The sequence below is a fragment of the Rugosimonospora acidiphila genome (assembly GCF_039543385.1).
Taxonomy (GTDB): domain Bacteria; phylum Actinomycetota; class Actinomycetes; order Mycobacteriales; family Micromonosporaceae; genus Rugosimonospora; species Rugosimonospora acidiphila.
This window is the reverse complement of sequence record NZ_BAABJQ010000008.1, coordinates 288,358-335,248: the sequence shown is the minus strand read 5'-3', so window position 1 is coordinate 335,248 and position 46,891 is coordinate 288,358. Positions and strand designations below refer to the sequence as shown.

The window sequence follows — 46,891 nt, the reverse complement described above, 5'->3', positions numbered from 1 at the left end:
GATACGCCATCGGCGCCAACTGGCAGAAGGTGGCCGACGCCTTCAAGGGCCCCACCTACATCATCGCCGCGATCGTGGTACTGGCATGCGCCATCGCCGTCGCGGTGTTCATCCGTCGACGCCGCACGTCCAAAGTGGAGACACGATAGGTCCCCGACCTGTCGGGCGGCATGATGACTGAGTCAACGCCGCCGGCCCGGATCCACATCGCGAAGCGCCCGCCGGACGCGGCGAGCGTCCCGGTTGTAGTACCGCAGCGATCGGTTACCCCATCGGTCCGTCCACAGACGCACAGGAACACCGCGCTGCCGCAGGCTCGCCGCGATACGTGAGACAGCATCCGGACCTTCGCCGCCCCAGGAACGATCGGTCTCCAGCCGCCCCCACCGTCGACGGTCCACGAACACCACCACGACCAGGCCGAACAATCCACCCGCCAACGAACTGGCACCCACTGGCAGGTCGGCTGCGCGGCCGACGCCGTAGCCGACGCCGGTACCGACCACGCACACCAGCCCGACGGCGAGCCAACCGACCCCGTTCAACCGCACGCTTCGGAACAGCCGAATCCGACGACGGTAACCGCGCCACCGAGACGCGCGGTAAACCGCGTATCGACAATCCACCGCGACCCCCTCGATCACGAAATCCGCGGCAGCCGCGGCCCTGGGTCGGATCTTTCGGGCGCCCGGAATGCCCGTTCCCGTCGGGCAGGTCGGCCGCATCGGAGTCGCCCTACAGCGTGTAGTAGTGTGTCGCGGGGGGCTGACCCAGAAGGGCGGAGTTCGATGCGACCCAGCACCACCGTCACCGGTACCGTACGACCGTCGATGCGGGCGAAGGTACCGGAGATCACCGCCATGTTCTGGCTGATCAAGGTACTCACCACCGGCATGGGCGAGGCCGCCTCCGACTACCTCGGCACGCTCAGCGTGATCCTCGCCGGCGCGATCGGAATCATCGGCCTCGTGATCGCCCTGACCCTACAACTGCGCGCCCGCCGCTACATCGCCCCCGTCTACTGGTTCGCGGTCGCGATGGTAGCGGTGTTCGGCACCATGGCCGCCGACGCGCTACACGTCGCACTGGACATCCCCTACGCCGGATCCACCGCGTTCTACGCCGTGGCACTGGTCGTCGTGTTCACCCTCTGGCGCCGCGCCGAGGGCACCCTATCCATCCACAGCATCGTGACCCGACGCCGGGAAATCTACTACTGGATCACCGTCCTGGTCACCTTCGCCCTGGGCACCGCCGCCGGGGACCTCACCGCAGCCAGCATGCACCTGGGCTACCTCACCTCCGCCATCCTGTTCGCCGCCCTCATCGCGCTGCCCGCCATCGGCCGGCGGCTCGGCCTGGACAGCATCGCCGCGTTCTGGATCGCCTACGTACTGACCCGCCCACTGGGCGCCTCGATCGCCGACTGGCTCGGCAAACCACACCACCCCGACCACGGCCTGGGCTTCGGCGACGGCACCGTAGCTGCCCTCGCCACCCTCGCCATCATCGTGCTGGTCGGCTACGTGACCGTCGCCCGCGCCGGCATCCAACCCGACGTCGAACCCGCCACCGTCGAAGTCTGACCCAACGAACACCACCGACACCCTCACCACCCGGCCATGAACGCGTCAGGTCCGGCCTCCTGGCCCCCGCTGGCCGCCGTGCTCGCCACGCTGATCCTCACCACCGCACTGGTCGCCGGCCTGGGCCGCCTCGGCGTGGCCCGGCAAGCGGTCACCGCGTCACTACGCGCCGCGATACAGCTCGGGGTGGTCTCCGTCCTGATCGTCGCGGTCCTGCGCTCCGCCGGCCTGACCGCCGGCTTCATCACCCTCATGTTTCTCGTCGCGTCGGCCACCGCCGGGCGCCGGATGACCGCCCGGCACGGAGGCCGATTCGCGGCGGCGGCGATCGCGGTCGGGGTCGCGCCGGTCCTGGGCCTGCTGCTGGGTACCGGCCTGGTGACCACCACCCCGGTGGCGGTACTGCCGGTAGCCGGCATCCTCATCGGCGGCGCGATGACCGCCACGGGGCTCGCCGGGCGGCGGGCCCTGGACGAGTTGCACGCCCGACGGGGCGAATACGAGGCCCGGCTGGCACTCGGCTTCACCGCCCGTACCGCCCGACGCGACGTGGTGCGCCCGGCCGCGGTCCAGGCGCTACTGCCGGCGATCGACCAGACCCGCACCGTCGGGCTGGTGACCCTGCCCGGGGCGTTCGTCGGCGTACTGCTCGGCGGCGCCAGCCCGACCCAAGCCGGGATCGCTCAGGTACTCGTACTGGTCGGGCTGCTCACCGTCGAGACCACGGCGGTACTGGTGGTGGTCGAACTGGTGGCGGCCGGCCTGATCCAGCCTGCACCGGCCCGCCCCACGACTCCGGCCGGGCCGGCCGCGCGCAGGTGGCGGCCGACCCGGTTCCCGCTCAGGCGTCCCGGCGGCGCAACAGGTACGCGCCGCACAGGAGCAGCAGCACGGCCCAGCCGGCGAAGACGGCGAGCCCCTGCCAGGCGGTGAGCAACTGTTTCGAGTCAACGTGCTGCTGGAAAATGAGCGAGCCGGCGTTGGTCGGCATCCACGCGTTGACGTGACGGCCCCAACTGTCCGGCAGCAGCCCGGTCAGCTGGGAGATGACGAGCATCAGGCCGAGCACGGCGGTGATCGCGCCGGCGGTGTGCCGCACCATCAGGCCGAACGCGAAGGAGAACAACGCCAGCACGGTGATGTAGAGCCCGGCGCCGAACACCGCGCGCAGCACACCCGGATCGTCCAGGCTCACCGGGATGTGGGGCGAGATCACCAGCTTGCCGACGAAGAACGCGCCGAAGCTGACCGCCTCGCCGACGACGAACATCAGCCCGCCGAGGACCGCCAGCTTCGCGGTGAACATGGTCAGCCGCCGGGGCTGCGACTGCAGGGTCGAACGGATCATCCCGGTGGCGTACTCGGAGGAGATGGCCATGACCCCGATGACCGCGACAGCGAACTGTGCGATCGACATCGGGCCGCCCAGAATCTGGTCCAGCGGATGGTGAATGAGGTTCTGTTGCTCCGGCGACGGCATGGCCGCCCACCGGCGGTCGATGCTCAAATAGTTGATCAGCGCGTTGAGCCCGATCGCGATGGCGGCCATCGCGCCGATCGACCACATCGTGGAGCGCACCGAGCGGATCTTCGTCCACTCCGAACGCACCGCCCCGGGAAGTCCGGCGCGTCCGGTGGCGGGTGGCAGCGGCGCCCCCGAGGTCAGCGAGGTCATCGGGCGGACTCCTTCACGGCCACGGGGTGGGAGCCGGGAACGGCGGCGTGGTACTCGACGCTGTCCTTGGTCAGCTCCATGTACGCCTGCTCCAGGGATGCCTGCAGCGGCGCGAGCTCGTGCAGGCGGAGGTGGTTGTCGAAGGCGATATCGCCGACCCGATCCATGCCCAGGCCGGTCACCAGCAGCGTGCTGTCGCCGTCCGGTACGACGGCGGCACCCGCCGCGCGCAGCAGCGGGGCGAGCGCACCGCCCTCCGGCGAGCTGACCCGTACCGCCAACTCCGAATTCTGGTCGATGAACTCCTGCACCGTGCAATCGGCGATCATCCTGCCCCGGCCGATGACCAGCAGCCGGTCGGCGGTGTTCTCCATCTCCGACATGAGGTGGCTCGAGACGAACACGGTGCGGCCCTCGGCCGCGAGCGCCCTCATCAGGTTACGGATCCACCGGATGCCCTCCGGGTCCAATCCGTTGACCGGCTCGTCGAACATCAACACCTTCGGATCGCCCAACAGCGCCGAGGCGATGCCGAGGCGCTGCCCCATGCCCAGCGAGAAGCCCTTCGAGCGCTTGCGCGCCACCTCGGACAGGCCGACGAGTTCGAGCACCTCGGCCACCCGCCGCTTGGGCAGGTTGTTCGTCTGGGCCAGGCACCACAGGTGGTTGTAGGCGCTACGGCCACCATGGATCGCCTTCGCGTCCAGCAGCGCGCCAACCTCGCGCATCGGATTGTCCAGCGCGGCGAACGGCCTCCCGTTGATGGTGACCGCGCCGGACGTGGGCGTATCCAGGCCGAGGATCATCCGCATCGTCGTGGACTTGCCGGCACCGTTGGGACCGAGGAACCCGGTCACCTGCCCCGGACGTACGGCGAACGACAACTGGTCCACGGCCAGCCGGTCGCCGTACCGTTTGGTGAGGCCCACCGCCTCGATCATGATCAGGTCCCTTCTGGTCAGACACCGGGGATGGTGTGGTCACCGTAAGCGGCCAGCACCTCCAAAGGGATCCGTCGTCTTCCCTCAAATTCCGCCGCTGGACCCGTACGGGTCGATGCGACCCCCTCAGGGAAATCCCCCACCTTCGCGACGCGATGGGCCATCACCGGCGCCACTGCCGGTGTGCTCGGCCTGGCTGGTGCACTGCCCGGCACTGCCGTCGCGTTACTCGCCACCGTCGCGTCACGGGGCGCACGAGGACCTCGATCACCGTGGGATGAAAAGTAAGTCAGGCTGATAAGGTAGGTTTAGTACATGGGCAAGGATCTGGACCCCGCCGATGTCGCCGCATCCCTGCTGGCCAGCGTCAGCGTTCTGGTGCGTCGAGTGCGCCAGGTACCCACCGGCGGAGGGCTCACTATGCCCGAGAGGCAGGCCCTGTCGTGCCTGGACCGCTCGGGGCCCACCACCTCCGCGGCACTGGCCCGGGAGGTGCAGATCACGGCACAGGCGATGGGGGCGACGCTCGGCGCGCTACGGGACCGCGGCCTGATCGAACGCCACCCGGACCCGATCGACGGCAGGCGCGTGATGCTGAGGGTGACCGAGTCCGGCCTGCGGGCGCTGAAGAACAAGCGCAACGCGCGGACCGAACTCATCGCCCAGTCCTTGACCAGAAGCGCGTTCACGCCGACCGAACTGGAGCAGCTCACGGCGGCGGCCCCGCTGTTGGAGCGGCTCGCCCAGAACATCTAGGGCGCACCCGCGACAATGCCCGATCTACAGGAGAGATAACCATGGCGCTGACAATGGTGGACATCGACAAGGTCGGGGCCGAGCGATGACCCTGCTTGGCCGACTCCTGCGCAACCGCCGAGCGGGCGAGACCCACACGGCCTGGAACCTGCCCAACCTCGACGGCCCCGAGTCGCTGACTCTCACCAGCCGGGACTTCAGCGACGGGGGCTCCATACCGCTGGCGAACTGCGCGAAGAACATCGGCGGCGACGACCTGTCCCCTCACCTGGCCTGGACGCCGCTCCCACCCGGCACCGCACAGCTCCTCCTGGTCGTGGAGGACATCGACGTACCCATAGCCAAGCCGGCCGTGCACTGCGTCGCTCTCATCGACCCGGCAGCGAACGACCTCGAGCCCGGCGCCCTGGCCGCGCGGCAGCCGGGCCCCGGGGTGCGGGTGCTGCGGTCCACCATCGGACGCGGCTATCACGGTCCCGCACCCATCAAGGGCCACGGGCCGCACCGCTACATCTTCCAACTGTTCGCGCTCGAAAACCCCTTGGGCGGCAACCCCCACGCAACGCCTCCGGACCGGGCACGACCCCGCGGCGTCCTGTCCTCCGTCACCCCACCCGTCCTCGGCCGCGGCCGACTGACCGGCGTCTTCGAACGTTGACTTCAGCTCGAGTGTCGGGGACGTCGACCGCCTGCCGCCGATGCCGATCTTGATGGGCATCCGTCGGGCGACCGTGGCGGAACTCCCGCCACGGCTGGGCCCGGCGAAGCGGACGGACGACGGACGGCAACGAGATCCTCAGCTGTTACCGTCCGCCGGCCTTACAGGACGCTGCGACTGCGCGGAGGACTCGGCCAAGCCCGGAGGGCGGACGGCACCGCGGGTGGCCGAGCGGGTTGCCTCCGGGCCCGATTGAGCAGCACCGCCACGGCGATGAGCAAGTCAGAACCGACGTGCTGCTGGAGCAGCGCGGTCAGTAGATAATGTCCTACCAGGTCGCGTTCCTCTGGTTTGAGCGTGGCGAGGGGAAGGGCGGTGGCGAACGAATGAGCGGAGCGTGCGTTCAGCGCTGCGGCAAGGTCGCGGCAGTGTCTGGGCAGGCCGTTGTCTAAGAAATATGTGCGCAGAGCCGGATCAGCCAAGGCCAGTCGGTAGAAGTTCTCCACCGCCACGGTGATCGCCGTGGGCTGCCACGGCCCGACGTTGCGAGTCAGTGGTGATCTTGTTTTTGCCCTTCGCGGAAGAGGCGACACGGGCTGGATCATTTCGAGGGGCCCCTTGGTGGGTATCTCACAGGTCTACTGCTCACCGGGGTCCAGAGTGATTCGTCGATCATACGCGCTGATCGACTCCGGTCAAGCAAGGTGATGATTCATACCGGAGACGCGGTCGATATTCCCGCAACGGGCAGACCAGCCACGACAACGTCGGCTGCCAGCCGTATGCTTCGCTCACACCAGCCTCTGCCAGCCGTCTGGTGTTCGAGCGGTGGACCGGCGTCACGGCCCTGCCGCCAGTGAGTCTCTGGACGAGAGGTGCGGGCCGTGCCACGTCAGATCCGATGCGCGCCCGCCTACGGCGCTGTCGCGTCGGTCTGCGTGCGGGGCTCCCTTGAGCGCTGACGAGGCGCGCCTCGGTCGGGTGCTCGCGGATATCGCCCGCCAACCCGCAGCCCCTGGAGGTTCTGGCGATACTGCCGGCCTGCTGCGACGCGTGTGTGTCGCCGCGGCGGAGAGCATTGAGGCGTCGGGTGTCGGGCTCTGGGTCATGTCGAAGGATGGTGTGCCCGGGTTTTCGGTCGCCTCGGACCCGGGGTGCCAGCAGGTCGAGGAATTTCAATTCACGGTCGGCGAGGGAGCGTCGACGGATGCGTTTTCCTCGCGCCGCCCCATTCTGGTGCCGGACCTCGCTGATGGCCTGTCCTCGCGCTGGCCCGTCTACTCGGCCGCGATGCACGACCTCGGAGTAGGTGCGGTGTTCGCGTTCCCGATGCAGGTCGGTGCCAGCCGCCTGGGCGTGTTCACCATCTTCCGCTCCCGGGCTGCGGGGTTGACGGCCGAGGAACTCGCTCTGGCGCTCACCTTCGCGGACGTCGCGTTGATGACCCTGCTTGATGGGCATGAGGCATCGAGCGACGGGCTCGCCGGGGCGATGACACACCAGGCGGCGGTGTTCCAGGCACAAGGGATGATCATGGTTCAACTCGGCGTGAGCCTCGAAGAGGCACTGATAAGATTGCGGGCTCGCGCGTACGCGGACGGACGCGCGCTGACCGATGTGGCTCGAGACGTGCTGACCCGCAGGCTTCGGTTCCAACACGGGGACTCGTGAGCGGGGCCTTTTCAATGGTTGAGAGATGGAGCGTGTCGTGACCGCAGTTTCCACTGAACGCCTTGCCCGCGTTTTCGTCGAAGTCGCCGACACTTTGGTCGACGAATTTGAGATCATCGACTTCCTGCACCGCCTCACGATGCGTACCGCCGATCTGGTCGACGCCGCCGCGGTGGGTCTGCTGCTGGCCGACCAGCGCGGACGACTCCAGTTCATGGCCGCGTCGCAGGAGCAGGCCAGACTGCTGGAACTCTTCCAACTGCAGAACGACGAGGGTCCCTGCCTCGACGCGTTTCGCACCGCGGCTCCGGTGGTCAATGCGGACCTGTCGACATCGGGCGGCCGGTGGCCGCGCTTCGCTCCGCACGCGGTTGCGGCTGGCTTCCGCTCAGTGCACGCCTTCCCGCTGCGACTACGCAGTGAGGTGATCGGCGCGCTGAACGTATTCGGCACCGAAGCCGAGGCGCGCCTGGAGGAGCAGGATGTCCACGTGGTGCAGGCGATCGCCGACATCGCCACAATCGCCCTGCTGCAGGAGCGTGCGATCCGGCGTAGTGAGATCCTCACCGAACAGTTGCAGGCCGCGCTCAACAGCAGAATTATCATCGAGCAAGCCAAGGGCGTGATCGCACAGGCCCTCGACCTGAGCATCGACGAGGCATTCGATGCGATCCGCGCCTACGCCCGCCGCAGTAACCGGCAACTCGGCGAGCTTGCGCACGACATCGTCACCGACCTCACAAAAATCGAAGAAATCACGCCTCCCTGACTTGTGGTTTGCGCCGTTGGGCCGTCGGCGGTGGTGCGGCGTCCCGGTCTCGCGACCCCGCAGGTGCGCCCCGCGAGACGACGCCACCATCGGGTAGCTACGGGCGACGTACAGCGTGCCCAGGCGGCATAACCGAACTGGCCTGCATCGATGCGCCCCGCCGATGCCCGCTGGACGAGGCCTGTGACGCGCGTCCCGTTCAGGTAGACGGGTTAGACAACTTTCAGAAATCTGTCTATGTTGTCTAACATGAACGACCCAGTGGTGGAGTCCGCCGACCCCAAACGCGCCGCGGTCCTGGCCGCCGCGCTCACGGTGTTCGGGCGGCACGGGTTCCAGAAGACCTCGATGGAGGCGGTGGCCAAGGCGGCGGCCATTTCCCGCCCCGGCCTGTACCTGCTGTTTCCCAACAAGGAGCAGCTGTACCGGGCCACCATGCAAGGCGTCCTGGAACGGGCCCAGGGCGCCATGGAGGCGTGCTTCTCCGACGAGACACTGGGCTTTCAGGAGCGGATCGTCGCCGCGCTGGACGCGCTGATGGGCCAGTACGTCGAGACCCAGGTGGCCCGCGACCTCAACGAGCTGCTGGAGAACAGCGAGCCGCAGTTGGGCTCGATGTTCCACGACTATCAGGAGCGGGCGAGGGCGACGATCACCACCCGGATCGCCTTGCTCGCACCTCCCGGTGTGCTCACCCCGGAACTGGGCGCCGAGGACGTCATGGACATCCTCTTCGCCGCCGCGCTCACCTGGAAGCAGACCTCGGCCACCCGGGCAGAGTTCCGGGATCGGATCCGCCGCGCCGTAACCCTGATTTACCGCGCGGCGAACTGACACCGGCCCGACAACCGGCCATCCGCCGCTCTCGTATAGCGCTATAACCCTGGAGTACCGATATGTCACGTATTGTCACCCCCTTCAACGCCCGATCGACCGCGGCCGAGGTGATCGCCGGTGTCGACCTGAGCGGCAGGCGCGCCGTCGTCACCGGCGGTACGTCCGGGATCGGACTGGAAACCGCCCGCGCGCTGGCCGCCGCCGGCGCACAGGTGACCATCGCCGTTCGCGACGCCGATGCCGGCGAGCGCGCCGCCGCCGACATCCAGGCCACCACCGGGCGGGACATCCGGGTCGCCCACGTCGACCTGGCCGACCGCACCACCATCGACGCCTTCGCCGCCGGCTGGACCGGTCCGCTGCACATCCTGGTCAACAACGCCGGGATCATGGCCCTGCCCGAGCGGCTGACGACCGCGCAGGGCTGGGAGCTCCAGTTCGCCACCAACCACCTGGGCCACGCCGCCCTGGTCCTGGGCCTGCACGACGCGCTCGCCGCGGCGGCCGGCGCCCGGGTCGTCACCGTCAGCTCCTCGGCCCACCAAAGATCCCCGGTCGTCTTCGACGACATCAACTTCGACAACCGGCCCTACGAGGCCTGGTCCGCCTACGGCCAGTCGAAGACGGCGACCATCCTGTTCACCGTCGCCATGGCCAAGCAGTGGGCCGCCGATCACATCACCGCCAACGCGCTGCACCCCGGCGGCATCATGACCAACCTTCAGCGTCACCTCGACGAGACGCAACTGCGCTTCGTGGGCGCGCTGGACGAGCAGGGCCAGCGCCTGGACGTCCCGCCGGGCTGGAAGACCCCACAGCAGGGCGCGGCCACCAGCGTCCTGCTGGCCGCCTCCCCGTACGTCGAAGGGGTCGCCGGCCGCTACTTCGAGGACGGCAATGAAGCCGTCGTCCTCCGCGAGCCCGGCGACGGCTACAGCGGAGTGGCTCCGCACGCCCTCGACGCCAACGACGCCGCTCGTCTCTGGGACGAGACGCTCCGGCTCCTCCGGCGCTGACCCGCGGATCTCGTCGATCGCTGGCACGCCAGGTCTGATTGCGTTCGCGCCGATCGCAGGTCGAACACCGGCGGGTAGGCCGCGGGACCGAAATCCGCGCGGGTCCGGCCCCGACCCGGCTGGCCATGCCACCGTTGCGGAGCAGGCCGCCGAAGCCAGCCTCGATGGCCGGCTTGGAGTCGTTACCCCGGCACTCGGCTACTGCCGTTTCTCGGGCCTGTGTCACGGCTGGTAGATATCGATCCCCGCGGCAATCGCCGCCTCGCGGTACGCGACGGCCAGACTCGCCGTCGTGGCGTGCGCGTTCAGGCCGCTGGGATTGGGAACCACCCAGAGCTGCGCCCCGTTGAGACTCTGCGGCTGCCGGCCGACGGTCGCTTTGGGACTCTCAAAGGCGATGCGATAGGCCGTGATGCCGAGAATCGCCACGACCCTCGGGTTGAGGCTCGTGACCCGTCGGGACAACGAGCGAGCCCCGGCGATCAGCTCGGCATTGGTGAGGTCCTCCGCTCGAGCCGTCGCGCCGGCGACCAGGCTGGTGATACCGATCCCGCGCGCCAGAAGATGAGCGCGATCGTCGCGGACGAAACCCGACGAGGCATCGATGAGCCGGTTCACGATGCCGGCCTGGAAGAGTGCGGGATAGAAACGGTTGCCTCTCCGGCCGAAATGCGCCTGGACGGCGACGGTCCGCAGGCCCGGATTCACTCCGACGAAGAGCAGCCGCAGCTCGGGTCCGACAAGGTCAGGTAGCGTCGCGCCCCGGAAGGTCTCCAGCTCGGCCCGGGTGAATCTCACGGAATGATCCTACGGGGAAACCCCATCAAATCAGCAAGGTACACCGAGCAACGCCACCGGTCGGTACCACAAGTCCGGCAGCCCATTCCGACAGCCGGCGACCCCACCGGCCGATAAGATCAGCTACGTGAAGCCGGACGACACCGCCGCCCGGCTCGGGGTACCCGTCGAGGACGTCGACCGCGTGCACCGCCTCGCCGGCGACCGGTCGTCGACTCCGCTGCCCGCCAAGGCCGACGCACCCGCGATCCGCGACCGCCTCGCGGTGCGCCCGGACGACGCCGCCGAGATCATGGCGGGCTGGCCCGACCCCGGCTCTCCATTGTGGACTTCGGAGCTGCGCTGGCTGCTTGACCGCTCGACCGCCCTGGTCCGTGCCGATCTCGGGGCCACGGCTGGCATTAGGAATCCCGTCGCCAGCCGGGGCGGCGGGTCGTAGGGTGCGTCGCGGGGTGGGGGGACGACGACCACGGAGGACATCGCCATCGTCGCTGTCGCTCCGCCGTGGTCGGCCGCACGAAGCAGAGGGGACGAGGCGCGATGAAGGCATCAGACGTTCCGCGAGGGGTGGCCGCGGCCGGGTCCACGGCCACCGCGCTCGACCTGAGAGTCGATGACGCCGTTGTCCTGCACGACTCGAATCGGATCGCTGTGCGCCTGCAGCCCTGTGGCGTTCTTGCGCGGGTCGCGTATGTCGCGCACCAGGCACGTGCCGAGTTCGAAGTCGAGGTCGCTCGGCGGCTCGCCGAGACCGACAGCCCGGTGGCTGAGCTCGAGCCTCGCGTCGAGCCCCGCGTACACGTGCGCGACGGCTTCGCGGTCACCCTCTGGAGGTACTACGAACCTGTGCCACCACCCGACCTCGCGCCGGCCGAGTACGCGCGGTCGCTCGTGCGGCTGCACTCCGGCATGCGGCAGATCGACGTTTCCGCGCCGCATTTCACTGATCGAGTCGCGCAGGCGCAACGGCTGATCGGCGACCCGGCGCGCAGCCCGGAGCTTGGTGAGGGGCAGCGCGGACTGCTCAGCGACACACTGACCCGCCTGAGCCGCGCGATCGGCGACCGCGGCGCCGACGAGCAGTTCCTGCATGGTGAGCCGCACCCGGGCAACGTGCTCAGGACGAGGACCGGGCAGCTATTTATCGACCTGGAGACCTGCTGCCGCGGACCCGTTGAATTCGACATCGCCCATGCGCCGGATGAGGTCGGCGAACACTATCCAGCGGCTGATCCAGATCTGCTTCGCCAGTGCCGGATCCTCACGCTGGCGATAGCCACCGCCTGGCGTTGGGATCGGAACGACCAACTCCCGAACGGGCGCCAGCTGGGCATACAGTGGCTCAACCAGCTCCGCGCGGCACTCGGTCACGATCGACGGGACGCGTAAGCGGTTAATCGGTGGCGCCGCTCATCGACCATCGTTAACATGCGCTGGATGCGCGAGCAACCCCGGCAGCTGATCGTCAGGCAGTGCCGAGAACAAGACGTCGCCGTACTCGAGCATCACGTGCCTACCGGCCGCAACCGCTACCATGAAGCCCGCTTCCACCGCCAGGGCGAAGGCTTCAGCACCTTCCTGATCGCCTACCTGGACGACGCCCCCGTCGGCTCCGGCGAGGTGCTATGGCAGGGGGCCAAGGAGCCGGACGTCCGTGACAGGTTCCCCGACTGCCCGGAGATCAACGGCTTGGCCGTGGTTGCCGCGCGGCAGTCGCAGGGCATCGGCACGGCGATCATCGCCGCGGCTGAGCAACGCGCGCTACAGCGCGGCCAGCACCGGATCGGGCTGGGCGTCGACGAACACAACGAACGAGCCGCGGCGTTGTACCGTCGGCTCGGGTACCGGGATACCGGCTGCCACTACCTGGACCACTACCGATACGTGGACAACCACGGCGCGCCGCACGAGGTCGCGGACCCCTGCCGATTCCTCATCAAGGCGATTGCCGCTCATGCCAGCTTCACCGGCCTGACCTGACCGGTACCGGCGTCCGGCTCCGCACCGGACCGATACCGCCATCGCCCCTCGCCTTCTGCCAGGGCGTCTCGAGGGGCGATGGTGCGATAGTGACAGGTGCTGACCCCTGCCGGCTGCCGGCTGCCCGCGGCCTGAGCTTTTCAGCGCCCTCGTCGGCCACCACGTTGCCGACGGTCGAGCGCGAGCCCGATCAGAACACCTACGCCGGCCCCGAGGAGGAGACTTCCCGCGGCGACGCCGCGCGATTTCTGGATCGAAGCGCTCACCTGCCGCTCAGGTTCGGTGCTCGCTGCCTGGACAACGGTTGGCTGCGCGGCGGCGATCACTGGCGGGCCCGCCTCCTCCGCACGGCGGTACTCGTCATCGACGATGCCGACGAATCGGCGGCCTCGCCGGTTCGTCCCAGCAGAGGCGATCCAGGCCGTCCGAGCCATGAGCCAGTACCGCCTGGCGGACTCGCCCTGGAACATTCCACCCAGCATGTCCCGGAGCCAGGGTTCCGAGATTTCGCCGACGTTGTAGCCCATCGACCCGTAGGAGAATACGAGGTTGGTATATATGTGCCGCCGTTGAGACGTCGGGCTTGGCAGGTCGAGCGGACCCCAGCATGGGAGGTACGTCGGGAGGTCGTCCAACTGCATGCGGACGAGATCGAGATGGAATCCGCGTACCGCTTGAATCTGGTCAGCCTTCGCCTGCCTCGCTTGAATGGCAACGGAAACCGCCACTGCTCCCAGCGCCAGGGCGGAGAGGACCGCCGAGATGGCACCGTACGTCTGTCCGATCTCGCTGAGCCTCGCCCAGTCCGTGCCGTCGAAGACCTTGAGTACGCCGAGCAAGAACGGTGAGAGGATCACGACGGTCAAGGTGGCCAGGAGTCCGGCGGCGATGGACAGGGGCCGTGAAGCGCCGAGGGCGCTCCACGAGCTGCGCCGCCCCTCGCGCCGGGGGATTCGCGACACCGCTACCTCAGTCGGTGCCGAGCACGTCGGGATGGGCAGTCACCCGGGGAGGTGCGGACGACCCAGCGACGAGTTCGGGGGCGAGTGGCGCACAGGGCGAGCGGTGGGTGAGGGCCCCGGGTTCCTCAGCCGCCCGCGCCCGCAACCCGAGCGCTACCTCCTCGAACTCGGTCTGCCGCCGGTCCCGGACGTTCAAGGGTTCTCGGACGAAGTTGGTCATCCGACCATTCCAACATGGCCGTCAATGACGGGAAAATGTATCGCGGCTCGCGCGGGGCTCGGAGTGGGGCCAGGCCCACCCGACCGTACGGCCAGACAGATACCGCCCCGGTTCCACGCTCCGTAGCGTCATGGGCATGGAAATCACGACGTACACCGGAACCGGAACCGACACAGCCACCAAGACCGACGAGGCGCTGACGCACCAGGAACCCGGCGAGGGCCGGCGCACCTCGCACGGACCGGACAGCGGCACGCTCGACCTGATGCGCATCGACCGGCGCTTCGGCACCGTCGTGCGCGAAGGGCCGTGGATTGTTTCCCGCAGGATCGAGGTCCGTCTCACCGCGGGTAATGTGCGGCTGGACTTCACCGAGGCGGTCATCGACGTCGACACGGTGCACCTGGACGTCGATCTGGGCCTGGGCAGCGAGTTGACGTTGGTGGTCCAGCCGGGCATCAAGGTCGTCGCCGAGGACCTCGACGCGCGGTTGGGCGACTTCGACCTGCGGGCACAGTCCGACGGCGCCACGCCGACGTTCCTGCGGGTGGAGGTCTCCGGCCGGCTGCACGGTGGCGGGGACCTCGTGGTCCGGCGCCCGAGGCGGAACTTCGACCAGTGGATGCGCCCCAACCGCGCCTCCTGAGCCCGACCTTTCGCCGGTACAGCGATTAGGAAGAACCGGGAGTGTCGCGGCGGTTGGCGCGTCGCCGCGGCGGTGATGCCGAACAGCAGCACCTTCTGCGCCCGACTGTGCCGACCCACATCCACACGGGCGGTGCGCCCAAGCGTCCTCGCAACGAGTGCGCCAGGTGAGCGCGCAGTGTACGGGCCGGTGGGCGACCTGGCGGCAGGTTTTGGGTACGACCAGCCATTCGCCGCCAGCTGCCGTGGAATCAACGGACTGAGATCTGGCTCCTACCCAACCCCGGACACCGTCCGGGACGTCGGCTTCATGAGGGACGCGGCCACGATCACGCACACGGCCGACGGCAGCAGGAAGATCCCGATCGACAGCAGCCCGACCAGCATTGCGAGCGCAAGCACGACCGCGCTCGCGACCAACGCCAGCCGCGATAACCAGCCGGCAACTGTCACGATCAACGGCGCCACGCCGATCGCGAGCAGCCCGATGTACCACCAGGCCGGTGAGTTACCGCCGTGGCGCACCAGAACCAGGTAGGCCGCGACGTAGGCACCTGTCCAGATCGTTGCGGCCAACGCTAGCCATCGGGCCCACATGTCGCCAAGTATCGACCACCGCAGGCCGTCCTGAACATCTCGATCCGCGCACGACACGCGACGGCCATTCACACGATCGGAAAGGAGGGCCAGTTCCGTTGATTCCTTGATATGTCAAGGTTTGGGTAGCTGCCGGGTAGGAATGACCAACAAGGCGCACGCTGCGGAAACGGCCGGACTCGGTGACCACCGGCGCTCGGCCGGGTGCGCCACAAGCAGCACAACCAGGCCGAACGCGCCTTGGCCGACGTAGGCAGTGGCGTGGACCTGGGTGCCGGGTGGTGCGTACTTCATGATCGGCTAGTCACGCCCTACCCGCAGAACCGGAAGGAGCAGCTCACATGTCCCCGCTGACCGAGCGGATTCAAGAGGCGCACGGCTTGCCGCACTGGCGCCGGGCGACCACCGTCGAGGCCGACGTCACGTACGGTGGTCCGTTCTGGGCGCTCAAGGGCGTCGCCGACCTCGCCAGTACCGACCAGGTCGTGGCGGACGTCCATCGCCAGCACATCCGGCTGGCGCAGCCGTCGGGCCGCGTCATCGAGTGGGACAAAGAGTCCGACGTCGTGACGGTGACCGAGCCGGACGGCATCGTCGATCGGCTTGAGCACCCCCGGGCCAGCTTCGACGGCTTCACCGGTGAGAGCAAATGGAGCGTTCGGCAGGCCGCCTACTTCCGCGCCTACGCGACCTGGCTCTATCTCATCGAGGCCTACGTCTTCACCTACCCCGGGGTCGAGGTCGCGGAAACGGAGCCGTGGGCCGAGAATGGCGAGAGCTGGCATGTCCTCAGGGTCACCTTCCCGGAGACCATCGACGTGCACAGCACCACCCAGCTGTACTACTTCAACGCCGGCGGCAATCTCGTCCGGCTGGACTACGAACCCGAAGTCAATGGGGCATCGCCGACCGCGCACTACCAGCCCGAACACGCCACCGTCGACGGTGCGGTGATCACCACGAAGCACGAGGTCTTCGTACGTAACGAGGACGGCACGCCCAATCGCTCGCTGATGCCGATCAGCGTGGACGTCACCGGCATCACCCTGCGCTGAGCGCGGCACCGCTGCCGGACGGCAGTCAGTCTCGCATCCGCAGGTTGTGCACGCGCAGGGCGAGGGTGGCGGCGTCCAGGGCGGGGGTGCCGACGCCGGCAGCGCGGGCCCGCTCGGTCAGATCGCCGAGCACGGCGTCGACCTCGGTGCGCCGGCCGGCCAGTACATCGCGGGACAGTGACGACGTCATCGGCGAGCCCGCGGTGGTGGCCGTCCGTACCGTAAGTTCCAAGCGGTCGGCCGCAATGGGATGGCCCGCGGCGGCAGCCGTCGATGCGGCCTCGGCGACGACGGTACGTGCGAAGTGGTCTCCGCCCGGCGCGCCGACGACCGCGCCGATCGGTGCGCGCAGCATTCCCGTGATGGCGCCGATGCTGGCGATGTACACCCACTTGGCCCACATGTCGTCGATGATGGTGCGGCTGACCGTCACCGCTGCGCCGGCTGAACGCAACGCGGCCGCCAGCCGGTCCAGGCGGGTCCCGACAGTGCCGTCGAGTTCGCCGATCTCGGCCTCGAACAGCGAACTCAGCACGCGGATCGCGCCGTCGGCATCGAGGTCCGTCGCGATTCGTAGAACGCCGCCGACGACGGCCGAGCCGAATCTGTCCGTCAAGGTGTCGACGTGAGCCATGCCGTTGAGGAACGGCACGACGAGCGTATGCGGGCCGACAGCCGGGGCGATCTCGGTCAACAGAGCGTCCAGAGCGTCGGCCTTGACAGCGATGGTCACGGCGTCGAACGCGTCGGTGAGCTGGTCGGCGGTGGCGATCGCGGGACGAGCCACCGTCGTGGTCACACCGGTGAGACGCACCCCGTCGGCGCGCAGTCGCCGCGCGCGGGCGGGCCGCGCGAGCACCGTGACGTCGTGCCCGGCGGCGAGCGTGCGGGCGGCGAGGAAACCGCCGACCGCACCGGCTCCGGCGTAGAGCAATCTCATGATCGTCTCCGTTCTCGTGGGCGGCCAGGCGAGCCGCTGACTGGTCGCCAGCCGCCGACATCGCCCGTCCACATCGGGCGAACCTCGCAGATCGGGCGTACGGCACACAGCCGACCATCGCCGTGGTGGTCGGCGAAGTCGGCCGCGTTGTCCACCCGTGATCCTTCCGTCGCGAGCCTGGGTCCAGCTGAGGAACCTAGCGCACGCGAGCGACATGACCGTACAACTTTGGGCTAAGTCACATCGGGTACCGATGACGTAGGCGAAGGCACTACGGTTGCGTCACCGATCGAACCGGCGACGACCATGTCACCAACCCGACCGGCCGTTGCGACCAGCTCCGCTCATCAGAAAACGAAGGATCACCATGCCCAACACAGCCGCATTCGACTTCACCGGCCAGGTCGTCCTGATCACCGGTGGTGGCAGTGGCATCGGCCTGCAGATCGCCCGCGACTTCGCCGACGCCGGTGCGCACGTGGTCATCGCCGGGCGCTCCCAGGCGCGCCTCGACGCCGCCCGTGCGCTGCTCGGCGCGAACGCCTCGGCCGCCTCGACCGACGTTGGCGACGCCGCCCAGGTCGACGAGCTGATCGAGGCCATCATCCGCGACCACGGACACCTCGACGTGGTGGTCAGTAACGCCGCCAGCTTCATCCCCGGCGACGTCACCGCCGTGGACCCGGAGGACTGGGAACTGTCGCTGCGCACCAATCTGAGCGGCTTCTTCCACCTCGCCAAGGCGACCTTGCCGCACCTGGCGGCCACCGGGGGCAGCTTCATCGCCACCTCCAGCGTCTCCGGGCTGCGCGCCGACTGGGGCATGCCCGTCTACAACGCCGCCAAGGGGGCCGTCTCGCTGTTCATCCAGGCGCTCGCCCTCGACTGGGGCGCCAAGGGCGTCCGCGTCAACGCGATAGCCCCATCGCTCACCAACACCGAGCCGGTCGCCGCGTTCACCGGGGACCCGGGACTGCGGGCACAGTCCGAGGCGCGCGTCGCGCTCGGACGCATCGCCGAGACCGACGACATCTCCCCCGTGGTGCTCTTCCTCGCCTCCGACGCTGCCCGCTACGTCAACGGCGTGATCCTGCCCGTCGACGGCGGCACGTCGGCATCCAACGGACAGGCCCGCTGGGCGGCCAGCTGAGCGGGCGCCTGCGCCAACGCGCTGGCGGCGGCACTCCCGACGGACCCGGCGGGAGCCCTCGTACTGCGTGGAAACAGTGCCCGGCGACATAATCGTAAGCCATACGATTATGTCGCCGGGATGCGGGCCGAGTCGTTACACTGAGCTGATGAGCTCCAACGCCAGTGAGCGTCTCGGCGTCTCACCCGCGCCCGGCGGCCTCTTCGTGGTACAGGACTTCGTCAACACCGATGCCGCCGGCCGGCCCGACCTGCTCGCCGACATCCCCACCGCGCAGCAGTGGTTCAGCTCACACTTGGCCGGGCGGGAACCGATCACCGGGGGCGGTCAGCACCCGCCGATCGTGTTCACCGGTCGTGACCTGCAGAAACTGGCCGACCTTCGGTCGAGGCTCCGGCACGGCCTGCGCCACCGCGACGACGGCGACGCGCCCGGCTGGATCGTTGAGGCCGGCGTCTCCGTCCAGTTGCGGCAGACCGGCGACGGTACGGTCATCGCCAGCCCGCACGGCACGGGCTGGCGCCTCGTCGCGTCGCTGCTGCTGACCGAGTCGCTACTGGCCCAGCAGAACAACCAATGGCCGCGGCTGAAGGTCTGCCGCAGCCCCGAGTGCGGCACCGCCTTCTACGACCGGTCGCGCAACAACATCGGCGTCTGGCACAACGTCCTGGTCTGCGGCAACGCCATCAACCTGCGCACCTCGCGAGCCCGCCGCCGGCAGGGCGCAGCCGAGGCGGACCCGCACTGACCACGCCGGCCCGTGGGGCTTGAACCTGATTTGTCCTAGGCTGCCCGCGGCCGGGCCGCCGCGGTGTTCATCGCAGGCGGGGTCATCGCGGTTGAAGAACGCTGATCCGGCTGATCTGCGGCTCCACCGGGGCGTCGGTGACCGCGGCCGGGTAGCTGGTCACGGTCGTCAGCTGATCGGCCGGCAGATGTCCGCGGCCGGGGTCGCCGACGAGCACCTGGGCACCTCGCGCGGCGGCGCGTCGGAGGAACGGCCACATCCGGTGCGCGATCGCCTCGCTGTAGAAGGCGTCACCTGCCAGCACCACGTCGGCGTCGCCGCCGTCGCCGTCGAGCAGATCACCCGGGCACGCCGTAACCGCCACGCCGTTGGCCCGCGCGTTCAGTGTGATCGCGGCCAGGGCGTACTGGTCGACGTCGTTCGCCGTGACCGTCCCGGCGCCCGCCAGCCCCGCGGCGATGGCCACCAGGCCAGACCCCGACGCCACGTCCAGTACCCGCTTGCCGGCGACCGTCTGCGGATGATCCAGCAGGTAGCGGGCCAGCGCCTGCCCGCCCGGCCAGGCGGTAGCCCAGAACGGGGCCGTCAACACGGTGCCCAGCTCGGCCTCCATCCGGGCCCACCACACGACGGCATCCTCCGCCAGATGGAGGAGCACCTCAGGGACCAAGGGTGTCTGGACCAAACGGAGCCGATCCGGACCTGCGAAATCCGGTGCGATCAGTTCGTCCTCAAGATAGGCCATTGCGCCTGCCGGACTCGTCACGGGGTTAAGCATGACTGACCGGCGGCCCACCCGTGCGCTGAACCCCGACGTTTCGCGTACCGGTAACGCCACACCTGGCCGCCACAGGGTAGTGTCCTTGCGACGGCGCATCAGTGACCGTCCACCCGAACAGGAGTAGTCAAATGGCAACCGGCACCGTGAAGTGGTTCAACTCGGAAAAAGGTTTCGGCTTCATCGCGCAGGACGGCGGCGGCGCCGACGTTTTCGTCCACTACTCTGCCATCGCCAGTAGCGGCTACCGCGAGCTCGCCGAAGGCCAGAAGGTCGAATTCGACGTCACCCAGGGCCAGAAGGGCCCGCAGGCCGACAACGTCCGCCCCCTCTGAGTAATCAGCCCTAAGACCGCGTGGTTGGGGCTGCTCGTCCTGGACGGGCGCCCAAACACCGCCTGCGAGCGAGGCGCGGACCGCGCCCCGACCGCACAGCCCGGGTGATCATCGCCCGGCACGCTTTTCAAGAACCTCCGCCGTGGGCACTACGAACTGGATCTGGGCGTCCCGCCAACCTCGCGGGGCGCCGCAGCGTTCAGCGGACTCGCCCTGATGATTCGACCTCAGGGCCTCGCCACCGGCACAACATTCCCCCGATCCCCAGCGTCCCCCTGATCCCACAGCGTTCCGCCCGATCCCGCGGCGCGACAGCACCGCCGAACAGCGGCGCTGTCGCGCAGGGCTATAGATCTTGCTGGGTGGCAGGGTGGCCGCCTCCACCCACTGGCGCCCGGATCCGGCCAGCGGCCGCATCAGCGAGGCTCGCGGGCCCTCGCGCGGCGGATACCGGGCCGCCCAGGTGGTGAGCCAGCCGACGAGGACACCGTGGAGACGAGAGTCGGGGCGCTGGTCTGCGGTCGGGCCATCGCGCTCACCGGCGGCCGGTGGTGGTGAAGGCCCGCGGGCTCACCCGTAGTTGTTCCATAGCCAGCCCGTAGCTGGCCCGTGTTGAGTGGGCGCCGAGCATGTCGGCCCCGGCCCCGATGCTGTCGGAAGCGGTGGGGCGGGGCGGCAGTGACCGACTCGCACCTACGAGGAGAATCTCCCTTGGCATCCAACCTCCATGGCGGGCCCAGCCGTCCGTCTTCGCGCCGGTCCTTGCTGAAGATGGGCGCGACCGGACTGCTCGCGGGCGGCGCCGCGGTCGCGGTCACCGAGGCCACCGGCGCGACGCCGGCCGACGCCGCGACGACGACCACCCCGGACTGGGTCAACGTCACGGCCCACGGCGCCGACCCGACGGGGGCGAACGACTCCGCCGATGCCTTCAACGAGGCGGTCGCGGCGGTCACCCAGGCCGGCGGCGGCGTGGTCTACATCCCGGCCGGCAACTACAAGATCGAGAGCACGGTGACCTGTGCGCCGTCGGTGTCGGCGCCGGTCTACTTCGTGGGCGACGGCGCCTGGGCGACCATCATCTCGTTCTTCGGCACCGGCGACTGCTTCCGCGTCTACGACAGCTCGACCTACCTCGCCAGGACGAAGTTCGGGGGCGGCTTCGCCGGGCTCACGATCGACGGGGCCAACGCGGGAGCCGGCTCGACCGGCCTGCACCTGGGCGACGTGCTGCAGTACGAGGTCGACCTGACCGTGCAGAGCTTCAGGAAGGCCGGCAGCATCGGCGTCCACTTCGACAACAACTACTACTGGGCCGAGCAGCTCTTCGGCCGGATCTACGCACAGGACTGCGCCAGCCACGTGGTCTTCGACTGGACGAGCGGCACCTCCACCACGAGTAGCGGCAGCTTCGAGCGCTGCGACCTGGACATCTACATTGACCAGTGGGACGCGAGCTTCGACGGGGTGGTGTTCCGAAACGGGGCGTTCATCACCAACGGCTCGCTGAAGATCCGGGGCAACTTCGGTTCGAGCAAGACCGCGGTGAGTTCGGCGGCCCTGCGGCTGACCGGTTCCCAGAGCGTCAACGGCTACACCAGCTACTCCGGCATCGTGGACAGCCTGGTGGACATCGGCGTGGAGTGCGGCTCGGGGTCCTACACGCCGCAGACCATCGCGTTCGGCACGAGCAAGAACAACGCCATCAGCGGCTGCTACGGCGCCCTGCACTTCGGCGCGGCCGGCAACACCTTCAGCCCGTCGAACAACAACGGCAATATCTTCAACTTCACGGGGCAGACCGGCGGGGACACCACGCTGCCCGGCGGATGGTCGACGTACAGCAGTTTCCCGGCCGGCATCACCGGGCACGTGTCCTTCCGGTTCCTGCCAACCGGTAACGAGGTGATGGTGTCCTGGGCCATCGCCGTCGCGTCGGGCACGACGTTGAACTCCGGCGCCACCCTCGTCACGGCGGCCAGCAAGTTCGCCTATGGCGACAACAAGCTCATCCCGGGCAACAACACCGGCGGCGGCCTGCCCGCCGGCAACGTGTACGCCCCGGCCTACGTGGTGCCGGGCGGGATCTTCAAGTACGCGGGCCCGTCCTACAAGAGCTCGGGTAGCTCCTACTGGTACGGCCAGGGCATTTACACGCTGAGCGTCGGCTGAGCCGGCATCGGTGGGCGGGGTACCCCGGAGTGCCGGGGCACCCCGCCGCCGTGCCACGACTCTCGCCGGAAGGTCGTCACCCGCCCGGTCGGCCTGCGCCGCCGGGCCGCCGCCGCCCTGAGCAGGGCGGCCCTGACCGCGGTCGCCGCAGTCGGTGACCTCGCGGTACCCGTGCCGCACCTTCGGCTCGGCCTGACCAACGACGGTACCCAATCCGGCTCGACCACCGAGCGCAAGGCCAGCGACCTTTTGGCACGCGGCTTCGGGCCGGGTGCTCCTCGGGCTCTCGATGGACTACAAGGTGTTCCTCGTGGCCGGCATGCGTGAACGGTTCGCGCACGGCGAGCCTGCCCGGACCGCGGTCGCCAGCGGCTTCCGGCACGCGGCCAAGGCCGTCGTGGCCGCGGCTCTGATCATGGTCGGGGTATTCGGCAACGGCGAGATCGAGGGTGATGCGACGATCCGGCCGATCGCCTTCGCCCTCGCCATCGGCATTCTCGCCGACGCGTTCATCGTGCGCATGGCCCTCGTGCCAGCCGTGATGACGCTGTTCGGCAAGTCCGCCTGGTGGCTGCCGGCGTGGATCGCGCGACTCCTACCGCACATCGACATCGAGGGCACCACACTGAACCGTCGGTCGTCGGGTACGCCGCGCGGGTGACCTCGGCAAAATCGCATGCAACCATCCGCCGTCGCTGGTGCGTGAGAGGTTCGCGAACCCACCTACCCGGAGCAAGGAGAAGGAGTACGCGTGCAGTTCCGACGACCATCCATCGCGCTGACGGTGGTGACGGCGGTGGCGGCGACCGTCATCACCGCCGCCGCGCCGGCGGGTGCCACCCCGGCCACGCCGCGGCCCGGCGCCGGCACCGCCCCCGGCACCGGCGCGGCGCACACGGTGACCCTGGTTACGGGCGACCGGGTGACGATTGCCGGCGACGATGTCTCGGCCCAGGCCGCTCCCGGCCGGGCCGGTGTCACCTTCAGCGTCACGACCGCCGGCGGTGACGTGCACGTGGTGCCCAGCGACGCGGGGCCGTTGTTGGCCGCCGGGCGCCTGGATCCGCGGCTGTTCGACGTGACCGGCCTGGTGGCCGCGGGCTACGACAGCCAGGATCAGCTTCCCCTCATTCTGGCCGGCGGCGCGCCGACCGCCGCGGCGCGCAGCGCACCCGCCGCCGTGACCGGCACGACGGCGGCGGTGAGCCTGCCGGCGGTCAACGGCGCCGCGGTGCGCGAGCCGCACGCCACGGCGACGCAGGCGTGGCAGGCGTTGACCGGTGGCGAAGCGGCCCCGCGCACCCTGCGCTCGAACGTGAGCAAGGTGTGGCTGGACGCGATGCTGCGGCCGAGCCTGGACGTAAGCGTGCCGCAGATCGGCGCGCCGACGGCGTGGGCGGCCGGGTACACCGGCGCGGGTACCACCGTTGCCGTGCTGGACACCGGCATCGACGACACCCACCCCGACCTGGCCGGTCAGGTGATCGGGCGGCGGAACTTCACCGAGGGCACCGAGCCGGACGCCGACCTGTCCGGCCACGGTACGCACGTGGCGGCCACCATCGCCAGCACCGGCGCGGCGTCGGACGGCAAGTACAAGGGCGTGGCGCCAGGCGCGAAGCTGCTCGACGGCAAGGTCTGCGTCATCGGGGGCTGCGCCGAGTCCTGGGTGCTGGCCGGGATGACGTGGGCGGCGGCTGACCAGCACGCGAAGATCGTCAACCTCAGCCTGGACGGCGAGGACGATCCCACTGTGGTGGACCCGGTCGAGCAGGCGGTGCAGACGCTCAGCGACGAGTACGGCACCCTGTTCGTGGTCGCCGCGGGCAACGCCGACGGCGTGACCGAGGGTGCCATCGGGTCGCCCGGTACAGCCGCCGACGCGCTGACCGTCGGTGCCGTCGACGACCAGGACGCACTGGCCGACTTCTCCCGTCGCGGACCGACCGGCGACGGCAGGTTGAAGCCGGACCTCGCCGCGCCGGGCGTGAACATCACGGCGGCGCGGGGCAAGGACGCGACCCAGGTTCCCGGCAACCCCGGTGACCCGTACACGACCCTGTCGGGTACCTCGATGGCGGCTCCCCACGTCGCCGGCGCCGCGGCCATCCTGGCCCAACAGCATCCCGACTGGTCGGGGCAGAAGCTCAAAGCGGCGCTGATGGCTTCGGCCAAGCCGAACCCGGCGTACGGGTCGTACGCGCAGGGAGCCGGGCGGGTCGACGTGGCCCGCGCCATCACCCAGTCGCTGACCAGCACGCCGGCCAGCATCGGATTCGGCACGCAGGAGTGGCCGCACCAGGACGACGCCGCACGCGACTCCACCGTCAGCTACCACAACGACGGATCGACAGACGTCGCTCTGAACCTGGCGGTGGCGGCCATCAACCCGGACGGGACGCCGGCACCCGCCGGGCTGTTCACGGTCAGCCCCGCGTCGGTCGTGGTGCCGGCCGGCGGCGACGCGACGGCCACCGTCACCGTCGACACCCGCGTCGCGGGCCCGGACGGTTACATCAGCGGCTGGCTGACCGGCACCGCCGGGGACACGGTGGTGCGCACTCCGGTGGCGGTGACCAAGGAGGTCGAAAGCTACGACGTGACCATCACGAACCTGGACCGCGACGGCGCGGCACCGCAGGGCTACTCCACCATGCTCAGCAAGCGCGACAGCGCCACGGTGCAGTTCACCTGGTTGGACCAGGCCCCGAACAACAGCGTCACGTTCCGGGTGCCCACGGGCCATTACACCCTGTCCAGCACCATTTTCACCCCGGAGGACGCCACCGACGGCTCCGGCAAGCCAACCATGAGCGCGACCCTGCTGACACAGCCCGACCTCGACGTCGACCGGCCGCTGACGATCGTCGCCGACGCCCGGACCGCGCGCCCACTGTCGGTGACCGTGCCCCAACCCTCGGCGCAACAGGTGTACGCCGAGGTGGCCTCGTACACCGACCGTCCACAGGGGACGGCCGGGCAGATCGCGCTCGGCACGTCTTTCAACGACTTGTTCGCCGGCCGGATCGGCCCCGACACCACCGACGACGCGTTCTTCTCCATCGTCGCCGGCCAGTGAGCGAAGGCCGACGCCAACGGTGGCACCGCCAACAGCCCGTACCTCTACTCGCTGTTCTTCCCGGTGACCGGGCGGATGGTCAATGGGTACCAGCGCACCGTGGCCGACCACGACCTGGCCCGGGTGCGGGTGGACCTGGATCGTTCGTTCCCCGGCGAGGTCGGCATGCGCAGCGTGATGACCGGATCCTCGACGCTCGGCGTGGGAGACTTCGGACCCCTCCTGCCCGTCGATCTGCCGTCGCACCGCACCGAGTACTACAGTGCCGGGCCCGGCATCGAGTCGGCCGGGCAGTTCTCCGGTTCCTCCCCCGACGGCGCGGCATCGGCGGACAGCACCCCGGAATACCCCGTCGCGTACCAGCCTGGGGTCACCTACCACGAGCGGTGGAACGCCGGCGTGTTCGCCCCGTCGCTGCCCACCAGGACGGCCCTGGGTATGTCGGCGGGCATCACCCGTACCGGCGACCAGCTCCAGGTGGACGTGCCGCTCTACGGCGACGGCGCCGGCCGCCCCGGCGATACCAGCGGCTCCACCAGCGCGGCCACCCTGTACCGCGACGGCACCCAGATCGCCAGCGCTGACGGGAACCGCGGCCTCGCCCTGCCGATGCCCGACGGGAACGGCTCGTACCGGCTGGAGCTGCACGCCGAGCGCGGTGCACCGTTCGTCCTGTCGACGACGACCGACATCGCCTGGACGTTCGGTTCCGCGCCCACCAACGGGCCGACCGCACTACCGCTGTGGACGGTCCGGTTCAGCCCATCGCTCGACGATGACGACAGCGCGCCGGCCGGCCGGGTCGTCGCGGTGCCGGTCGCGGCGATCCCACAGGCCGGCGCACCGGTCGGCAAACTCACCAAGCTCACGGTCGAGGCGTCGGTCGACGACGGCGCCACGTGGAAGGCGGTCAGGGTGAGCAACGGCGCGGCGCTGGTACCGGACCCGGGTGGCAGCGGGTTCGTGTCGTTGCGCGCCACGGCCGCGGACAGCCGGGGCAACACCGTGACACTGACCGTCATCCACGCCTACGGCTACGGTCGCGCGGCATAACCGGTCCGTTCGCCGAAGCTGGCGGTCGGGTGGTGGCGGGTATGGGTCCGCCACCACCCGCGCCACGCCAACTGTGGCGTCACCGTCTCCCGTCGCCCTGGCCCTCATGGTCAGGACTTCACGGTCTGGCGTTCATGGTCGGGCCTTCGTGGTGCGGTGAAGAAGTCGCGCAGAACCTGGGCCACCACCAGCGGGCTGCCGTCGTCTTCGGGGCCCGAGTGGTCGAGTCCGTGCAGGGTGACCCGCTGCGCGCGCGGGAGCACGGATGCCAGTTCGCGGAGTGCGACGCTGAGATAGTCCGGGCTCCTGGTGCCGCCCAGGAGTAGGACGGGCACCTTCAGCGTCGCGTGTTTCGATGCGGTGTCGGCCATCTCCCGGATGAGCTGGACGTCGAAGTGCATGGTGGGGATCAGCTCGGCGATGGACACTTCGTCGTCGGGCGGGCGCTCGGTACGCAGGCCGACTGCCCCGACGCCGGTCAGCAGCCATCGCGGGAGCCGCGAGAACGTCGGCTCGGTGCGCAATCCTTTCAAGGCCGTGACCGCCGCGGCGGAGCGCCTGCCGACGGCGATCTCACGGTCAAAGCGCGGCAGCCATTCCGTCGGCACCGAGTCGTGGACCGGCAGCGGCGGCTCGTAGAGAGCGACGCGGTCCAGTGCGGGAATGGACAAGGCGGCCCGCAGGCTGACCAGCGCACCGGAGCTGTGTCCGAAGACGAGGCTGGCACCTGTGGCGGCGACGAGCGCCTGGAGGTCCTCGACCTCGCGCTGCATCCCGAAGGCGGTGCCGTGCGATCCGCTGCGTCCACGCCCCCGTCGGTCCGGCAGGTACACCTGGAATCGATCGCTGAGGTCGGCAGCGAGCGTCGAGAAGTGCTGTCCCGCCTTCATCCCACCGTGCACGACGATCAGCCCAGGGCCGCTGCCGTACTGCCGGTAACCAATCGTCGTCCCGTCCGCGGAGCGGACAGTTCCCTTCAGGTAGTCAGCCATGCCGTGAGCGTATGGTATACCGGGTCTACTTTTCAACCCAGTGTACCCTAGCCGCATGACGGATCATCCCGGGTTACGGCAGCGGCAGGCGCAGCGCACCCGCGAGGCGATCCAGGACGCGGCGACCCGCCTATTCCTTGCCGCCGGCTTCCATGCCGTCGGCGTCGATGAGATCGCCGCCGCGGCCGAGGTCTCCAAGCGCACCCTCTTCAAGTACTTCCCGAGCAAGGAAGATTTGGTCATCGGCGCCTTCGCCGACCACGCCGACGAACCGGCGCGCACCGTGTCGGACCGAGCGGCCGGCAGCAGCCCGCTCGACGCGCTCCACAATCACTTCCTCGACGGCCTGGCCCGCCGCGACCCGGTCACCGGGCTCGACGACCGTCCGCCCACGCTCGCCTTCGTCAACATGGTGCTATCGGCCCCGTCACTGCAGAGCCGGCTGCTGCTCTACCAGAACAAGGCTGAACAGACCCTCGCCGAGACGCTGGACAAGACCTGCCCCTCGCCCGTCGAGGGGACCGCCCGGCTGGCCGCATGCCAGATCGTCGCCATCCTCCGGACCCTGGCCGAGGACAACCGCCGCTGCCTGGCGGCCGGCGCCACCGCGCAGGAGCGCTATCCCGGCGCCGTCGAGGCGGCCGGCCGCGCCTTCGCCGTCCTCCGCCACGGCCTGGCCGATCACTACGACTAATTGATCCGTGTCCGTTACTCCAGCAATCCCACGCCCCAGTGGCACGCGCTCCGCAGACCACAACACTCGACGTCATCATCACCGCCCGGCCGCCCCGCAAGGGGTCCTGGCCTTTCCGCTGACCGGGATAGGGTGTCTGACGCAGCGAGAGTTCGTGGTGCTCGCCGGCGGCGGGCAGGTATTCCTGTACGTGGCGCATGGGCCGGAGCAGTGGGCCGCAGCACCGTTCAGGGCCGGGCGTGGCAATGAGCCCGGAGACGATGGGGGGCGCGATGAGGTCGAAGCGGCGCTGGTTGTTGGTCCTCGCCGGTCGGCTGGACCAGGCGGGCCTGGACGAGCTGCGCGGGCGGCTGGAGCTGCGCCGGATGGGCCGGCTGACCGACCGCGAGGACGCGCACCTGGGTACCCGGGAGATTCCCGGCGGGCTGGTCCTGGACCTGTGGCGGGACGAAGACAAGCAAGACGACTGGAGCATCAACCTCGACGTGGACTCAGGCGTCGACGTGCCGGACGAGGTTCTCGCGCAGTGGCGCGTGCGGGCCGAAGCGGCGGCCACAGCGGTCGGACTGACCGTGGTCGAGTTCCGCTCTTTCCCTGCCCCTGCGCGCGAAGACCACCAGACGACCTGACGGAACGAGAACTGACTGCGCCAGCGGAGGTAGCGTGCTCAACGGGTGGCAGGGCTGGTTCGGCACGTTCACCGGCGTGGTGGTCATCACGGTCGTTGTGCTGCCGTTGGCCGCGCTGGCGGCGTGGGCTCTGGCGCGCCGTCGGAGGGCCGCTGGCGCCACGCCGGGGTGGGCGTGGCAGAGGTCGCTGGCCGAGGTCGGCATCGTCTACGGGACGGTGCCGTGGGTGTGGATGATCCTGTTGCCGGGCAGCCAGGCCGGCGCCGTCCCCGCTCGGGTGAGCCTGGTACCGCTGCGGGACCTGTTCACGATCCTCACGCATGATGGTGCGGCGGCGGCGACGGTCCAGATCGTCGGCAACCTGCTGGTGTTCGCCGCGCTGGGGTTCTTCGCGCCGTTGCGGTTCACGGCGCTGGCATCGGTGCCGCGGATCCTGGCGCTCGCGGCGGGCTGCTCGGTGCTGGTCGAGGCCGCGCAGTACGTCCTGCGGCTGGACCGGGTGTCCTCTGTGGACGACGTACTGCTCAACGCCGCCGGCGCCGGGCTCGCCGCGCTGGCGTCGCACCACTGGTGGCGCGCTACGGCCAGAGCGTCGTCAGACCGACCTCGATAGGCCCCGGCACCGGAACGCTGAGCCGGCCGGACCGCCTGCGTGATGGGGTTCAGCTGCTGGCGTGCCCGTCCGAGGTCCGTGGCAGGCCGGCCAGGGCCTGCTGCTGTCCCTCGCGAATTTCGCGCTGCAGCCGGTGCAGCGCGGTCCACTCGGCGGCCACGGCCGAGTCCCGCTGCTGCTGTTCCAGTCCGCTGATCCGGTTCTGTACCTCGGCGATACCGGTCAGCAACGCCCTGCCGAAGTGCGCCGGTACCAGCGCCGCCACCCGGACCACCAGCGGCAGGGTGATCATGAAGAACAATCCGATGACCGTGTACAGCCCGACCCGGCCGGACAGCGTGTCGGAGATGCGAAGCAGATGGTTGAGGTCGTGTTCGTCGGTCGGGTTCGGGATGTACCGCTCCCAGATGACCGACGTGATGCCGCCGAGCGCGACGGCCCACCAGGCGATCGTGAACACGAAGCTGATGGTGCTCAGGATCCAACCGAAGACCGCGTGAATCAGGTCGAGCCAGGATTGGACGTCGCGCAGCGGGGCGAAAATTCGCCGCCAGAAGCCCGAGCCCGCCGGGGCGCTGCGGTAGGCCGGGCGGGGCGACGGCTCGCGGGTCACCGCGCGCAGTCGCAGCCGGGCGAGGTCGGCGATCCGTCGGGCGGCGAACAGTGCGCCGGCGATGAGCGGGAAGCCGACCACGGTGACTATCGTGCCGACACCCAGGACAAATAGCGGCAGCGTCGCGATGAGACCGACCAGCGCGATGGGGAAACCGACGATCACGTAGGCGGAGTCGGTGCCGAGTTGGTGGATCAGGCGGGTCATTGGGCTGCCGGTGCGGGGGTGAGTCATGCCTCGAACCTAGGCAGTGGAGACCCGCCAACCCATCCGGTGCGCCGCCGCATTCATGGTGGGGTTATCCGGAAGCGGGGGCTACCCCCACCTTATCCTCACCGGGTGGCGGGATCGTCGGCGCGGTTCGCCGTGCCTAGCCTCGACGCACATGGAATCACCGGTAAACCTTCCCGGCAAGGCGCTGTCGCGGCGCGGCTGGTCGACGCGGCGGGGCCGGCTGCGCACGGTCACCGTCGTCGCCACCGCTGCCGCAGTCGTCACGGTCGGCGCGACCTCGGGGTTCGCGGCGCAGGCTCGCGCCCAGCCAGGACAGCCCGCTTCCGCGACCAGTCGCTCATCGTGCCCAGAACTTCCCGGCGTACAGAGCAACTGCGGCACCATCGAGGTGCCGCTCGACCGCGCCGATCCGGCGGCCGGGCAGACGGCGATACGGTACCTGCTGCTCCGTCATCGTGGTACCGGTAAGTCCGCCGGTACCGTTGCGCTCAACGAGGGCGGGCCGGGCATCGCCTGGATCCCCGCTCTGGCGCAGCAGCCGCAAGCGTTCCTGGCCGAGTTCGGCGCGATCCTCAACACCCACGACCTGCTCCTGATGGATCCACGCGGCACCGGAGGATCGGGACCGCGGCAGTGCCGGGCGCTGTCGATAACGAGCATTCCGTCGGTACGCTCACAACTGGTGGACGCGGTGGCGGCGTGCGGCCGTGAACTGGGCACCGACACCCGGTTCTACACCACTGCCGCTACCGCCGACGACCTCGACGCGGTCCGCGCGCACCTGGGCATCGGCAAGCTCGACCTGCTCGGCGAGTCGTACGGCACATACCTCATGACCGTGTACGCGGGGCGCCATCCCGAACGGGTGCACTCCGTCATCCTGTCCAGTGCCATGCCGCTGGACCTCGATATGTGGCAACGCACCAACGCCCAGGCGATGCGCCGAGCGATCGACCTGATGTGCCAACGCAGCGGCGGCACCTGCGACGGCAACCGAGTACTCGCCGACCTCGGTACCCTGGCCGATCGCCTGCACACCCGGCCGGTGCCGTACAACGCCCCGGACGGCCCACGGACGATGGACGACACCGCACTGGCCGCCATCACGTACGACCTGGTCGGAGTCCGCGACCAGATGGGGCAACTCCCCGGCATGGTCACGGCGGCGCTGCACGGCGACTACGCGCCGCTGACCACCGCCGCCGCGGCGGTGTTCCCGCCCCCACCGAGTGACCAGGCCCCGCGCCAGGCCGGACCGTCCACCCCACCGACCGGCTCGACCTCGTCCGACGGCCAGGCCGCGGACCAGGTCTACGGGCTCGTGACGTGGGCGTCGGTGAGCTGCAACGACTACCCGACGCTGTGGGACCGACGGGCGCCGGTGCCGACTCGCACCCACCAGTACGACCAGGCCCGTGACCGGTTGAACCAGGCGACATTCGCCCCCTTCACCCCGCAGGCCTGGACGGACGGCATCTACAACGCCGGGAACTTCTGCCTCCGCTGGCCTGACCGCGACGTTGCGGCACAGGCGACCGATCTACCGCTGCCCAACGTGCCGGTACTCGTCCTGTCCGGCGACCTCGACGCGAACACACCGACCGCGGACGGGCGGGCAGCGGCCCAGCAGTACCCACACGCCCAGCTGATCGAGGTACCCAACACCGGCCATGTCCCCGAGGCCGACCCGCAAGCCAACTCCTGCGTGACCGGACTGCAGTCGGAATTCCTCGCCACCGGGAAGGTGACCGATACCGGTTGCCTGGCCACGATCCCGCCGATCAGCGTCCAATAGCCGAAGCCGCGCCGGCCACCCGATCGCATCGGGTGCCCGGCGCGGACGCTTCCCAGTCAGGGCCGGCCGGGCGCTGTCGCGTGCCGCGCCCTGCCCGGCGGTGGTCACGGCGTCAGGCCGGCGCGGATCGCGAGGATGGCGGCCTGCACCCGGTCGCGGCTGCCGGTTTTCGCCAGCACGTTGGTGACGTGGGTCTTGACGGTGCTCATGGACAGGTAGAGGCGCGCGGCGATTTCGGTGTTGTTCAGGCCGGCGCCGATCAGGGCGAGGACGTCGGTCTCGCGCGCGGTGAGTTGGTACGCGGTCAGGTCCCTGCGAGGGCCGGGTCCGGTCGCGCGTAGGCGGTCCAGTACGGCGCCGGTGACCTCGGCGGAGAGGATCGCCTCTCCGGCGGCGACGGTGCGGACCGCGGCGATCAGGTCGCCGGCACTGCACCGCTTGAGCAGGAAGCCGCGGGCGCCGGCGGCGACCGCGTCCAGCACGTACGCGTCGTCGTCGAAGGTGGTGACGACGACCACGGCCGGGGGGTGCGCGATGGTGCGGAGCTCGCGAGTGGCTTGCAGTCCGTCGAGGACCGGCATGCGGATGTCGACGAGGGCGACATCGATGCGCGGGTCGCGGCGCACCGCGTCGAGGAACTGCCGGCCGTCGGCGGCTTCGGCGGCGACCTCGATGTCGGGCTGGGAGCGGAGGATGAGGCTGAAGCCGTCGCGTACCAGCTGCTGGTCGTCGGCGATCGCGACCCGGATCACGGCTTGGCCGCCGGCACGATGGCGGCCAGCAGAGTGCCCCCGCCGGGGCGCTCGTCGAGATCCCAGCTGCCACCGCAGGCGCGCACCCGTTCCTCGATGCCGAGCAGGCCCGAGCCCCGGGTTGGTGCTTTGGGCGGGCCGGTACCGTCGTCGCTGACGCTCAGGCGTACGCGGTCGCCGACGCGGGCCACGTCGACCCAGGCGGCGGTGGCGTTGGCGTGGCGCGCGATGTTGGTGAGAGCTTCCTGGGCGATGCGGTAGATGGTCAACGTGCCCAGCTCGTCCAGGCCTGGGACCGGGTCGAGGCGCACCCGCACGGTCACACCCTGCTGGCGTAGCGGAGCGGCGAGCAGTTCGTCGATGTCGGACAGGCGTGGCGGCGCGCTCACCACGATCGCGGCGTTCGGGTCCCGCAGGTGAACGACGAGGGCGTCCAATTCGCCCAATGCGGTGCGGCCGCTGTTCGCGATCGCGCGCAGCGCCGCCCCAGGGTCGTCGCTCAGCTGGCCCGCCTCGGCTTGGACCACCATCGCGGTGACGTGGTGGCCGACCACGTCGTGCAGCTCGCGGGCCAGGTTGGTGCGCTGCTGCAGCCACGCCGCCTCGCCGCGCAGCCGGCTCGCCTCACGGCTGAGCATCCGGCGTTGTGCCCAGGACCGGAACAGCGCCGCGGCCAGGTAGCCGGCGGCGACGAAGACGGCCGGCTGCTCGTACATGCCCCGCTGGTCGGTCAACGCGTGAGCGAGGGCGCCGGCGGCGCCGACCAGGCCCGCCACCCAGCCCAGCCAGGGGTGTCGGGCGGGGTCCTGGCAGGTCGAGAGGAAGACGAAGGCGGCGGCGGCGAGGCCCAATTGCACCGATTCGCCGGTACTCACGATGGCCACGAACCCGGCACAGACCGCATAAACGATCGCCCGGTACCGCGGCGGCAACGGCACGGCCAGCAGACCGATCGGCATCACCAGCCACACCCAGTGGGTCGGGACGGACAGGCCGCCATCGACGGTGGTGATAACGAGGGCGACGAGCAGGCCCGCCGCGCCGTAGGCGAGCCGGCGCACCCGCTCGGGGCTACGCACCCACTCCCGGACCACGGTGACCACCCGCCCAGTGTCCACGAACCGTCCCCCGGCCGACCAGGTACCCCGGTACGAGATCGGCTGGCACCACGGTGCCATCCACCCGCCAGCGGGTCGGCACCCCGGCCCGTTCCGCCGGGATAGTCCGCGACGGGAGGCTGCGGGGGTGACTGTTACCGACTCCCGCGCCGTCCTCCAGATCGGCTCGTTCCGCACGGTGCCCAACATCATCACCGCGGTCCGTACCGCCGTCGCTGTCGCCGTGGGCGTCGCCGCGCTCGTATCTGGATCCTGGACGCTGCTCGTGGCCGCGTACGGCTGCTACTGGCTCGGCGACGTCCTCGATGGCTGGAGCGCCCGGCGCCTGCGGCAGGAGACCCGGGTCGGCGCCGTGTTCGACATCGTCAGCGACCGCGCGTGCACCGCTGTGCTGTGCCTGACCCTCGTGACCCTCATACCCGAGGCCGCGGTGGTGGCCGTGGTGTTCCTGCTGTCGTTCATGGTGTTGGACACCATCCTGTCGCTGGCGTTTCTGTGCTGGCCGCTGGTCAGTCCCAACGACTTCCACCTGGTCGACTGGTGGGTGTGGGCACTGAACTGGTCACCGCCGGCGAAGGCCGCCAACACCGCGGGGGTGATCGCGGCCGTAGCGTTCGGCCAGTACCTGCTCGCGCTGGGCCTCGCCCTCATCGTCGTCGCGGTCAAACTGTGGTCCACCGCCTCGGTGATCCGGCTGCTGGGCCGGCGGGGCCGGGCGTGAGCAGTCTGCTTGAGGCCCTCATCGCGCTGGGCTACGGCCTCGCCTCAGCCCTGGTCCCGCTCATCAACGCCGAAGCCTTCGCCGTGGTCGCCGGTGCGCGCGGCAGCCACGCCGCTGTCATCGTGCTCGGCCTGGCGCTCGGGCAGACGGCCGGCAAGCTGCTCCTGTTCGAATCCGCGCGCCGAGCGACGGGAGGGCTGGCTCAGCGAATCGCGCGGCGGTCCCGGTCGGGTCGCGTCACCGCCCGGGCCGCCCGCTGGGCGGACCCGATCCGGCGCTGGCTCTCGCGCCGACGCACCGGCCTGCCCACCGTGCTCGTCTCGGCCGCCATCGGCATCCCCCCGCTGGCCGCGGTCAGCCTCGCCGCCGGTACCGCGGGCCTTCGACGCCGGGAGTTCGCCGCGGTGTGCCTACTGGGTCGGGCCATCCGATTCACGATCCTCGCACTACCCACAGCACTGGCCTGACTGAACCTGAGGGCGAGCCGGCACCAACCGCTATTCGAGGAAGGCAGGGACATGAGGTTGCACAAGTCGACGCCGCGCACCGTGGCGCTGACACCGGGGAGTTCGGGGGAAGGCCACCGATGATCGACGTCCACGACCTGACCAAGCGGTACGGCAGCCACGTCGCGGTCGACCGGGTGACGTTCCATTGCCCACCCGCGACGGTGACCGGTTTCCTGGGAGCGAACGGTGCCGGTAAATCCACCGTGATGCGCATCCTGGTCGGCCTGGCGATGGCCACCTCGGGAAGCGCGACGATCGACGGCCGGCGCTACCGGGACATCCCGGATCCCGCCACCCGGATCGGCATCCTGCTCGACGCTTCGGCACAACATGCCGGCCGCACTGGCCGCGAAGCACTGGCCATGTCCGCCTTTCAGCTGGGTCTGCCCCGATCCAGGGTCGACCAGGTGCTCGCCGCCGTCGGGTTGCGCCCCGAGGAATCGCTTCGGCGGATTCGCGGCTACTCCCTCGGCATGCGCCAGCGTCTCGGCCTGGCACACGCGCTGCTCGGCAACCCCGACGTGCTCATCCTCGACGAGCCCGCCAACGGTCTGGACCCGGCGGGCATCCGGTGGATGCGCGACCTGCTGCGCGAGTACGCCGCCGATGGCGGCACGGTGCTGCTCTCCTCGCATCTGCTCGCTGAGGTGGAGGCGGTCGCCGACCGGTTCGTACTGATCGGCGAGGGCCGGATCCTCGCCCAGGGTACGAAGGACGAACTGCTGGGCGATCGGCGTACCTTCGTGCGTGCGGCACCTCAGAAGCCACTGACCCTGGCGCTGGACGAGGCCGGCCTCACCTGGACCCGGCACGGCGACGGGCTGCTCATCGACACGGACGCTCACCGGATCTGGCCGCTCGTGCCCAACGGCGTCGTCATCGAGGAACTACGGCCCGCCTCCGCGGCTGGCCTGGAGGATCTGTTCCTGCGCATCACCGCCCAGACCCAGCGCGACACACAGCGGACAGGAGCCTCGGCATGAACCCGACCGACATCTTCAGCCCATCGTCGCGGCGGCTGTTCGTCGTCGAGCTGCGCAAGCTGGTGAACACCCGATTCGGCGCCCTGTTGGTCGCGGGCATGCTCGCCGTGCTCGCCCTGATGACGGTGGCGCTGGTGACAACCGGTCACGAACAGCATCTGAGCTTCCAGAACATGTGGGGCATGCTCAACCTACCGATGAGCTACCTGCTGCCCATCTTCGCGATCGTGCTCGTCACCAGCGAGTGGAGCCAGCGCACCGCCCTGGTGACCTTCGCCCTCGAGCCTCGCCGGGAACGGGTGCTCGGCGCGAAACTCGCCACCAGCCTGGTGCTGACCCTCGCCGTACTGCTGGTCACCGCCACCTTCGCGGCGATCGCCACGGGCGGCGCGCTCGCCCTGCGCAGCGGCATACCCGGATGGCGGCTGGATCCGACGATCACCCGCAACCTCGCCATCCTGCAGTTCGCCCGCATCCTGGAGGGACTCGCCTTCGGGCTCGTCATCCGGAACACCGCGATCGCGCTCGTCTCATTCTTCGCCGTCCCGACCGCCTGGACCCTGCTCAGCTCACTACTGCCCTGGGTTGGCGACCACGTGCGCCCGTGGATCGACTTCGCCGCCGCGGAGCAGCCCTTCCAGAATGGTGAGGCACCGTTCGAGTCCGCCCACGCTCTCACCGCGACCATCTGGGTGCATCTCGCGGTCAGCCTCGCCCTCTGGGTCGGCCTGCCGCTGTGGCTCGGCGCGCTCCGGATGCTCCGAATAGAGGTGAAGTAGACCTGTCCTATCGGGACGTTGAGGGACCGCAGGTTCGCCGACCCGACCGCCATGGCGAGAACGGCCTTCAACTCCTGAATCCTCAACCTCGTGCGCCGGGGTCGCCGCCGTCCACTCCGTCCCTGGAGGACGGCGGCGACCCCGACAGTTCATGGCGCGTCGGGCCCGGTCAGCTCGACGTGACGCTGATGTCGGAGACCGTTCCGGATCCGCCGCCGTACAGGCCGGAGAACACGCCCGTACCGACCTGCAGATCCTTGCCCATCACATCGGTGATGGTGCCGACCTTGTTCCAGGTGCCGTTGGCGAAGTAGTACCCGGTGAAGCTGTTACCGGTCTTGACCAGTTGCAGTTGCTGCGGGGTCACCGCGGCGGTCGTGGTGGCCACCTGGGTGGTGCCGGGCAGTGTCAGGTCGCTGCGATAGGCCATGACAATCTGGTTGTTCGCCTGGACGCGCAGGTTGACCTCCTTGGCGTTGCCCGCCGCACCGTCGCGGATCATCGGGCCGATGCCCGCGGAGGGGGTCTTGGCGTCCACCGTCTCGGTCATGGTCACGTTGGTGGCGTTGACGGACTGGTACAGCGAACTGCCCCGGTCGTCATTGCTCCAGATGTTCCAGCCGGTGGTGACGATCGTGTAGGCGCCGTTGTCTTCGGTGACGAAGCCGCTGGCCGGTCCGCCGAACTCGTCGGTGTTCAGTTGTCGCAGCGTCCACCCGGCGGGGTCGGAGTAGTTGGCCGGCATCACGGTGACCATGAACTGAGTGATCGCCGCGTGGCCGCCGACGGTGACCCGGGCCTGGACCGTGGTGGCCCCGGCCTTGAGTCCGTGCAGGGTGCCGTCGGGGTCGACGGTCGCGATGCTCGGGTCGGTCGGCGTGTAGACGACACTGTCCGGTGCCGGCGAGGTGCCGTCGCTCGCGACGGTGGTGAGCGGAGTCTGCAGACTCGCGCCCTCGGCGACGGTGTAGGCACTGGTGCCGACCTTGGCCGCCACCAGGAACGGCTTCGCCTTGATGGAGGCGCCCGGGTGCCAGACCGGCGCTCCGTACTGGTATGCGCCGATCGACGGGGCGGCATCGGTCGATCCGTCGGTGATGCCGGAGATGGCGACGCCGGCGTTACGGGCGGGCGAGCCCGCCTGGAGCGTGAAGTCCTGGTGCGCCGGGTCGCTGTACTGGGGGTCGACGCTGGTCGGCAGGTTGTTGTTGACCTTCACGTTGTTGCTCGCGGTCTTCGCCTGATTGGCGCCGATGTTGTTGATGATCTCCGTCCCGCTGTCCAGGGGCGGGTTGTAGGCGTACACGCCGCCGGTGTTGTTGTAGACCTTGTTGCCCTTGCCCGGCGAGTTCATCATGACGGTCGCGCCGAACAGGTACCCGTTGTTCCAACCGACGTTGTCCCACACCTTGGCCTGGCCGGAGCTGGCGTCGAGGTACACGCCGGCCATGCCGTACTGGTCGACCAGAGCCATCGGGGTCGCGTCGTGGACCCAGTTGTGGTCGAAGCTTGTGCCGGTCATGTCGAGGTTGCAGCACACGTAGATCGCGCCGGTATCCACGATCAGGCGGCCGAATCCGGAGATGTCGTTGTAGGAGATCGTGTTGTTGCGGAAATTGAACGGCCCACCGGCCGGAAACAGGTGCGACTCGACCTGGATGCCGGCGTGGCCGACCCGGTAGATCGTGTTGTGTGAGGTGACCTGGTGCTCGCCGAAAACGGTCACGCCGGCCGTGTAGGTGCCCATGCTGGACATGTCGTGGATGACGTTGTTGGTGACAGTGTTGCTGTCGCCGGTCTGGAACACGCCGTTCCCCGCGCTGAAGGCTATCTCGCTGTCCTTGAGGGCGTTCCCGGTGCCGTTGAGGATGATTCCGGTGCTGTTGTTGCCGGTGGTGTAGACCGGGGCGCTGTCGAACGCCGACACGTACGTCACGTTCAGCCCGGAGAGCACATCGCCGGTGGAGCTGGGGCCGGTGGTGATGCTCGCACCGTGCACGTGGAAGCCCTGGATGACGACGTGGCTGGCGTAGCTCAGGTCGAAGGCGTAGGTGCGCTGCTTGGCGCTGATGTGGTTGCCGGGGGCGGTCTTCGACCAGAAGTAGAGCGAGCCGCTCGCCGGGTCGTAGTACCACTGATTGGGGGCGGAGAACGCCTCCAGCGAGCCGTACAGGTAGTAGCCGGTCTGAAAGGCCGCCACGCCGAGGTTCGGTGCCGTGGTCAGGGCCACCGATCCCACCTTGGAGGAGGCGACCTTCTGGGTCTGCACGACGTACCAGTGCCGGGTCTGGATCTGCGAGCCGGTCCAGTACCCGTCGGGCTGCGTCAGCGCCGGGTCGGCCACCGTCACACCCGTGGTGCCGGCCACCGCGTACTCGACGTTCGGGGTCAGCGGGTCGGCGCCGGGGTCGGGCCACTGGGCCTCGTTGGCGGCGGTCGCGTTGACGAAGATCTGGTTCCCGGCGAGGCCGGGCGCGATCGTCAGCGGCGCCTTGTACATCTCGCCGGCCGCGACGGCCGCCGCGAACGGCGATCCGGTCAGCCGGGCGTCAGCGCCGGTGACGGCGGTCAGATCAGCGGTGCTGACCTGCTGCCAGCCGGTCACCGGGTCGGCGCCCTCGACGGTCACGGACTGGTGCCGGTACGCCTCGATGGTGATGGGGGCGCCGGCGGTGCCGGAGTTTGGGACGTTGACCGTCTCGCGGTAGGTGCCGGCGAGCACCTCACAGGTGTCGCCGGACAGGGCCAGATCGGCGCAGCGCTGGATCGTGCGTAGCGACTTCTTGATGCTCGTTCCGCTGTTGCGGTCGTTGCCGCTCGGCGAGACATAGAAGGTGGTTCCGTGGCCCTTCGCGAAGGCCGGCACGGCGAGCAGGCCGACGGCGAGAGCCGAGACGCCAAGGATCACCTTGGCGCGGGTGAGAATCGTAGGCACGGCACTCCTTCAAGCTGGGACGCTTCGGGTTCAGTGCAGGTGCGTGACGTGTGCGGTGCCGCCACGTCGGGCGGAAGTCCGGGCCGGCCTCGCTCGGATCGTGGTAGCGCGGCCGGGCGTGCCACAGCCCGCCGGTGTACAGCGGTTGCGGCACTCCGCAGGTGAGTTGGGACAGCGCCTCAGTGACCACCGGAGCTTCACGCGGCGCCGGGGCACGGGCATGGATGGCGGCGAACCAGCCACCTCCGTGGCGACGGTTGGGCTGACATGGGCAACTCCGACGGTTCTTCCCAGCGGTGGCCGGGTGGGCGGGCCGGCACTGTCATGGGCCGCGACCTGGGGCGGAAACGGTGGCGATGATCCCGGACCGAGTAGGTGAGGAGCCGGCCGAGCGTGGGATAAATTATTCCGCTTGCCTAGTCGCTATATTTCTTTACACATAAACGGACTGCAATATACTAAGCACCATGGCCTTGCTTGAGCAACCCCCGTCGCCGGGCACCCGCACCGCCGCCCTCGACCGCGTGCGCTCCGCCCTTGCCGATCTCGCCCCGGCCGAACGCCGCGTCGCCGATCGCCTCCTGACCGATCCGGCACGGGCCATCGCCATGTCCATCAGCGAGTTCGCGGAGCTGTGCGAGGTGGCCCAACCCACCGTGTCCCGGTTCTGCCGCAACGTTGGCTTCCCCGGTTACCCGGCGCTGCGCCTCGGGGTGGCCAACGACTTCGCCGCCGACGGCCACCAGGCACGCGAGGTGGCACCCGACACGGTCAGCCCACTCGCCGACCGGCTGCGCACGGACGCCTCGATGCCGGGTGCGGCCCGTCAGGTGCGCCTGGCCCGCTGGGTTGAGATCTGGCCGGCGCCCGAGCTGGCCGGCGCGGGCGCGGTGCTCGCCACGGGGCTGGCTGAGCTGTCGGTGCCGGCGGCCTGCTCGGGCGTACCGAGCCACTGGCCCATCAGGGCGCGCGGCCTGCCGACCGGTTCGGTGGTGGTGCTGCTGGCCTACGGGAACGCGGATTTCGGCGCGAATCCCGGGCTCGCCGCCGCCCGTGCGGCCGGCGCGCAGGTGGTCTACCTGGCCGCGGTCCCGTCCCGGCAACTGCTCAAGGAGGCCGACATCACCGTGCCGCTGCCCGAGGGACCGTCGGCCGAACTCGTCGGTCTGCTGCTGGCCGACGCGATGGTCGAGGCGGTCCGCCAGGCGTCGAACCTCGCCGGGCCGACCGGTCCGGCCTCGCCCTGGCGCCCCTGGGCCGATACCCAGACGCTGTTCCTGCCCTCCCGCCCCGATCCGATCCCCGCGCTGCACCTGCGGGCACCGCGCGACGCCCGCCGGGGAACGCTCGTCGTGTTCTACAACGGCTTCCGGGGAAACAAGGAACAGGCACTGCCACCCGGCGTTCCCAGCAACCGGGTCAGTGTCAGCATCGTGGCCGCGCTGCTCAACGCCGGCCACGACGTGCTGGTCCCCGACGCGCCCGGGCACGGCGACCGGAAGCGGGCCTGGCAGGACGTCACCGAACTGCACCAGAGCAGCATGGCCGGGCACGGGCCGGACCTGCTGAAGATGAGCCGGGCCGAATCGAAGTCCATCATCGATGCGGTCTTCTCGCTGGGCCTGGTCGCCTCCAACGACCGGCTCGCCGTGGTCGGCCAGTCCTGGGGCGGGATGCAGACCCTGTTCAAGCTCGCCTGCGACCCGCGCCCAGCCTGCGGGGCAGCCATCATGCCGGTCTGCGACGTGACACAGATCCCCGAGTTCGCCGACCTGGGAGGTGCGGCGCGGGTGCTCACCTCCGGACCGAACACCAAGCTCGCCGCGCAGCTGGCCGGGCGACCGCTGCTGGTCATCGCCGGGGGCCGGGACACGCTCAGCACCCCCCAACACATCGCGGCCTTCGTCCAGGCGGCCAGAGTGGCGTACGAGGCCGCCGGCGCGTCACGCCAGCTGCGCCACATCGTGCTCGACGAGGTGAGCCACGAGTTCGATCCACGGCAGGTCGACGCCGTTCTGGAATGGCTCGACCAGCACCTGGCCGCCCCGTGAGCTCCCCGATCCGGCCCGGGCGGGCCGCGCCTGCCCAGCCTCGGGCTCGGCAACGCCACCTCCCAGACGGCCGCCGGCCCGGCACCCGCGCCCCGGCCGTGCCGGATGGGACACGGAGGATCAGTCACTGCTGTGGGTGGCCACCGCGCGAACGGGAGGGAGCGCGGGGGGCCGAGTCGGGTCGCCGGCTGGAGCCAGGCGCCTTACCGCCTCTGGCATCGTGCCAACCGTGAACGCGTGGACGGCTGGCCCGACGGACACCGTGACGAACGACGCCACGGACGGAACCCCGGCGGGGAGCGGAATGGCGTACTCCCCCGGATCGAAGTGGGAGTCGGTCACCCGCATCGTGGTGGCCGTCGGCTCGGGCGGCGTGAATGAGGTGGCCCACCAGGCCTCGACGACCACCCGGGCCGGTTCCCGCAGGGTGAGTCGCACCGTTCTCCTCGTCGGGTCATATGCCACGCCGTTGTCGTCTCCGACAGTCGACACAACCCCCTGAACCTGGGCGGCGATGAGGCCGGCGATCCCGCCGAGTCCCTGCACGAAGGCGACGTGGCCGTTGACCTTGGAAATCTCCTGTCTGAGGTACTGCTTGGTGTTGGACGGAACCATGCCACCGAAGACGACGACATCGATGTTCGTGGTGTCGTACTCCGTCAGCACCTCGTCAAACTGGTTTGTCGCATCCGCGCGGAAGCCCTTGCCTCGCAGGATTTCGGCAGCGTCAAGGATCACGCTTGGACTTCTGCCGACGATCAGAATGCGTGCGGGTCCGCTGGCGGTTGGTTCGTCCATGAGCCGGCCTCCCAGCTAGATTCAATGTTGGCATGGCCAACATAGCAAACGTTGGCAGCGCCAACAACTGGTAATCTCTGCCCATGCCGATGGATCACCCGCCAAGCCGCACTCCCGCCCGCGTCGCGGACCGTCCGACCTGGCTCATAAGCCGGACCTTCGCCCGCTCGTCGGGTCTGCTCACCGCTGGGTTCGAGTCGCACGGCCACGGCCTTCGCAGTTACCACTACCGCCTGCTGGCCGCGCTCGACGAGTGGGGGCCGGCGAGCCAGGCCGACCTGGGCCGGGGAACCGGGATCGATCGCAGTGACGTCACGGCGGCGCTGTCCGAACTCGAGTCACGTCGGCTCGTCGAGCGGTCCGTCGATCCCGCACACAGGCGCCGTAACATCGTCACCATCACCCCGGCCGGCGTGCAGCGACTCCTGGAGCTCGACAACGTCATCGACGATGTCCAGGAACAGGTTCTCAAGCCTCTGACAAATCCGCAGCGGCGTCAGTTCATGGCCCTGATGGCGAAACTTCTCGCGGCCGAGGACGAGTAAGTCGAGCGGGTGACTCCGGCGACTCGAACGACGACGAGGCTGGTCGGCCGCGCCGAGCCAGCCTCGCCGATCACGTCTCCTAGGTCGAGCGCGCCGTCAATTCCTGATCAATGAACTGATGAGGGTGTAATCGCAGCGAATGTTGGCAGAGCCAACATGTGAGCGGCGTGGGAGTCGCGTTCAGCTGCGTCGGGTTCAGCCCAGGTTCGCGACGGAACGAGCCGCGACCGGGATTGACCGGGCCACCACCGACAGGCGTCGCAGCGAGACCACGTGCAGGGCAAGGGCCACCGGTACCGCCGCGGTCGGGATCAGCGTGAGCGGCAGCAGCCCCAGCGCCTCGGTCGACGGCCTGACCGCCAGGATCCGGTGAGGTGCGAGCGCCGCGAGGAATCCGGTACCGAGCGCCACCACGAGATCCAGGATGCCCAGCGCGTTGAACCACACCGCGCCACGCCGGCCTCCGCCGGCGGCCAGCCGTCGGGCCACGAACGGCGCCGAGATGCCGACGGCCACGTCGCCGAGGCCGGCCGGTAGCGCGAAGACGGGCGGCAGCTTGTGCAGGGCCAGCACGATAAAGAACACCACTCCGACCACCCGCAGCGTCTGCGGCACCGCCAGCCGGGCCGGCGTGCCCGGATCGGCGAGGATCCTCGACATCACCGGGATCCGGGTCGCCAGCAACGCCACGAGCAGCGGGCCGACCAGCGCGAACGGCATCCAGACACGCAACGTGGCCGGGTCCTGCCGGTACACGTCGGCGTGGGCGAGCAGACTGTCGACCACGATCCAGGCGGCGAATCCGGCACCGGCCGCCACCGCGATCCCGGCACCGGCCCGGCGCCCCCGGCCGGTGGCCACGGCGGCGCGGTACAGAACAACACAGGTCGCCGCCGGGATGCCGATGGCCCCGGCCGCGACCAGGATCCATACGGACAAAGGCAGATTGAACACCATGGCCCCCTGTTGAGCATCTCGAACAACAATTCGTTTCCGAACAAGGTGTTCGAGTATGGTGTGGCGGGGCAGGTGCCCGTCAACAACCAAAGGCGGCCGCGCGTCCGCTACCGCACAGTCCGCGGACGACTGTTCGCCAACCGGGAGGTCGCGATGGCAGAGTCCGACCGGCGGGTACGTCGCACCCGCCGAATCCTGCGCGAGGCTCTGGTGTCACTGGTCCTCGACAAGGGCTACGAACGCATCACCGTGCAGGACGTCCTCGACCGCGCCGACGTCGGCCGGTCGACGTTCTACGCCCACTTCCGCGACAAGGAGGCGCTCCTCGTCTCCTGCTTCGAGAACCTGGGCGAGGACCTGCGCCGCGAGTTCGACTCGATGACGCCGGGCGGCCAGATCGACGTCGCCGGTCCGGCCGCCGCCCTCTTCGCCCACGCGCACCAGCACCGCGACGTGTACCGGGTGCTGTGCGGCCGGCAGGGCGGCAACCTGGTGTACCGTCACCTCCACCAACTCGTCGGCGAACTGCTTCGCGAACGGATGCGCCGCCACCTGGCCGCCACCGACGACGAACTGCCTCTCGACATCGTCGTAGAGTTCCACACCAGCGCCACGCTCGGAGTCCTGACCTGGTGGATCAACCATGACTTCGAATCTGGACCGGCCGGGCTGGCCCGGGTGTATCGGCGACTGGCGGCGACCGGGCTGACCGGGGCCCTCGCCGACCGCGCCTCGCCGGGGCGGCCGGACGATGACCGACGGCCTGAAGCCGCCCCGGCCGCTGCCCGTGCCGAATCCACCCGGTAGGTAATGCCCCGAAGGGTTAGTCGCCAGGCACGCACATGAGCGCCATCGCGAACACGCATCCGCTGGCGTACGAGTGCAGGGCAGACGGAAACTCCGCCTCCAGCAGGTACGCGGTCTGCCGCTCAACGACCTTGTCCGGCTCATCGAACACGGCCACGGGACTCTTCACAGCCGCCATCGCGGCCAACAACACCTCATGATCCTCGACCAGTCCCGCATTTTCCTTCGGGACGTGGCCACGCCATCGACCGGCCACCGCGTCCTCGGGTACCTGCAGCAGCGGCACCTGGATCTGCGCGAGACCCAGCACGTCGGACGCCAACACCGGCAACGGCTGCGGAACCCGCGGAGCCAGCCCACCAGCGACCCGGCTGGCCGATTCGACCGCACACACCGCATACATGGCCGCGGCCCGCGAGTAGACCACGGTCAGCCGTTCCACATGGTCACGACACGCCGCATACCGCTCCCAGGTCACCCAGGCCAGCATGTCACCCCGGTCCAGATCCCCGGACGACCGCCAAACCGGCTCAACCGTGTGCGCCAACTGCGCCTGAGCATCGAGCAACGCCAGACCGGCATCGTTACATGCCTGCCCCAGCCGCAACAGCAGGTCCACCACGTCGCTAGGCGCCTCCGCCTCCATGTCCAGCGGAAACAGCGATCGTGGGCCCGGCCGCCGCGGGTCCTCCCAAGGGGGTGTCATCACCACAGGATAGGGCCGTCCGAGCAGGTGTAGGTGCGCGCATGGAACCCTAGCCACGTGGACACGCCTCGGGTCCATCACGGTAGGTTGATTTGATGATCGACTCAGAGTCTCGGCATCTGCGGTCGTTCCTGGCGGTAGCCGAAGAACTGAGCATCACCCGGGCCGCCGCACGTGTGAACCTCACGCAGCAAGCGGTCTCCATCCACCTCCAACAGCTCGAGCGGTCGCTCGGCGTGGTGCTGCTGGTGCGTACCTCGCGGGGCGTGTCGCGCACCCCGGCCGGTCACGAGTTCGCCGTCGGCGCGAAGGCCGTACTGGACGACCTCGACGCGCTGGCTGCGACCTGCCCGATCTGAGCGCGCAATCGGTCGCGTGCCGGCTCCTCCTTCCCCGAACAAGGAGGAGCCGGCGCGTTCCAAGAAACCGACGTCACCGAAGCTGCGCAGCGTGCCGCTACGCGCGTGTGGCCCAACGGCATCGGCAGATCCAACCGATGCCGTTGGGCCACCGGCGGGCCCGTCAGGCGTAGCCGTTTTCCCAGGCACTGCAGTACTGATAGAGGACGGCCCCGTTCTGCTCCGGGCAGATTCGCATTTCGAACCGGGCGCCCTCGGTGATGTGCAGCGTGTAATTGACGATGGTGCCGGCCCCGTTGCGATTCCACCCGAAGTAGGGACCGATGTCGGCGAGGTCGTAGCGGTAGTTCTCCACCGCCACGCCATAGCCGTCGGTCGCATCGTCCGAGATCTCCAGCCGTTCGTTACCGCTGCCGGCGTCGGACACGAAGTGCGCGTCGCCGCAGAGGATGATGCCCATCTTGCAGAGAGCCCAGGCGTCAAGGTCGGATGCGGCGGATGAGGGGCTTGCCGTCACCGCCGTGGTGGCGGCTACCGCGCTCACCATGACGGCCAGGCAGGTCGCGCTGCGCTTGAAGATCGACATTGCGAGTTTCGGCCTCCGTTGCATAGAAGGTGTTCGTTTTCCTTGAGCGTCCTCATAGGACGCACGCGAGTCCCTTGGATCCCTTACCATCTCGACAGTGGCTACTTTGTGATGTGCTCAACCCCGTTGACGGAGCCGGTTCGGGTGGTGCTCAGGAGGCGCGGTTGGGGCGCATCCACTGGTCGAAGTTCCGCCTCGGGCGCCGGACCACGAGGTCCCCGCCACCGTGCAGCCGGCCGGAGACCTCCACCCGCAGGAACGTCGGCGTGGCGCCGTCGGACTGTGCCCGCACGT

Annotated in this window: 50 protein-coding genes (1 of these 50 cut by a window edge); 32 read left to right on the top strand and 18 right to left on the bottom strand. The window is 69.3% G+C overall.

Going from position 1 to position 46,891, the window contains the following annotated elements; genetic code table 11:
• Nucleotides 1–788 precede the first annotated feature (788 nt).
• Both ABEA87_RS17075 and ABEA87_RS17070 read left to right on the top strand, forming a co-directional pair.
• A complete protein-coding gene (locus ABEA87_RS17075; protein WP_345630665.1) occupies nucleotides 789–1,586 on the top strand; it encodes a COG4705 family protein in 798 nt (265 codons plus the stop codon).
• Nucleotides 1,587–1,622: 36 nt separating this feature from the next.
• Nucleotides 1,623–2,519, top strand: coding sequence for an ABC transporter permease (locus tag ABEA87_RS17070; protein ID WP_345630663.1), 897 nt, complete (start codon nucleotides 1,623–1,625; stop codon nucleotides 2,517–2,519).
• Here ABEA87_RS17070 and ABEA87_RS17065 read toward each other — a convergent pair.
• Nucleotides 2,428–3,261, bottom strand: coding sequence for an ABC transporter permease (locus ABEA87_RS17065; RefSeq protein WP_345630661.1), 834 nt, complete (start codon nucleotides 3,259–3,261; stop codon nucleotides 2,428–2,430). The genes ABEA87_RS17070 and ABEA87_RS17065 overlap by 92 nt on opposite strands.
• Nucleotides 3,258–4,202, bottom strand: coding sequence for an ABC transporter ATP-binding protein (locus tag ABEA87_RS17060; protein ID WP_345630659.1), 945 nt, complete (start codon nucleotides 4,200–4,202; stop codon nucleotides 3,258–3,260). Before ABEA87_RS17060 ends, ABEA87_RS17065 begins: the two co-directional genes overlap by 4 nt.
• Nucleotides 4,203–4,517: 315 nt before the next feature.
• On the opposite strand from ABEA87_RS17060, the gene ABEA87_RS17055 reads away from it, so the two are divergent.
• The 6 genes from ABEA87_RS17055 to ABEA87_RS17030 all read left to right on the top strand — a co-directional run bounded on the left by ABEA87_RS17055 (nucleotide 4,518) and on the right by ABEA87_RS17030 (nucleotide 9,909).
• Nucleotides 4,518–4,958 carry a MarR family winged helix-turn-helix transcriptional regulator gene (locus ABEA87_RS17055; protein ID WP_345630658.1) on the top strand — a complete coding sequence of 147 codons (441 nt, stop codon included), beginning with the start codon at nucleotides 4,518–4,520 and terminating at the stop codon, nucleotides 4,956–4,958.
• Between the two features lie 85 nt (nucleotides 4,959–5,043).
• Entirely contained in the window at nucleotides 5,044–5,616 is a 573-nt protein-coding gene (locus tag ABEA87_RS17050) for a YbhB/YbcL family Raf kinase inhibitor-like protein (RefSeq protein WP_345630656.1), read from the top strand.
• Nucleotides 5,617–6,567: 951 nt separating this feature from the next.
• Nucleotides 6,568–7,287 (top strand): GAF and ANTAR domain-containing protein, encoded by a 720-nt coding sequence (locus ABEA87_RS17045; protein WP_345630655.1) that lies wholly within the window; start codon nucleotides 6,568–6,570, stop codon nucleotides 7,285–7,287.
• Nucleotides 7,288–7,324: 37 nt separating this feature from the next.
• Nucleotides 7,325–8,056: a GAF and ANTAR domain-containing protein gene (locus tag ABEA87_RS17040; protein WP_345630653.1), complete on the top strand. Its 732-nt coding sequence runs from the start codon at nucleotides 7,325–7,327 to the stop codon at nucleotides 8,054–8,056.
• Between the two features lie 249 nt (nucleotides 8,057–8,305).
• Nucleotides 8,306–8,890 carry a TetR/AcrR family transcriptional regulator gene (locus ABEA87_RS17035; protein ID WP_345630652.1) on the top strand — a complete coding sequence of 195 codons (585 nt, stop codon included), beginning with the start codon at nucleotides 8,306–8,308 and terminating at the stop codon, nucleotides 8,888–8,890.
• Between the two features lie 62 nt (nucleotides 8,891–8,952).
• Nucleotides 8,953–9,909, top strand: a complete 957-nt coding sequence (locus ABEA87_RS17030) for an SDR family NAD(P)-dependent oxidoreductase (protein WP_345630650.1) — start codon at nucleotides 8,953–8,955, stop codon at nucleotides 9,907–9,909.
• Nucleotides 9,910–10,131: 222 nt separating this feature from the next.
• Here the strand turns inward: ABEA87_RS17030 and ABEA87_RS17025 are convergent, their stop codons facing one another.
• A complete protein-coding gene (locus tag ABEA87_RS17025; RefSeq protein ID WP_345630649.1) occupies nucleotides 10,132–10,707 on the bottom strand; it encodes a mismatch-specific DNA-glycosylase in 576 nt (191 codons plus the stop codon).
• A gap of 127 nt (nucleotides 10,708–10,834) precedes the next feature.
• On the opposite strand from ABEA87_RS17025, the gene ABEA87_RS17020 reads away from it, so the two are divergent.
• The 3 genes from ABEA87_RS17020 (at nucleotide 10,835) to ABEA87_RS17010 (ending at nucleotide 12,687) form a co-directional block, all read left to right on the top strand.
• A complete protein-coding gene (locus tag ABEA87_RS17020; RefSeq protein ID WP_345630647.1) occupies nucleotides 10,835–11,146 on the top strand; it encodes a hypothetical protein in 312 nt (103 codons plus the stop codon).
• Between the two features lie 128 nt (nucleotides 11,147–11,274).
• On the top strand, nucleotides 11,275–12,096 hold the full coding sequence (locus tag ABEA87_RS17015; RefSeq protein ID WP_345630645.1) for a phosphotransferase family protein: 822 nt from the start codon (nucleotides 11,275–11,277) through the stop codon (nucleotides 12,094–12,096).
• A 48-nt stretch (nucleotides 12,097–12,144) separates the two neighbouring features.
• On the top strand, nucleotides 12,145–12,687 hold the full coding sequence (locus ABEA87_RS17010) for a GNAT family N-acetyltransferase (protein WP_345630643.1): 543 nt from the start codon (nucleotides 12,145–12,147) through the stop codon (nucleotides 12,685–12,687).
• Nucleotides 12,688–12,827: 140 nt separating this feature from the next.
• Here ABEA87_RS17010 and ABEA87_RS17005 read toward each other — a convergent pair whose 3' ends face one another.
• Nucleotides 12,828–13,544 (bottom strand): DUF6082 family protein, encoded by a 717-nt coding sequence (locus tag ABEA87_RS17005; protein ID WP_345630677.1) that lies wholly within the window; start codon nucleotides 13,542–13,544, stop codon nucleotides 12,828–12,830.
• 112 nt (nucleotides 13,545–13,656) lie between these two features.
• The gene (locus ABEA87_RS17000) at nucleotides 13,657–13,869 is read right to left on the bottom strand and encodes a hypothetical protein (protein ID WP_345630641.1); all 213 of its coding nucleotides are present in this window, start codon (nucleotides 13,867–13,869) and stop codon (nucleotides 13,657–13,659) included.
• 136 nt (nucleotides 13,870–14,005) lie between these two features.
• Here ABEA87_RS17000 and ABEA87_RS16995 point away from each other — a divergent pair, with 136 nt between their 5' ends.
• Nucleotides 14,006–14,515, top strand: a complete 510-nt coding sequence (locus ABEA87_RS16995) for a hypothetical protein (protein WP_345630639.1) — start codon at nucleotides 14,006–14,008, stop codon at nucleotides 14,513–14,515.
• A 272-nt stretch (nucleotides 14,516–14,787) separates the two neighbouring features.
• Here ABEA87_RS16995 and ABEA87_RS16990 read toward each other — a convergent pair whose 3' ends face one another.
• Nucleotides 14,788–15,090, bottom strand: coding sequence for a hypothetical protein (locus ABEA87_RS16990; protein WP_345630637.1), 303 nt, complete (start codon nucleotides 15,088–15,090; stop codon nucleotides 14,788–14,790).
• Between the two features lie 362 nt (nucleotides 15,091–15,452).
• Here ABEA87_RS16990 and ABEA87_RS16985 point away from each other — a divergent pair, with 362 nt between their 5' ends.
• Nucleotides 15,453–16,166: a hypothetical protein gene (locus ABEA87_RS16985; RefSeq protein WP_345630635.1), complete on the top strand. Its 714-nt coding sequence runs from the start codon at nucleotides 15,453–15,455 to the stop codon at nucleotides 16,164–16,166.
• A 25-nt stretch (nucleotides 16,167–16,191) separates the two neighbouring features.
• Here the strand turns inward: ABEA87_RS16985 and ABEA87_RS16980 are convergent, their stop codons facing one another.
• Entirely contained in the window at nucleotides 16,192–17,106 is a 915-nt protein-coding gene (locus ABEA87_RS16980) for a 2-dehydropantoate 2-reductase (protein WP_345630634.1), read from the bottom strand.
• 367 nt (nucleotides 17,107–17,473) lie between these two features.
• On the opposite strand from ABEA87_RS16980, the gene budC reads away from it, so the two are divergent.
• Nucleotides 17,474–18,256: a meso-2,3-butanediol dehydrogenase gene (gene budC / locus ABEA87_RS16975; RefSeq protein ID WP_345630632.1), complete on the top strand. Its 783-nt coding sequence runs from the start codon at nucleotides 17,474–17,476 to the stop codon at nucleotides 18,254–18,256.
• A gap of 148 nt (nucleotides 18,257–18,404) precedes the next feature.
• Nucleotides 18,405–19,004 (top strand): CGNR zinc finger domain-containing protein, encoded by a 600-nt coding sequence (locus ABEA87_RS16970; protein ID WP_345630631.1) that lies wholly within the window; start codon nucleotides 18,405–18,407, stop codon nucleotides 19,002–19,004.
• An 82-nt stretch (nucleotides 19,005–19,086) separates the two neighbouring features.
• Here the strand turns inward: ABEA87_RS16970 and ABEA87_RS16965 are convergent, their stop codons facing one another.
• The gene (locus ABEA87_RS16965; RefSeq protein WP_425570898.1) at nucleotides 19,087–19,782 is read right to left on the bottom strand and encodes a class I SAM-dependent methyltransferase; all 696 of its coding nucleotides are present in this window, start codon (nucleotides 19,780–19,782) and stop codon (nucleotides 19,087–19,089) included.
• A 131-nt stretch (nucleotides 19,783–19,913) separates the two neighbouring features.
• Here ABEA87_RS16965 and ABEA87_RS16960 point away from each other — a divergent pair, with 131 nt between their 5' ends.
• The 5 genes from ABEA87_RS16960 (at nucleotide 19,914) to ABEA87_RS16940 (ending at nucleotide 26,421) form a co-directional block, all read left to right on the top strand.
• Nucleotides 19,914–20,117, top strand: a complete 204-nt coding sequence (locus ABEA87_RS16960; protein WP_345630628.1) for a cold-shock protein — start codon at nucleotides 19,914–19,916, stop codon at nucleotides 20,115–20,117.
• A 771-nt stretch (nucleotides 20,118–20,888) separates the two neighbouring features.
• Nucleotides 20,889–22,289 (top strand): glycosyl hydrolase family 28-related protein, encoded by a 1,401-nt coding sequence (locus ABEA87_RS16955; RefSeq protein ID WP_345630626.1) that lies wholly within the window; start codon nucleotides 20,889–20,891, stop codon nucleotides 22,287–22,289.
• Between the two features lie 271 nt (nucleotides 22,290–22,560).
• Nucleotides 22,561–22,950: an MMPL family transporter gene (locus ABEA87_RS16950; protein WP_345630624.1), complete on the top strand. Its 390-nt coding sequence runs from the start codon at nucleotides 22,561–22,563 to the stop codon at nucleotides 22,948–22,950.
• Nucleotides 22,951–23,040: 90 nt separating this feature from the next.
• Nucleotides 23,041–25,368, top strand: coding sequence for a S8 family serine peptidase (locus ABEA87_RS16945; protein ID WP_345630622.1), 2,328 nt, complete (start codon nucleotides 23,041–23,043; stop codon nucleotides 25,366–25,368).
• Between the two features lie 75 nt (nucleotides 25,369–25,443).
• Nucleotides 25,444–26,421, top strand: coding sequence for a hypothetical protein (locus tag ABEA87_RS16940; RefSeq protein ID WP_345630621.1), 978 nt, complete (start codon nucleotides 25,444–25,446; stop codon nucleotides 26,419–26,421).
• A 110-nt stretch (nucleotides 26,422–26,531) separates the two neighbouring features.
• Here ABEA87_RS16940 and ABEA87_RS16935 read toward each other — a convergent pair whose 3' ends face one another.
• Nucleotides 26,532–27,413 (bottom strand): alpha/beta fold hydrolase, encoded by an 882-nt coding sequence (locus ABEA87_RS16935; protein ID WP_345630619.1) that lies wholly within the window; start codon nucleotides 27,411–27,413, stop codon nucleotides 26,532–26,534.
• A 55-nt stretch (nucleotides 27,414–27,468) separates the two neighbouring features.
• On the opposite strand from ABEA87_RS16935, the gene ABEA87_RS16930 reads away from it, so the two are divergent.
• The 3 genes from ABEA87_RS16930 to ABEA87_RS16920 all read left to right on the top strand — a co-directional run bounded on the left by ABEA87_RS16930 (nucleotide 27,469) and on the right by ABEA87_RS16920 (nucleotide 29,349).
• Nucleotides 27,469–28,107, top strand: a complete 639-nt coding sequence (locus tag ABEA87_RS16930) for a TetR/AcrR family transcriptional regulator (RefSeq protein WP_345630617.1) — start codon at nucleotides 27,469–27,471, stop codon at nucleotides 28,105–28,107.
• Between the two features lie 272 nt (nucleotides 28,108–28,379).
• On the top strand, nucleotides 28,380–28,736 hold the full coding sequence (locus tag ABEA87_RS16925; protein WP_345630615.1) for a hypothetical protein: 357 nt from the start codon (nucleotides 28,380–28,382) through the stop codon (nucleotides 28,734–28,736).
• 34 nt (nucleotides 28,737–28,770) lie between these two features.
• Entirely contained in the window at nucleotides 28,771–29,349 is a 579-nt protein-coding gene (locus ABEA87_RS16920) for a VanZ family protein (protein WP_345630613.1), read from the top strand.
• 49 nt (nucleotides 29,350–29,398) lie between these two features.
• Here ABEA87_RS16920 and ABEA87_RS16915 read toward each other — a convergent pair whose 3' ends face one another.
• The gene (locus tag ABEA87_RS16915; RefSeq protein ID WP_345630612.1) at nucleotides 29,399–30,196 is read right to left on the bottom strand and encodes a sensor domain-containing protein; all 798 of its coding nucleotides are present in this window, start codon (nucleotides 30,194–30,196) and stop codon (nucleotides 29,399–29,401) included.
• A 151-nt stretch (nucleotides 30,197–30,347) separates the two neighbouring features.
• On the opposite strand from ABEA87_RS16915, the gene ABEA87_RS16910 reads away from it, so the two are divergent.
• Complete coding sequence (locus ABEA87_RS16910; RefSeq protein ID WP_345630610.1) at nucleotides 30,348–31,991, top strand: alpha/beta hydrolase; 1,644 nt, start codon at nucleotides 30,348–30,350, stop codon at nucleotides 31,989–31,991.
• Nucleotides 31,992–32,095: 104 nt separating this feature from the next.
• On the opposite strand, the gene ABEA87_RS16905 is transcribed toward ABEA87_RS16910, so the two are convergent.
• Nucleotides 32,096–32,743: a response regulator transcription factor gene (locus tag ABEA87_RS16905; RefSeq protein ID WP_345630609.1), complete on the bottom strand. Its 648-nt coding sequence runs from the start codon at nucleotides 32,741–32,743 to the stop codon at nucleotides 32,096–32,098.
• Nucleotides 32,740–33,861, bottom strand: coding sequence for a sensor histidine kinase (locus ABEA87_RS16900; RefSeq protein ID WP_345630607.1), 1,122 nt, complete (start codon nucleotides 33,859–33,861; stop codon nucleotides 32,740–32,742). The genes ABEA87_RS16905 and ABEA87_RS16900 overlap by 4 nt, the downstream gene beginning before the upstream one ends.
• A 127-nt stretch (nucleotides 33,862–33,988) precedes the next feature.
• Between ABEA87_RS16900 and ABEA87_RS16895 the strand changes: the two genes are divergently transcribed.
• The 4 genes from ABEA87_RS16895 (at nucleotide 33,989) to ABEA87_RS16880 (ending at nucleotide 36,853) form a co-directional block, all read left to right on the top strand.
• Nucleotides 33,989–34,582 carry a CDP-alcohol phosphatidyltransferase family protein gene (locus ABEA87_RS16895; protein ID WP_345630606.1) on the top strand — a complete coding sequence of 198 codons (594 nt, stop codon included), beginning with the start codon at nucleotides 33,989–33,991 and terminating at the stop codon, nucleotides 34,580–34,582.
• Nucleotides 34,579–35,049 (top strand): VTT domain-containing protein, encoded by a 471-nt coding sequence (locus ABEA87_RS16890; protein WP_345630604.1) that lies wholly within the window; start codon nucleotides 34,579–34,581, stop codon nucleotides 35,047–35,049. Before ABEA87_RS16895 ends, ABEA87_RS16890 begins: the two co-directional genes overlap by 4 nt.
• Before the next feature lie 119 nt (nucleotides 35,050–35,168).
• On the top strand, nucleotides 35,169–36,074 hold the full coding sequence (locus ABEA87_RS16885) for an ATP-binding cassette domain-containing protein (RefSeq protein WP_345630601.1): 906 nt from the start codon (nucleotides 35,169–35,171) through the stop codon (nucleotides 36,072–36,074).
• Nucleotides 36,071–36,853, top strand: a complete 783-nt coding sequence (locus ABEA87_RS16880) for a hypothetical protein (RefSeq protein ID WP_345630599.1) — start codon at nucleotides 36,071–36,073, stop codon at nucleotides 36,851–36,853. The genes ABEA87_RS16885 and ABEA87_RS16880 overlap by 4 nt, the downstream gene beginning before the upstream one ends.
• A gap of 169 nt (nucleotides 36,854–37,022) precedes the next feature.
• On the opposite strand, the gene ABEA87_RS16875 is transcribed toward ABEA87_RS16880, so the two are convergent.
• Nucleotides 37,023–39,788 carry an Ig-like domain-containing protein gene (locus ABEA87_RS16875; RefSeq protein ID WP_345630597.1) on the bottom strand — a complete coding sequence of 922 codons (2,766 nt, stop codon included), beginning with the start codon at nucleotides 39,786–39,788 and terminating at the stop codon, nucleotides 37,023–37,025.
• A 467-nt stretch (nucleotides 39,789–40,255) separates the two neighbouring features.
• Here ABEA87_RS16875 and ABEA87_RS16870 point away from each other — a divergent pair, with 467 nt between their 5' ends.
• Entirely contained in the window at nucleotides 40,256–41,839 is a 1,584-nt protein-coding gene (locus ABEA87_RS16870) for an alpha/beta fold hydrolase (protein WP_345630595.1), read from the top strand.
• 120 nt (nucleotides 41,840–41,959) lie between these two features.
• On the opposite strand, the gene ABEA87_RS16865 is transcribed toward ABEA87_RS16870, so the two are convergent.
• Nucleotides 41,960–42,577, bottom strand: a complete 618-nt coding sequence (locus tag ABEA87_RS16865; protein WP_345630593.1) for a hypothetical protein — start codon at nucleotides 42,575–42,577, stop codon at nucleotides 41,960–41,962.
• Between the two features lie 143 nt (nucleotides 42,578–42,720).
• Here ABEA87_RS16865 and ABEA87_RS16860 point away from each other — a divergent pair, with 143 nt between their 5' ends.
• Nucleotides 42,721–43,182 (top strand): MarR family winged helix-turn-helix transcriptional regulator, encoded by a 462-nt coding sequence (locus tag ABEA87_RS16860; protein WP_345630591.1) that lies wholly within the window; start codon nucleotides 42,721–42,723, stop codon nucleotides 43,180–43,182.
• 195 nt (nucleotides 43,183–43,377) lie between these two features.
• On the opposite strand, the gene ABEA87_RS16855 is transcribed toward ABEA87_RS16860, so the two are convergent.
• Nucleotides 43,378–44,121 (bottom strand): hypothetical protein, encoded by a 744-nt coding sequence (locus ABEA87_RS16855; protein ID WP_345630590.1) that lies wholly within the window; start codon nucleotides 44,119–44,121, stop codon nucleotides 43,378–43,380.
• Between the two features lie 171 nt (nucleotides 44,122–44,292).
• Here ABEA87_RS16855 and ABEA87_RS16850 point away from each other — a divergent pair, with 171 nt between their 5' ends.
• Nucleotides 44,293–44,946, top strand: coding sequence for a TetR/AcrR family transcriptional regulator (locus ABEA87_RS16850; protein WP_345630588.1), 654 nt, complete (start codon nucleotides 44,293–44,295; stop codon nucleotides 44,944–44,946).
• A 16-nt stretch (nucleotides 44,947–44,962) separates the two neighbouring features.
• On the opposite strand, the gene ABEA87_RS16845 is transcribed toward ABEA87_RS16850, so the two are convergent.
• A complete protein-coding gene (locus ABEA87_RS16845) occupies nucleotides 44,963–45,652 on the bottom strand; it encodes a hypothetical protein (protein ID WP_345630587.1) in 690 nt (229 codons plus the stop codon).
• Nucleotides 45,653–45,747: 95 nt separating this feature from the next.
• On the opposite strand from ABEA87_RS16845, the gene ABEA87_RS16840 reads away from it, so the two are divergent.
• Nucleotides 45,748–46,011 (top strand): LysR family transcriptional regulator, encoded by a 264-nt coding sequence (locus tag ABEA87_RS16840; protein WP_345630586.1) that lies wholly within the window; start codon nucleotides 45,748–45,750, stop codon nucleotides 46,009–46,011.
• Between the two features lie 163 nt (nucleotides 46,012–46,174).
• Here the strand turns inward: ABEA87_RS16840 and ABEA87_RS16835 are convergent, their stop codons facing one another.
• On the bottom strand, nucleotides 46,175–46,597 hold the full coding sequence (locus tag ABEA87_RS16835) for a hypothetical protein (protein WP_345630585.1): 423 nt from the start codon (nucleotides 46,595–46,597) through the stop codon (nucleotides 46,175–46,177).
• Nucleotides 46,598–46,748: 151 nt separating this feature from the next.
• On the bottom strand, nucleotides 46,749–46,891 hold the 3' end of the coding sequence (locus ABEA87_RS16830) for a hypothetical protein (protein ID WP_345630583.1). It continues 364 nt past the right edge of the window; 143 of the gene's 507 nt are visible here — the last part of the coding sequence; the start codon falls outside the window, past its right edge; the stop codon is at nucleotides 46,749–46,751.

What these genes read in the sequence shown, in the direction of transcription:
- ABEA87_RS16980 (WP_345630634.1), bottom strand. Translation starts at nt 17,106, where the DNA reads ATGAGATTGCTCTACGCCGGAGCCGGTGCGGTCGGCGGTTTCCTCGCC.
- ABEA87_RS16885 (WP_345630601.1), top strand. Translation starts at nt 35,169, where the DNA reads ATGATCGACGTCCACGACCTGACCAAGCGGTACGGCAGCCACGTCGCG.
- ABEA87_RS17000 (WP_345630641.1), bottom strand. Translation starts at nt 13,869, where the DNA reads ATGACCAACTTCGTCCGAGAACCCTTGAACGTCCGGGACCGGCGGCAG.
- ABEA87_RS16960 (WP_345630628.1), top strand. Translation starts at nt 19,914, where the DNA reads ATGGCAACCGGCACCGTGAAGTGGTTCAACTCGGAAAAAGGTTTCGGC.
- ABEA87_RS16850 (WP_345630588.1), top strand. Translation starts at nt 44,293, where the DNA reads ATGGCAGAGTCCGACCGGCGGGTACGTCGCACCCGCCGAATCCTGCGC.
- ABEA87_RS16880 (WP_345630599.1), top strand. Translation starts at nt 36,071, where the DNA reads ATGAACCCGACCGACATCTTCAGCCCATCGTCGCGGCGGCTGTTCGTC.
- ABEA87_RS16840 (WP_345630586.1), top strand. Translation starts at nt 45,748, where the DNA reads ATGATCGACTCAGAGTCTCGGCATCTGCGGTCGTTCCTGGCGGTAGCC.
- ABEA87_RS16985 (WP_345630635.1), top strand. Translation starts at nt 15,453, where the DNA reads ATGTCCCCGCTGACCGAGCGGATTCAAGAGGCGCACGGCTTGCCGCAC.
- ABEA87_RS16935 (WP_345630619.1), bottom strand. Translation starts at nt 27,413, where the DNA reads ATGGCTGACTACCTGAAGGGAACTGTCCGCTCCGCGGACGGGACGACG.
- ABEA87_RS16860 (WP_345630591.1), top strand. Translation starts at nt 42,721, where the DNA reads ATGCCGATGGATCACCCGCCAAGCCGCACTCCCGCCCGCGTCGCGGAC.
- ABEA87_RS16930 (WP_345630617.1), top strand. Translation starts at nt 27,469, where the DNA reads ATGACGGATCATCCCGGGTTACGGCAGCGGCAGGCGCAGCGCACCCGC.
- ABEA87_RS17075 (WP_345630665.1), top strand. Translation starts at nt 789, where the DNA reads ATGCGACCCAGCACCACCGTCACCGGTACCGTACGACCGTCGATGCGG.
- ABEA87_RS16940 (WP_345630621.1), top strand. Translation starts at nt 25,444, where the DNA reads ATGGTCAATGGGTACCAGCGCACCGTGGCCGACCACGACCTGGCCCGG.
- ABEA87_RS17070 (WP_345630663.1), top strand. Translation starts at nt 1,623, where the DNA reads ATGAACGCGTCAGGTCCGGCCTCCTGGCCCCCGCTGGCCGCCGTGCTC.
- ABEA87_RS16915 (WP_345630612.1), bottom strand. Translation starts at nt 30,196, where the DNA reads ATGACTCACCCCCGCACCGGCAGCCCAATGACCCGCCTGATCCACCAA.
- ABEA87_RS17055 (WP_345630658.1), top strand. Translation starts at nt 4,518, where the DNA reads ATGGGCAAGGATCTGGACCCCGCCGATGTCGCCGCATCCCTGCTGGCC.
- ABEA87_RS16955 (WP_345630626.1), top strand. Translation starts at nt 20,889, where the DNA reads ATGGGCGCGACCGGACTGCTCGCGGGCGGCGCCGCGGTCGCGGTCACC.
- ABEA87_RS16970 (WP_345630631.1), top strand. Translation starts at nt 18,405, where the DNA reads ATGAGCTCCAACGCCAGTGAGCGTCTCGGCGTCTCACCCGCGCCCGGC.
- ABEA87_RS16870 (WP_345630595.1), top strand. Translation starts at nt 40,256, where the DNA reads ATGGCCTTGCTTGAGCAACCCCCGTCGCCGGGCACCCGCACCGCCGCC.
- ABEA87_RS16845 (WP_345630587.1), bottom strand. Translation starts at nt 45,652, where the DNA reads ATGACACCCCCTTGGGAGGACCCGCGGCGGCCGGGCCCACGATCGCTG.
- ABEA87_RS16995 (WP_345630639.1), top strand. Translation starts at nt 14,006, where the DNA reads ATGGAAATCACGACGTACACCGGAACCGGAACCGACACAGCCACCAAG.
- budC (WP_345630632.1), top strand. Translation starts at nt 17,474, where the DNA reads ATGCCCAACACAGCCGCATTCGACTTCACCGGCCAGGTCGTCCTGATC.
- ABEA87_RS17050 (WP_345630656.1), top strand. Translation starts at nt 5,044, where the DNA reads ATGACCCTGCTTGGCCGACTCCTGCGCAACCGCCGAGCGGGCGAGACC.
- ABEA87_RS17035 (WP_345630652.1), top strand. Translation starts at nt 8,306, where the DNA reads ATGAACGACCCAGTGGTGGAGTCCGCCGACCCCAAACGCGCCGCGGTC.
- ABEA87_RS17010 (WP_345630643.1), top strand. Translation starts at nt 12,145, where the DNA reads ATGCGCGAGCAACCCCGGCAGCTGATCGTCAGGCAGTGCCGAGAACAA.
- ABEA87_RS16910 (WP_345630610.1), top strand. Translation starts at nt 30,348, where the DNA reads ATGGAATCACCGGTAAACCTTCCCGGCAAGGCGCTGTCGCGGCGCGGC.
- ABEA87_RS16965 (WP_425570898.1), bottom strand. Translation starts at nt 19,782, where the DNA reads ATGCTTAACCCCGTGACGAGTCCGGCAGGCGCAATGGCCTATCTTGAG.
- ABEA87_RS16835 (WP_345630585.1), bottom strand. Translation starts at nt 46,597, where the DNA reads ATGTCGATCTTCAAGCGCAGCGCGACCTGCCTGGCCGTCATGGTGAGC.
- ABEA87_RS16925 (WP_345630615.1), top strand. Translation starts at nt 28,380, where the DNA reads ATGAGGTCGAAGCGGCGCTGGTTGTTGGTCCTCGCCGGTCGGCTGGAC.
- ABEA87_RS17060 (WP_345630659.1), bottom strand. Translation starts at nt 4,202, where the DNA reads ATGATCGAGGCGGTGGGCCTCACCAAACGGTACGGCGACCGGCTGGCC.
- ABEA87_RS17030 (WP_345630650.1), top strand. Translation starts at nt 8,953, where the DNA reads ATGTCACGTATTGTCACCCCCTTCAACGCCCGATCGACCGCGGCCGAG.
- ABEA87_RS17065 (WP_345630661.1), bottom strand. Translation starts at nt 3,261, where the DNA reads ATGACCTCGCTGACCTCGGGGGCGCCGCTGCCACCCGCCACCGGACGC.